The 57247-nt window shown below is 39.3% G+C and carries 58 protein-coding genes (2 of these 58 only partly in view); 28 read left to right on the top strand and 30 right to left on the bottom strand.

Going from position 1 to position 57247, the window contains the following annotated elements; translation table 11 throughout:
- The 3 genes in view from LEP1GSC195_RS01100 to LEP1GSC195_RS01090 are tightly spaced (at most 25 nt apart) and all read right to left on the bottom strand, a layout consistent with a single transcriptional unit that may run on beyond the window.
- Positions 1-741: the start of a lipid A deacylase LpxR family protein gene (locus tag LEP1GSC195_RS01100; RefSeq protein WP_040506160.1), read on the bottom strand. 798 nt of this gene lie to the left of the window's left edge; 741 of the gene's 1539 nt are visible here — the first part of the coding sequence; it begins with the start codon at positions 739-741; its stop codon lies beyond the left edge, outside the window.
- Positions 734-2839 carry a 7TM diverse intracellular signaling domain-containing protein gene (locus LEP1GSC195_RS01095; protein WP_015679697.1) on the bottom strand — a complete coding sequence of 702 codons (2106 nt, stop codon included), beginning with the start codon at positions 2837-2839 and terminating at the stop codon, positions 734-736. The genes LEP1GSC195_RS01100 and LEP1GSC195_RS01095 overlap by 8 nt, the downstream gene beginning before the upstream one ends.
- A gap of 25 nt (positions 2840-2864) precedes the next feature.
- Positions 2865-3188 carry a DUF3817 domain-containing protein gene (locus LEP1GSC195_RS01090; protein WP_015679623.1) on the bottom strand — a complete coding sequence of 108 codons (324 nt, stop codon included), beginning with the start codon at positions 3186-3188 and terminating at the stop codon, positions 2865-2867.
- Between the two features lie 230 nt (positions 3189-3418).
- Between LEP1GSC195_RS01090 and LEP1GSC195_RS01085 the strand changes: the two genes are divergently transcribed.
- The 6 genes from LEP1GSC195_RS01085 to LEP1GSC195_RS01060 all read left to right on the top strand — a co-directional run bounded on the left by LEP1GSC195_RS01085 (position 3419) and on the right by LEP1GSC195_RS01060 (position 12935).
- On the top strand, positions 3419-5431 hold the full coding sequence (locus LEP1GSC195_RS01085; RefSeq protein WP_015679677.1) for a neutral/alkaline non-lysosomal ceramidase N-terminal domain-containing protein: 2013 nt from the start codon (positions 3419-3421) through the stop codon (positions 5429-5431).
- Between the two features lie 217 nt (positions 5432-5648).
- Positions 5649-6452, top strand: coding sequence for an SDR family NAD(P)-dependent oxidoreductase (locus LEP1GSC195_RS01080; RefSeq protein WP_040506187.1), 804 nt, complete (start codon positions 5649-5651; stop codon positions 6450-6452).
- 13 nt (positions 6453-6465) lie between these two features.
- Positions 6466-6885, top strand: coding sequence for a hypothetical protein (locus tag LEP1GSC195_RS01075; RefSeq protein WP_015679678.1), 420 nt, complete (start codon positions 6466-6468; stop codon positions 6883-6885).
- A 104-nt stretch (positions 6886-6989) separates the two neighbouring features.
- The gene (locus LEP1GSC195_RS01070) at positions 6990-10109 is read left to right on the top strand and encodes an HAD-IC family P-type ATPase (RefSeq protein WP_015679557.1); all 3120 of its coding nucleotides are present in this window, start codon (positions 6990-6992) and stop codon (positions 10107-10109) included.
- Positions 10110-10252: 143 nt separating this feature from the next.
- Positions 10253-11497, top strand: a complete 1245-nt coding sequence (locus LEP1GSC195_RS01065) for a hybrid sensor histidine kinase/response regulator (RefSeq protein ID WP_015679531.1) — start codon at positions 10253-10255, stop codon at positions 11495-11497.
- Between the two features lie 4 nt (positions 11498-11501).
- Positions 11502-12935 carry a PAS domain-containing sensor histidine kinase gene (locus LEP1GSC195_RS01060; RefSeq protein ID WP_015679629.1) on the top strand — a complete coding sequence of 478 codons (1434 nt, stop codon included), beginning with the start codon at positions 11502-11504 and terminating at the stop codon, positions 12933-12935.
- A gap of 6 nt (positions 12936-12941) precedes the next feature.
- Here LEP1GSC195_RS01060 and LEP1GSC195_RS01055 read toward each other — a convergent pair whose 3' ends face one another.
- The 4 genes from LEP1GSC195_RS01055 to LEP1GSC195_RS01040 all read right to left on the bottom strand — a co-directional run bounded on the left by LEP1GSC195_RS01055 (position 12942) and on the right by LEP1GSC195_RS01040 (position 17010).
- The gene (locus tag LEP1GSC195_RS01055; protein WP_015679651.1) at positions 12942-14051 is read right to left on the bottom strand and encodes a hypothetical protein; all 1110 of its coding nucleotides are present in this window, start codon (positions 14049-14051) and stop codon (positions 12942-12944) included.
- A gap of 82 nt (positions 14052-14133) precedes the next feature.
- Positions 14134-14418: an STAS domain-containing protein gene (locus LEP1GSC195_RS01050; RefSeq protein ID WP_015679703.1), complete on the bottom strand. Its 285-nt coding sequence runs from the start codon at positions 14416-14418 to the stop codon at positions 14134-14136.
- Between the two features lie 194 nt (positions 14419-14612).
- Positions 14613-15533, bottom strand: a complete 921-nt coding sequence (locus LEP1GSC195_RS01045) for a hypothetical protein (protein ID WP_015679628.1) — start codon at positions 15531-15533, stop codon at positions 14613-14615.
- Positions 15534-15603: 70 nt separating this feature from the next.
- On the bottom strand, positions 15604-17010 hold the full coding sequence (locus LEP1GSC195_RS01040) for an LA_3751/LA_3752 family putative glycosyltransferase (protein ID WP_015679514.1): 1407 nt from the start codon (positions 17008-17010) through the stop codon (positions 15604-15606).
- A 47-nt stretch (positions 17011-17057) separates the two neighbouring features.
- Here LEP1GSC195_RS01040 and LEP1GSC195_RS01035 point away from each other — a divergent pair, with 47 nt between their 5' ends.
- Positions 17058-18161, top strand: a complete 1104-nt coding sequence (locus LEP1GSC195_RS01035; protein WP_040506159.1) for a lipase — start codon at positions 17058-17060, stop codon at positions 18159-18161.
- A 10-nt stretch (positions 18162-18171) separates the two neighbouring features.
- Here the strand turns inward: LEP1GSC195_RS01035 and cueR are convergent, their stop codons facing one another.
- On the bottom strand, positions 18172-18561 hold the full coding sequence (gene cueR, locus LEP1GSC195_RS01030) for a Cu(I)-responsive transcriptional regulator (RefSeq protein WP_015679583.1): 390 nt from the start codon (positions 18559-18561) through the stop codon (positions 18172-18174).
- Between the two features lie 110 nt (positions 18562-18671).
- Here cueR and LEP1GSC195_RS01025 point away from each other — a divergent pair, with 110 nt between their 5' ends.
- The 6 genes from LEP1GSC195_RS01025 to purT all read left to right on the top strand — a co-directional run bounded on the left by LEP1GSC195_RS01025 (position 18672) and on the right by purT (position 24098).
- A complete protein-coding gene (locus tag LEP1GSC195_RS01025; RefSeq protein ID WP_015679484.1) occupies positions 18672-19106 on the top strand; it encodes a hypothetical protein in 435 nt (144 codons plus the stop codon).
- Positions 19099-19302 (top strand): heavy-metal-associated domain-containing protein, encoded by a 204-nt coding sequence (locus LEP1GSC195_RS01020; protein WP_015679492.1) that lies wholly within the window; start codon positions 19099-19101, stop codon positions 19300-19302. Before LEP1GSC195_RS01025 ends, LEP1GSC195_RS01020 begins: the two co-directional genes overlap by 8 nt.
- Positions 19286-21490 (top strand): heavy metal translocating P-type ATPase, encoded by a 2205-nt coding sequence (locus LEP1GSC195_RS01015; protein ID WP_015679637.1) that lies wholly within the window; start codon positions 19286-19288, stop codon positions 21488-21490. The genes LEP1GSC195_RS01020 and LEP1GSC195_RS01015 overlap by 17 nt, the downstream gene beginning before the upstream one ends.
- 27 nt (positions 21491-21517) lie before the next feature.
- Complete coding sequence (locus tag LEP1GSC195_RS01010) at positions 21518-22381, top strand: helix-turn-helix domain-containing protein (protein WP_015679625.1); 864 nt, start codon at positions 21518-21520, stop codon at positions 22379-22381.
- The gene (locus LEP1GSC195_RS01005) at positions 22378-22848 is read left to right on the top strand and encodes an ankyrin repeat domain-containing protein (protein WP_015679560.1); all 471 of its coding nucleotides are present in this window, start codon (positions 22378-22380) and stop codon (positions 22846-22848) included. The genes LEP1GSC195_RS01010 and LEP1GSC195_RS01005 overlap by 4 nt, the downstream gene beginning before the upstream one ends.
- A 74-nt stretch (positions 22849-22922) precedes the next feature.
- Positions 22923-24098, top strand: coding sequence for a formate-dependent phosphoribosylglycinamide formyltransferase (gene purT, locus LEP1GSC195_RS01000; protein WP_015679676.1), 1176 nt, complete (start codon positions 22923-22925; stop codon positions 24096-24098).
- On the opposite strand, the gene LEP1GSC195_RS00995 is transcribed toward purT, so the two are convergent.
- On the bottom strand, positions 24095-24835 hold the full coding sequence (locus LEP1GSC195_RS00995; RefSeq protein WP_015679721.1) for an adhesin OmpL37 family surface protein: 741 nt from the start codon (positions 24833-24835) through the stop codon (positions 24095-24097). The genes purT and LEP1GSC195_RS00995 overlap by 4 nt on opposite strands.
- Before the next feature lie 190 nt (positions 24836-25025).
- Here LEP1GSC195_RS00995 and LEP1GSC195_RS00990 point away from each other — a divergent pair, with 190 nt between their 5' ends.
- The 3 genes from LEP1GSC195_RS00990 to LEP1GSC195_RS00980 are packed head-to-tail and all read left to right on the top strand — an operon-like array spanning position 25026 to position 28203.
- Positions 25026-26522, top strand: coding sequence for an ABC-F family ATP-binding cassette domain-containing protein (locus tag LEP1GSC195_RS00990; protein ID WP_015679672.1), 1497 nt, complete (start codon positions 25026-25028; stop codon positions 26520-26522).
- Positions 26519-27445, top strand: coding sequence for an ABC transporter ATP-binding protein (locus LEP1GSC195_RS00985; protein WP_015679590.1), 927 nt, complete (start codon positions 26519-26521; stop codon positions 27443-27445). Before LEP1GSC195_RS00990 ends, LEP1GSC195_RS00985 begins: the two co-directional genes overlap by 4 nt.
- Positions 27442-28203 (top strand): ABC transporter permease, encoded by a 762-nt coding sequence (locus LEP1GSC195_RS00980; protein ID WP_015679539.1) that lies wholly within the window; start codon positions 27442-27444, stop codon positions 28201-28203. The genes LEP1GSC195_RS00985 and LEP1GSC195_RS00980 overlap by 4 nt, the downstream gene beginning before the upstream one ends.
- Positions 28204-28227: 24 nt before the next feature.
- Here the strand turns inward: LEP1GSC195_RS00980 and LEP1GSC195_RS00975 are convergent, their stop codons facing one another.
- On the bottom strand, positions 28228-28617 hold the full coding sequence (locus LEP1GSC195_RS00975; protein ID WP_002978302.1) for an FKBP-type peptidyl-prolyl cis-trans isomerase: 390 nt from the start codon (positions 28615-28617) through the stop codon (positions 28228-28230).
- An 84-nt stretch (positions 28618-28701) separates the two neighbouring features.
- On the opposite strand from LEP1GSC195_RS00975, the gene LEP1GSC195_RS00970 reads away from it, so the two are divergent.
- Positions 28702-29016 carry a HepT-like ribonuclease domain-containing protein gene (locus LEP1GSC195_RS00970; RefSeq protein ID WP_015679549.1) on the top strand — a complete coding sequence of 105 codons (315 nt, stop codon included), beginning with the start codon at positions 28702-28704 and terminating at the stop codon, positions 29014-29016.
- Positions 29017-29019: 3 nt separating this feature from the next.
- On the opposite strand, the gene LEP1GSC195_RS00965 is transcribed toward LEP1GSC195_RS00970, so the two are convergent.
- Together LEP1GSC195_RS00965 and LEP1GSC195_RS00960 are read right to left on the bottom strand one after the other, a co-directional pair.
- Positions 29020-30153 (bottom strand): DUF1577 domain-containing protein, encoded by a 1134-nt coding sequence (locus LEP1GSC195_RS00965; RefSeq protein WP_015679738.1) that lies wholly within the window; start codon positions 30151-30153, stop codon positions 29020-29022.
- 100 nt (positions 30154-30253) lie between these two features.
- Entirely contained in the window at positions 30254-30814 is a 561-nt protein-coding gene (locus tag LEP1GSC195_RS00960) for a hypothetical protein (RefSeq protein WP_015679598.1), read from the bottom strand.
- A 194-nt stretch (positions 30815-31008) separates the two neighbouring features.
- Here LEP1GSC195_RS00960 and LEP1GSC195_RS00955 point away from each other — a divergent pair, with 194 nt between their 5' ends.
- Entirely contained in the window at positions 31009-31938 is a 930-nt protein-coding gene (locus LEP1GSC195_RS00955; RefSeq protein ID WP_040506186.1) for a patatin-like phospholipase family protein, read from the top strand.
- A 3-nt stretch (positions 31939-31941) separates the two neighbouring features.
- Here LEP1GSC195_RS00955 and LEP1GSC195_RS00950 read toward each other — a convergent pair whose 3' ends face one another.
- Together LEP1GSC195_RS00950 and LEP1GSC195_RS00945 are read right to left on the bottom strand one after the other, a co-directional pair.
- A complete protein-coding gene (locus LEP1GSC195_RS00950) occupies positions 31942-34221 on the bottom strand; it encodes a Kelch repeat-containing protein (protein ID WP_015679700.1) in 2280 nt (759 codons plus the stop codon).
- Positions 34222-34308: 87 nt separating this feature from the next.
- A complete protein-coding gene (locus LEP1GSC195_RS00945; protein ID WP_232227598.1) occupies positions 34309-36402 on the bottom strand; it encodes a hypothetical protein in 2094 nt (697 codons plus the stop codon).
- Between the two features lie 284 nt (positions 36403-36686).
- Here LEP1GSC195_RS00945 and LEP1GSC195_RS00940 point away from each other — a divergent pair, with 284 nt between their 5' ends.
- Positions 36687-37169 carry an OmpA family protein gene (locus LEP1GSC195_RS00940; RefSeq protein WP_040506158.1) on the top strand — a complete coding sequence of 161 codons (483 nt, stop codon included), beginning with the start codon at positions 36687-36689 and terminating at the stop codon, positions 37167-37169.
- A gap of 37 nt (positions 37170-37206) precedes the next feature.
- Positions 37207-37602, top strand: a complete 396-nt coding sequence (locus LEP1GSC195_RS00935) for an acyl-CoA thioesterase (protein ID WP_015679601.1) — start codon at positions 37207-37209, stop codon at positions 37600-37602.
- A gap of 1 nt (position 37603) precedes the next feature.
- Here the strand turns inward: LEP1GSC195_RS00935 and LEP1GSC195_RS00930 are convergent, their stop codons facing one another.
- Positions 37604-37990 (bottom strand): LIC_11502 family protein, encoded by a 387-nt coding sequence (locus LEP1GSC195_RS00930; RefSeq protein ID WP_015679534.1) that lies wholly within the window; start codon positions 37988-37990, stop codon positions 37604-37606.
- Here LEP1GSC195_RS00930 and queG point away from each other — a divergent pair.
- Positions 37989-38951 carry a tRNA epoxyqueuosine(34) reductase QueG gene (gene queG / locus LEP1GSC195_RS00925; protein WP_015679526.1) on the top strand — a complete coding sequence of 321 codons (963 nt, stop codon included), beginning with the start codon at positions 37989-37991 and terminating at the stop codon, positions 38949-38951. The genes LEP1GSC195_RS00930 and queG overlap by 2 nt on opposite strands.
- Positions 38952-39101: 150 nt before the next feature.
- Here the strand turns inward: queG and thiE are convergent, their stop codons facing one another.
- From thiE to LEP1GSC195_RS00880, 10 genes are all read right to left on the bottom strand, one after another.
- Positions 39102-39740: a thiamine phosphate synthase gene (thiE, locus tag LEP1GSC195_RS00920; protein ID WP_015679574.1), complete on the bottom strand. Its 639-nt coding sequence runs from the start codon at positions 39738-39740 to the stop codon at positions 39102-39104.
- On the bottom strand, positions 39730-40533 hold the full coding sequence (thiM, locus tag LEP1GSC195_RS00915; RefSeq protein WP_015679558.1) for a hydroxyethylthiazole kinase: 804 nt from the start codon (positions 40531-40533) through the stop codon (positions 39730-39732). Before thiM ends, thiE begins: the two co-directional genes overlap by 11 nt.
- Before the next feature lie 11 nt (positions 40534-40544).
- Positions 40545-40913, bottom strand: coding sequence for a response regulator (locus tag LEP1GSC195_RS00910; RefSeq protein WP_015679619.1), 369 nt, complete (start codon positions 40911-40913; stop codon positions 40545-40547).
- A gap of 6 nt (positions 40914-40919) precedes the next feature.
- A complete protein-coding gene (locus LEP1GSC195_RS20145) occupies positions 40920-41051 on the bottom strand; it encodes a hypothetical protein (RefSeq protein WP_015679745.1) in 132 nt (43 codons plus the stop codon).
- Between the two features lie 58 nt (positions 41052-41109).
- Positions 41110-41865, bottom strand: coding sequence for a type I methionyl aminopeptidase (gene map, locus LEP1GSC195_RS00905; RefSeq protein ID WP_015679567.1), 756 nt, complete (start codon positions 41863-41865; stop codon positions 41110-41112).
- 3 nt (positions 41866-41868) lie between these two features.
- Positions 41869-42072, bottom strand: coding sequence for a hypothetical protein (locus tag LEP1GSC195_RS00900; RefSeq protein WP_002978419.1), 204 nt, complete (start codon positions 42070-42072; stop codon positions 41869-41871).
- 13 nt (positions 42073-42085) lie between these two features.
- Positions 42086-45316, bottom strand: coding sequence for a SpiroCoCo family coiled-coil protein (locus LEP1GSC195_RS00895; RefSeq protein WP_015679617.1), 3231 nt, complete (start codon positions 45314-45316; stop codon positions 42086-42088).
- Between the two features lie 83 nt (positions 45317-45399).
- Positions 45400-46035, bottom strand: a complete 636-nt coding sequence (locus tag LEP1GSC195_RS00890) for a hypothetical protein (protein ID WP_015679544.1) — start codon at positions 46033-46035, stop codon at positions 45400-45402.
- Between the two features lie 31 nt (positions 46036-46066).
- Complete coding sequence (locus tag LEP1GSC195_RS00885; protein ID WP_015679510.1) at positions 46067-46714, bottom strand: hypothetical protein; 648 nt, start codon at positions 46712-46714, stop codon at positions 46067-46069.
- Positions 46714-47970, bottom strand: a complete 1257-nt coding sequence (locus LEP1GSC195_RS00880; protein ID WP_015679467.1) for a 1-acyl-sn-glycerol-3-phosphate acyltransferase — start codon at positions 47968-47970, stop codon at positions 46714-46716. The genes LEP1GSC195_RS00885 and LEP1GSC195_RS00880 overlap by 1 nt, the downstream gene beginning before the upstream one ends.
- Positions 47971-48017: 47 nt before the next feature.
- Here LEP1GSC195_RS00880 and lmtA point away from each other — a divergent pair, with 47 nt between their 5' ends.
- Positions 48018-48779 carry a lipid A Kdo2 1-phosphate O-methyltransferase gene (gene lmtA / locus LEP1GSC195_RS00875; protein ID WP_015679471.1) on the top strand — a complete coding sequence of 254 codons (762 nt, stop codon included), beginning with the start codon at positions 48018-48020 and terminating at the stop codon, positions 48777-48779.
- A gap of 6 nt (positions 48780-48785) precedes the next feature.
- Complete coding sequence (locus tag LEP1GSC195_RS00870; RefSeq protein WP_015679555.1) at positions 48786-49043, top strand: hypothetical protein; 258 nt, start codon at positions 48786-48788, stop codon at positions 49041-49043.
- 108 nt (positions 49044-49151) lie between these two features.
- Here the strand turns inward: LEP1GSC195_RS00870 and LEP1GSC195_RS00865 are convergent, their stop codons facing one another.
- Positions 49152-49733 carry a hypothetical protein gene (locus LEP1GSC195_RS00865; protein WP_015679627.1) on the bottom strand — a complete coding sequence of 194 codons (582 nt, stop codon included), beginning with the start codon at positions 49731-49733 and terminating at the stop codon, positions 49152-49154.
- A gap of 74 nt (positions 49734-49807) precedes the next feature.
- Here LEP1GSC195_RS00865 and LEP1GSC195_RS00860 point away from each other — a divergent pair, with 74 nt between their 5' ends.
- Complete coding sequence (locus LEP1GSC195_RS00860; RefSeq protein ID WP_015679694.1) at positions 49808-50722, top strand: TIGR01777 family oxidoreductase; 915 nt, start codon at positions 49808-49810, stop codon at positions 50720-50722.
- 63 nt (positions 50723-50785) lie between these two features.
- The gene (locus LEP1GSC195_RS00855; protein ID WP_004787200.1) at positions 50786-51190 is read left to right on the top strand and encodes a c-type cytochrome; all 405 of its coding nucleotides are present in this window, start codon (positions 50786-50788) and stop codon (positions 51188-51190) included.
- Here LEP1GSC195_RS00855 and LEP1GSC195_RS19785 read toward each other — a convergent pair.
- Entirely contained in the window at positions 51187-51414 is a 228-nt protein-coding gene (locus tag LEP1GSC195_RS19785; RefSeq protein WP_198012750.1) for a hypothetical protein, read from the bottom strand. The two genes, LEP1GSC195_RS00855 and LEP1GSC195_RS19785, sit on opposite strands and share 4 nt — an antisense overlap.
- Before the next feature lie 91 nt (positions 51415-51505).
- On the opposite strand from LEP1GSC195_RS19785, the gene LEP1GSC195_RS00845 reads away from it, so the two are divergent.
- The 3 genes from LEP1GSC195_RS00845 (at position 51506) to LEP1GSC195_RS00835 (ending at position 55294) form a co-directional block, all read left to right on the top strand.
- Positions 51506-51856 carry an STAS domain-containing protein gene (locus tag LEP1GSC195_RS00845; protein ID WP_039926089.1) on the top strand — a complete coding sequence of 117 codons (351 nt, stop codon included), beginning with the start codon at positions 51506-51508 and terminating at the stop codon, positions 51854-51856.
- A 56-nt stretch (positions 51857-51912) separates the two neighbouring features.
- Positions 51913-53193: a citrate/2-methylcitrate synthase gene (locus tag LEP1GSC195_RS00840; RefSeq protein ID WP_015679559.1), complete on the top strand. Its 1281-nt coding sequence runs from the start codon at positions 51913-51915 to the stop codon at positions 53191-53193.
- 73 nt (positions 53194-53266) lie between these two features.
- Complete coding sequence (locus LEP1GSC195_RS00835; RefSeq protein WP_051122329.1) at positions 53267-55294, top strand: SpoIIE family protein phosphatase; 2028 nt, start codon at positions 53267-53269, stop codon at positions 55292-55294.
- Between the two features lie 88 nt (positions 55295-55382).
- On the opposite strand, the gene LEP1GSC195_RS00830 is transcribed toward LEP1GSC195_RS00835, so the two are convergent.
- The 3 genes in view from LEP1GSC195_RS00830 to LEP1GSC195_RS00820 are tightly spaced (at most 44 nt apart) and all read right to left on the bottom strand, a layout consistent with a single transcriptional unit that may run on beyond the window.
- Positions 55383-56306 carry a TPM domain-containing protein gene (locus LEP1GSC195_RS00830; protein WP_015679689.1) on the bottom strand — a complete coding sequence of 308 codons (924 nt, stop codon included), beginning with the start codon at positions 56304-56306 and terminating at the stop codon, positions 55383-55385.
- Positions 56306-56971: a TPM domain-containing protein gene (locus tag LEP1GSC195_RS00825; RefSeq protein WP_051122335.1), complete on the bottom strand. Its 666-nt coding sequence runs from the start codon at positions 56969-56971 to the stop codon at positions 56306-56308. Before LEP1GSC195_RS00825 ends, LEP1GSC195_RS00830 begins: the two co-directional genes overlap by 1 nt.
- Positions 56972-57015: 44 nt before the next feature.
- A protein-coding gene (locus tag LEP1GSC195_RS00820) for a heme o synthase (RefSeq protein ID WP_015679490.1) crosses the window boundary here: on the bottom strand, positions 57016-57247 show its 3' portion. It continues 623 nt past the right edge of the window; the window shows 232 of its 855 coding nt (coding positions 624-855); its start codon lies beyond the right edge, outside the window; its stop codon occupies positions 57016-57018.

Genomic DNA, 57247 nt, shown 5'->3' with positions numbered 1-57247 from the left:
TGGAGTTTTATCGACATTCCCGAATCGCAAGATAAACCCAAAAGAGGCATCGGATTGAATATTTCCTAAATTTAAGTTATACTGAGTTCCAAAAAAACGATGATGAAACTTCCTAACATCTGTTCGTAGCGCTCCTGAGTAGGAATTGGGAATTTGTGTATCCCATCCTTGCGGAGTAGGTGAGCCGATCAAATTGTGAAAATTCATCTGTGCAGACTTGCCCCCAACAGATGGTCCTATCATCCCTAGTTCTAATTCTGTAGTGATGCTCGTGTCTTCTGTTGCTGTTGTTAGTGAATTACTAAAGTAGGCTCTACTTGAATAAGGTCGATCGCCATAGGAAACATCCGCCTTTGCTATGTTTGTTGGTGTATAAAACTCCTGTCCAAGTGCAAATCCTTGCAAATATTTTGTGGTTTGCGATGGAGTAATGAATAAATCATTCCAATACCCCAATACTTTTCGAGTAGGGTTTGACTCACCCACGCGCATATTAAATTCCAAACGGGATCCATTCGTATAATACATGTCTGAGAAACCTCCAAAGGCATCATTTTCCATTATCAATCGGATTTGGAATTGGTTAGATGGTTCTGGAATTTTCCTCTCTATTTCAGAGACGTTTGGTATCTTTATCGGATTTTGTTTTTTGATCAGCTTCTTCGGTTCTGCGTAGATACCTATGGTGACAACAACGCCAAAGATAAATAAGTAGTGAGGATTTTTTGTATACTTACTCATCTGGAAATTCTATTGGGAAAGCAGAGAGTTGAGTAGTTGCTGGAAATAATCTTTTTAAATAAAGTTGTGTTGCTTTATCTTCAGGAAATATTTGAGCAATTCTTTCGAATTTATCCTTTGCTTCATCAAAATTGTTAGAATGGTAAGCGGTTGTCGCTTCCTGATATAGTTCTTTGGTATTTAACTTTAATTCTAAGGATATTGGATCATCGCCGTTTAGAATTTCGTAAACTGATACGGGTTTCGTTTTTCCCTTTACGCGAACACGATCTAAAAAGCGATATTCTAAACTTTGAATGTGTTTATCATCAATGGCGCGAATAGCTGCTTCCGTAACTGCAATTTTTGCTCCATATATTTTGGTTAGGTTTTGAACGCGCGAGGCTAAATTTACAGTATCTGAAATCACAGTACCTTCCAACCTATCTTCAGCACCAATGGTTCCTAACATAAGAGATCCTGCATGGATTCCCACTCCGATTTGGATGGGAACATATCCTTGTTTGCTTCTGTGATAGTTGTATTCTTTTAAATACAACTGCATATCTACTCCGGCAAAAATTGCATCAGTAGTGTTCCTTTCAAACAAGGCCATAATTGCGTCACCAATGAACTTATCAATAAAGCCATTGTGTTTTTGGATGATGGGACTCATCCTTCCTAAATAGGAATTGATAAAGTTGAAGTTTTGTTCGGGACTCATCTGTTCGGAAAGAGTGGTGAAGGAGCGAATATCACTGAAAAGTACAGCCATGTACTTTTGTATTTGATCACCTAACTTGACATCGAGAATTGATTCCTTCCCTAAGTTTGCCAAAAAATCTTTGGGCACAAAACGAGCATAGGATTCGGTGAGAATTTTTTGCATCTCGATGGCTTTTAGTTGAGCCACTTCTTTCTCTTCCTTCATAATATTGATTCTGTCGGCAAGAGCAATCGAAAGTAAAATTACTTCAGAGGCTGATCCAATATAAAGTCCATATTCCGTTAAAAAGTTTGATGGAATTAAGTTCAAATACTTTAGCGCTACAACGATGGATACACCAATGAGAACATTGAAGGCGAGAAGGAAAAAACGTGCGGCACGATAACGGCGTAAAAAACTAATAATTGCTGCAATAAAAATGAGTATGGGAACTGGAAGTATTAATAACAGACCTAATTTTACCGTAATTTCTGGTGAAAGGAGAAATGTGAGTGGAATTTCAATTATGTGAAGCACAAAAAATATCCGAAGTGGTTGGTCTAACCACCTTGGAGTATTCACTTTTGTATTTAAAAAACGTCTTGTGAACAAAAGCAAAGAAGCGATGCAGAACCCACTGAAGATAACAAATCCATTCCTTTGAAATTCTGGTACATTGGGCCATAAATATTGAAAACCATGGCCAGTAAGTATCAATTGTAATCCTAAAAAACCTAGAATATAAGTTACATAATATAAATAACTAATATCTTTTACACTTAAAAAGATAAAAAAATTATATAAGATCATTACGATCATGACACCGTAATACAACCCTAAGCCATGTTGAATGTCAGCATAATATAGCGAAAAGGATTCTTCTGTCCAAACGGTTAAAGGTAAGGTAAGCCCACCGCTATTATAAAGTTTGATGTAGATTGTTTTTGCTGATTGTTTATCCAGAACTACAGAGAATACAAAATTTCTGTTTTTGATTTTTCTTTCAGAAAATGGAAACATCATCCCTTCTTTGTCGGTTAGATGAAATTTGCCGTTAGATTCGGAATAAACTTCGACTAAATCTATATTGCTATAATCAATCTCTAATAATCGTTTGGTGGGGAATGGACTTTTGTTTTCAAAGGGAATTTTGATCCAATAATGAAAATTTGTTTGACCGAAATTGGGAATGTCTTCGGTGGATGGAACAAATCTAAGATTGGTATTTTGTGTTTGAATATCATCAATCGTGATCGATTTTAATCTGTCCTCAAGGATCGATATTTCTTTGCCTATGGCCTTATGGTCTGTTATGTTACTCAGTTCAACAGACCATAAGGATCCAGAAAGTAGAAAACAATATAGGAATACTATCTTTAATGAATATTGGGTAGGAATACAATTGAGAATCAATGGGGATTCCTATATTGCTAATAAATTACGATTCTTTTGGTTTTTCGGAATCGGATTTTAAATACAGATATCGTTCCGCTATGAAAGTTCCAAAGGGAACGACTGAAGCAAGTGCCGCTAAAAAAGTTTTCTTTGCTTTCCATTCTAATTCTACTTTTACCTGAAACAATTCTACCAAATACAAAAGGAACAATAACCCATGGATGAGTCCAACGATCTTATTTGGCTCTGGATTTTTATACAGATATTTGAGTGGCATGGTCACAAAGAGGATTGTGAGAAAAGAGAGTCCTTCTAAAAAAGCTAAAATGCGAAATCGTCCTAATTTGGTTTGGAGTAAAGAAAACACGGTCACTTCCTTGTAGTTCAGTATTTTCCAATTTCTTGGGAATCTATGATTCGTCCTTACTTTCTTTAGTGGCATTGGATTCTTAAACAAACGGCTGCTATGCCAGTTTTTTGGGCAAAATTGCTGAAATTCTACCGAAAAGGGGGACTCTGTATGGAGGATGATTTTCAAAATTAGTCGACAATTGTTCGGGATTGACATTTGGGAGGAACCCATTTAGAATCTGAAGGATGAAGTTCCGAATTTTCCTAATTGTTCTTTTTTGTTTCTCTCTCCCCCTTCTATCGGAAGAGAGATCGGTCTATTCTGCCGCCATGGCGAAAAAAGACATCACAGGTCCGTCTGTGGGTGTTATGTTTTGGGGCTTTGCCAGAGAGGACCAAACGGGAGTGGGGATTCACACAAGGCAGTTCGCTAGATCTCTCGTCATCCGAGACCAAAGTTCCAAAAAACTTTTAGCTTATGTGACTGCTGAAGTTGGCGGTATTCCTTTTGAAATCCAAAGAGATGTTGTCAAAAGATTACAATCCGAATTGGATCCAGGATTTAACTATGGTAATGTTCTCATCAACGCATCACATACGCATAGTGGACCCGCAGGTCACTTTCATTACTCAGAAGTTTCCTTTTATTCAAAAGATTTTTATTCGGAATCTTATGCAGTTCTAAGAGATGGGATCTTTGAATCTATCAAAGAAGCCTATCTAAAGATGAAACCTGCTGAATTGACAGTAGGAAAAGCGATGGTGAGTGAAGCGGGTGTTAATCGAAGTCTTTCTGCTTACCTTGCTAATCCAGAATCAGAAAGAAAAACATATTCAGACAATATTGATCGCGAGATGTTACAACTTACAGTAGTTGTATCTGGAGTTCCTGTCGGTTTTGTCAATTGGTATGGGGTACATCCAACCAATATTACCTTTGATAATCGACTAATATCGTCGGACAACAAAGGAATCGCATCCTTACTTGCTGAATCAGAGGCCAAAAAACAAGGGTTAACCGATTTTGTTGCCATTTTTGCGCAAGCAAACGAAGGAGATGTATCACCCAATCTCAATTTGAACAATACAGGTCCAGGAAAGGATATTTACGATAGTAGTTTTATTATTGGAAAGAGACAATTTATAGCAAGCCAACAAATTCTGAAGTCGGAAGGAAAACGCCTGTCAGGTGGTATTTCTTTTACACAACGATTTATTGATATGAGTAAACATCCTGTGAGTAGTGAATTTTCAGGAACCGGAAAAACTGAAACCACATGCCCATCAGCTTATGGTTATTCGTTTGCTGCAGGTTCCACGGAAGAAGGTGGTGGTCACTGGTTATTCCACGAAGGGATGACCAGTAAAAATCGTAGGTTCTACATTGATTGGATTGCTAAGTTTATGTTACAATCTCCATCAGACGAACTCAGAGCATGTCAGAACCCTAAAGCAGTTTTGTTTCCAATGGGAGAAACTAAACCCATTCCTAGTCTACCACAAATTTTACCCTATGGACTGACACTCATCGGTGACCTTACTATTTTAGTTTTACCACATGAAGTTACAACAATGTCCAGTAGACGACTTAAAAAAGAAGTTCAGTCTGTATTAAAAGATAAAACTACTGAGATTGTTTTGTCAGGACTTACGAATGATTTTTCTGGATATATCACTACACCTGAGGAATACTCTACTCAGAATTATGAAGGTGGTCATACATTACACGGGCCTCAGAGTTTGAATGCTTTAAGACAAGAATTTCATAAAATGGCAGCAGAGTTAAAGGAAGGAAGGTCGGCAACTCCCCAAACAATTATGCCGTTGGATTTATCCGATCGTATTCATCCTTTGAAGATACCATCATCAGACGTTGTCTCAACTAAACCTCAATCGGTGATCCAACCAAGTTCCGAATCTTATCAAAGAGGTGAGGTCGTATCTTGCCGAGTGGCATCTGCAAATCCTAACGTGGGTTATCCGAAAGTGACTTCCTATTTATGGGTCGAAGGATTAGAGAAGTCCACTTGGAAACCCGTTCGTTCTGACGCCGATTTTGATACAAAATTTATCTATCAAAAACGTGGTCTTTGGGGTAGAACAGAAGAAAGTGTAGATCTAATTTGGGAAACTAGTTTCGATACAAAACCAGGTGAGTATCGTTTGGTCCATGAGGGAGTATATCTAAGTGCCGATGGAGTGAAATCTAATTACCGAATCGAGTGCCCAAGTTTCCGAATTACAGAAGGTGGAATATAAAATTATAAAATAAATAAGATCCACTTTCCCTATAAATGGATCTACTTCTTTCTTGCCGAGTCCATGGGACTATGTCCTTTGGGTTCGGTTTTTAGTTTGATCCTTCTTGCCACATTCTTATGATTGAAATCCCTTTTGCTTCGAAAAACAAGTTGTGGGAAATCCATACATGGTGGAAATCTTAGGAAAAGAGAACAAGGACACAAGAGGAAGCCAGATGAGTAAATTTTACCGAGACGAATGGGTTTGGATTACAGGAGCCTCCTCTGGAATTGGAAAAGAATTAGTAGCACAGGCATACAAACAGAAAGCAAAGGTATTACTTGCATCTCGAAAGATCAAAGATTTAGAAGCCATTGCTAAAGAACTTCATCTAGAGAAAGGACGTTTTGCTGTTGAAAAATTAGATTTGGAAGATTATAAATCTACAGCTGCTTTTGCAAAGCGTTGTATACAAAAGTATGGGATTCCCAAGGTAGTCATCCATAATGGTGGAATCAGCCAAAGATCCTTAACCAAAGAAACAAACTTAATCACATTAGAAAAGATAATGAATACTAATTTTTATGGTGCAGCCGAGATGACTCGAGCGATGATACCACAAATTTTAGGCAAAAAGGAAGTTCACTTTGCTGTAATTTCAAGCGTTGCTGGGAAAATTGGTAGCCCACTCCGATCTGCTTATTCAGCCTCCAAATTTGCGTTAGTCGGTTTTTTTCATTCCTTACGATCGGAAGAAGAAAAATCCGGTATTTTTGTGACCATGGTGTATCCAGGTTTTATCCAAACGAATATTTCTAAAAATGCATTAAGGGGAGACGGCTCTTCCACTGGCACTATGGATTCGGTAATTGCTGCTGGGTTACCGGTTCAGTTATGTGCACACCGAATTTTACATGCAGTCGCCAACAAACAACGCGAAGTTGTCATTGCAGGTATCAAAGAAAAATTCGGATTGGTTTTACAAATGGTTTATCCATCATTATTTTTCAAAATGATTCAAAAAGCAAAGGTAAGGTAGGAGGGAAGTTCAGTTGAAACAAATTTTTTATCTTATTGGAATGATTCTATTTCTATCCATGGGAGTATTTGCAGAAACTCCTGTTTTAGACTATAAAACGAAAACAAAAGCGAACGAGAAGGAACGTACTTATCTTTTAGATCTTCTGCGAGCAAACCTTGCGAACGAATTCAAACAAGAATTTATATTTGTTGTAGAACATTTTAAGGTTTCTGGTGACTACGCTTGGTTTCGGGGAACGGCCAAAAGAAAGGATGGGAAGGAAATTTCCTTATCTGAAGAAATTCCCTATGATTGTTGCCATCTGGAAGCTCTATTTAAAAAAACAAATGGAAAATGGCAAATTTCTGAATCAGGCGCTTTTAGTACGGATGTTTGGTGGGATGGTATCCAAGCCCGCTACCCAAAGGCATCCAAAGAAATTTTTCAGTAAATTTTGAATACTTATCCAATTGTTTAGAATGGTCTTTGTGAATATTTAAGAAAAGGTTTGTATATTTTGATAGAATCTGCATTTGGGGGTTGTTTGATTGGAGTATGCTTCTCGAATACCTAAATGTTAATTCGATCCATATTCTTCCCAATGCTAAAAGTTGGGAAGATGTAAGCCTTGAGTTATTGCGGAAAGTTGATGAGGACCCCATTAAGGACGATTTACAAAATCGGATGGAGTCTTTTCCGAACAGTTTGTTCGGAGATCTTGGCCCTCATATTTTAATTCCACATTTTCGCTCCATACATATCAAAACTCCCGAGGTTTTTTTGTTTTTGATTCCCAAAGGTATTCTTATGGGGGATCGCATCATTCATTTGGTCCTATTTCAAATGATCCCAGAAACTCAACCATCGCTACACTTACGTTTGTTACATGGTCTTTCTTCGCTTCTTCCGCAAATTTTTGATGAATTGTTGAAATGTGATACCGAATCAAAGGTTTTGTCTGTGGTGCAACGTGGCGAATCAGATATGAAGCCTAGTTACAAAAATTTAAACCAATCTCAGATTGCATTTGAATTACAAACAGATTTACAAAATGGCCTAAGTCAATCCGAGGCAAACATTCGCCTGAAAACATTTGGTAAGAATGCGATTGAAAATGAAAAGTCTACACCAATCATTTGGAAATTTTTAAAAAGTTTTTTTAGTTTATTCGCGATTCTGTTATGGGTAGCAACTGTTCTGTGTTTTGTGCCCGGTGTAGATATGCCCGAGTTGGGAATTGCCATTTTTATTGTAGTTGTCATCAATGGTATATTTTCTTTTTTTCAAGAATCTAAATCAGACCATGCAGTGGAGGCCTTACGTAAGTTACTCGCACAGGAATGTCCTGTCATTCGAGATGGTGTGACTACAACAGTTCCAGCGGATGATATTGTTCCCGGCGATTTGATTGTTCTTTCTGAAGGGGATATTGTACCTGCCGATTGTAGAATCATTGAATCGGAAGACGTTGAAGTTGATAATTCTTCCCTTACGGGTGAGTCCACATCTGCAAGGCGTTATAAATCAGATAGTGAAATTGTTTTAGAGGGAAAGTTTCTGTGGTTAGAAATGCCAAACATTCTTTTTGCTGGCAGTTCTTTAATCAAAGGAAAATCCAAAGCGATAGTTTTTGGTACAGGCCAGTCCACAGAGATAGGCCAAATCGCAGGGATTACATCAAAAATTAAACGGGAAGAGAGTCCGTTACAAAAACAATTAAAACAAACAGTTATCTCTATATCGTTATTTGCCTTTGTGATTGGAATTGTTTTTCTATTATTGGGATACATGGTTGCGGGCTTAAGTTTTGTCCAAGCCTTCATTTTCTTTATAGGGATTTTTGTAGCAAACGTTCCAGAAGGTTTATTACCAACTGTAACTCTTTCTTTGGCATTAGGTGTTTCGCGCATGGCAAAACGAAATGCGATCCTGAAAGATCTTTCTAGCGTAGAAACACTTGGCTGTACAACTGTTATATGTTCGGATAAAACAGGAACTTTGACGCAAAATCAAATGCGTGTGATTGAAGTGTATTTTAATTCCCGATCATTCACACCTCAAGAGTTAGAAACAAAAGAAGGTAACCAGATTTTCTTAAGTTGTGGTTATCATTGTAATAACGCTAGTTTGGATCCCAGTCCTTTGGGGGATCCGACCGAACTTGCGTTGCTGTATTTGTCACAAGATAGAATCAAAAATACAAATGGAAAACGAATTCATACAAATGCATTTGAATCAGTAAGAAAACGTATGAGTGTGGTAATTAAAGGAGAAAATTTTACCACTGCGTATGCAAAAGGTGGGCCTGTCGAAATTCTTTCCATTTGCACACATGTTTATGAGAATGGTTCCGTTGTTTTGTTAGATGAAACAAAACGATCGAATCTTAAAAAAGCTTCCGACCATTCCGCAAGCCAAGGTTATCGTGTTCTTTCTTTTGCTTATAAAGTAATAGAGGAAGAAAATCCATTGTCAAATTTGGAGTCTATCGAATCCAACATGGTTTATTTAGGTCATTGTTGTCTTGCCGATCCCATTCGTCCTAAAGTCCCTGATGCGATTTCTAAATGTCACACAGCGGGGATCAGAATTTTAATGATTACAGGTGATCATCCATTAACTGCTGAATCTGTCGGTAGGTCTATTGGAATAGGTGGAGAAACTCCAATTGTTATCACTGGTGTGGAATTGGATAAAATGAATGATACCTCTCTTAGGGAATGGATCCGAAAAGGGGAACCAATTTTTGCAAGAGTATCTCCTTCCCAAAAATTACGCATTGTTACCATGTTGCAAGGATTAGGTGAAATTGTGGCAGTTACCGGAGATGGGGTCAATGATGGTCCCGCACTCAAAAAAGCAGACATTGGAATTGCGATGGGGAAACGAGGGACGGAAGTTGCCAAAGAGGCAGCCAGAATGATCATTGTCGACGATGATTTCGCAACTATAGTGGATGCCATTGAGGAAGGGCGAGGTGTTTTTGATAATATTCGTAAATTTTCTGCGTACGTTTTGAACTCAAATCCACAAGAGCTCATTCCTTTTCTGCTTTGGGCATTGATACCCGGATTTCCTTTGCTTATGACTGTTATGGGTGTTCTTGCCGTTGACGTTGGAACAGATTTGATTCCAGCAATGGGTCTTGGTGCAGAACCACCGGAAAAAGGAATTATGTTTCGACCACCACGGAATCGAAATGAGAAGCTTATATCTATTAAATTTATTCTGAGATCTTATCTTGTAGAGGGAATGATTCTTTTTCTCTCTTGTTTGACTACGTATTTTTATTTTGTTTATACAGAATGTAATGGAGTGTTACCACTCTCTCCGAAAGGGTTGAATATGGCGGAAGCAAGTCCACAGTATCTCCAATCTCTGACTGCATTCTTTTTCCCAACGATAACAGTACAAATAGCAAACGTTCTTAGTAAACGTTCAAGAACTGAGTCCATTTTCCAAATGGATTTGTTTTCCAATCGAATCATCTGGGCAGGAATTGGTTTTTCCTTATTTCTTTGTGCAATTTTCTTTTATACTGACCTAAGTTCTGTTTATTATTTTGCGCCGATCCCAATACATGTATATTTATTTGCATTCCATGGAACACTTGTTATGGTTTCTTATGCGGAGATAATAAAATATTTTCGTAGGAAACGGCTAGCAAAAAATTAGAATCATTCTAGTTGTCTGCGCGTAGAAATTTATTGATTTTTTATTTCTCTTAGTTAGTCCGTTCAGTTCGTATCTGTTGACCATAGAATGATTTAAATAAACATGAATCGAAAGATGGTTTCAATAAAAGTTCGGGAGAATCGGTGAACGAAAAAAGAATTCTATTGGCTGAAGATGAATTAGTCTCAGCTACATATCTAAAGGATAGTTTGTCTGCGATAGGATATAAGGTGACTTTAGCAAGTGATGGGAAACAAGCTTTAGAATTTTATCTTGATAACCCCTTTCCTGTTGTAATCACCGATTATGAAATGCCTGGTTTGAATGGTGCAGAGTTAATCCAGGAATTAAAGTCAGAAGATAATGACCCAGTGATATTTATGTTAACTTCCCATATTAATCCTAAGTTGATTGTAAACGTTATGAAATTGGGTGTTTATGATTATCTTGTAAAACCTTTGGAAGAACAAGAAATATCATTAAAACTAAAACGTGCATTTGAATTTTATGAAATGAAACGGATCGAAACGATCACGAAAAGGGAACGCCAACTTCGATTGGAAGGCCACTTGGAATGGATCCAATGGAAAGAAAAGATGGCAGGTGTGGGTGAGTTCAATCGTTTAAATCAAAATCTATTTGAAAGTTTGAAAAATAGTTTTTGCCAAGGTGCTGGTTTTGGTGCCCTTGTTACTCTTTTGAAATTAGTTGCAGATACTACAGTAAAGGAAGGGAACCATTATAAAATTGAATCTGATTTAATGGAACTCATTCAAATCAATACGGGGATGGCTGAAAAGGCTCTAAAAATGTTTGCCGATATTGATTTGATGGTATCGAGCCAAATGCAGTTCGAGGAAATTTCCTGTGCAGAATTATACCAACAATTACAAATTTGGCTTCAAGATTTAAAACCGCTATTGGATTTAAAAAACCAACAGATTTTGGTTAGCGATTTAAAACCCAATCATTCCAAATACAAAGTTTCTTATAATGATTTTTCTCTACGGACATCGTTTAAGGAAATCATTACGAATGCATGTAAATTCTCGGAATCCAATTCCAATATAACAATCGTAACAAACGTTGAACATAATTGGTTTAAATGTATTGTTTATAATCAACCAACAGCAAATGCAGATAGAACTTATGGTATACCTTTACAATATGAAAATTTGGTTTTTGAACCATTCTATCGATTATCGAAGAATGTTTTTGATGAATACGGGACCTTGGATTTTGGATTAGGACTCAGTTATGTGGACTCTTGTTTTAAAAAACATGAAGGAAAATTGTCTGTTCATAATGTGGTTGATCATTCAGAATGGAGTGACAGTCCAGTTACTAAAGTGGCTTTTCAATTTTCGTTACCCGTAAAAAAAATCTGACACCATGTTCCAAACAAATTACATTGACTTACTTTCAAACGTTCCTGATTTAATTTGTGAGTTAGATGCTTTTGAAAGAATCCGTTATGCAAACTCATTTCACAAAGATAAATTAGGTTACGAAGCAGATGAAATTCTCGGTCGTTCGGTGGATGAATTCTTTCATCCAGACGATCGCAATGAATTACGTACGAAGATGTCTCTTTTGAAGACACCTGGATCTGAAACCAAAGGGATATGGCGGATTGCACATAGAGATGGACATTTTTTAACTTGCGAATGCCGTGGAAAACTTAAACACGATTCCAATGGTAACAAAAGGATCATTGTGATTGCAAGGGACATTACCGAAGACCTAGGAACCGAATTTAAAATACATACAAAACCTGGCCCCAAAGTTCAAACACCTTCAAAACTTCATTACCAAAGTTTCTTTGAATTGAAGATGTCTCAGTTTGAATTTTCTCAATTAAAATTTGCCTTTGATGAACATGCTGTCATAACAATCACCGATAGAAATGGAAACATTACTTATGCCAACGATCGGTTTTGCGAAATTTCAATGTACTCACGAGAGGAATTGATTGGCAATAACCACCGTTTGTTGAACTCAGGGTTCCATTCATCAGATTTTTTTGAACGAATGTACCACATGATTCAAAATGGCTATGTGTGGAAAGGGGAGATTCGGAATAGAACAAAAAGTGGGTCTATCTATTGGGTAAATGCAACCATTGTTCCCTTACGGTCGATTGATGGCAGTATCAATCGATTTGTTGCCCTACATACTTTAATCACTCGGACCATTGAATCGGAAGAAAGAGTAACGCAGTTATTGCAGGAGAAAGAACTACTTTTACAAGAAGTTCATCATCGAATTAAAAATAATCTATTTTCTGTTTTTAGTCTTTTGAAAATGCAGGCAAGTTTTTCTCAAGATCCGCACCTAAAGGAACAATTTGACGAAGCGGCAGGGCGTTTGCGGAGTATGATGGCTTTGTATGATAGGTTGTATCGATCCCAAAACTCTAATGAAATAGATCTAAAAGACTACATCCCTAACTTGGTGCGTCAAATTCTTTCCACTTATCCTAAAGATATCAGTTTTGATTTTTCTGCTGATACACCAATGATTGTGAAACCAGATATTGCTAACAATTTAGGAATTATTTTAAATGAATTAATTTGTAATTCTGTAAAACATTCCTTTCTAAAGAAAGATATTGGAAAAATTAAAATCCAAATCGGAAAAGATGATCATCAGATTCAATTTCTCTATAGTGATGACGGAGAGCCACTTCCAGACTCCTATTCTTTGGAGAATTTGGAGACTGGATTTGGAATTAAACTTATGAATTTACTGGTCCAACAATTAAAAGGAAAAGTAAAAGTAAGTCCAGGACAAAGTGTTCAGTTCGATTTGGTGTTTCCGTTTTGATAAGTTCTATTTTCGAATCCAATGTTTCCATTTTTTATGGCAAAAATAACAAATCATAACCAACGAAGGAATTAGAAACCAGAGAAGGAAAATACTATTTGCTGTTAGTATTGATATTTCTTCAAAAGTTACAATTTGTCGGAAACCTTCGATTGTCCATCGAACTGTATGTTTAAAATGTCCTTGGCCTTTCATTACAGATAGTGCAATTTCTGATTTGGCTGTGATAGTCTCACCGACGGGAATTGAAAATCGATTCACTGGAACATTGACAATAGCTAATCCCGTATTCGGATCTACTGAATTGCAATAGTTAGCTTCGCATTGGACACAATATCCACTTCTACCATTGGTTTCGGGATTTCCTGAAATGTAAGCATTACTTGTGAATCCTTGAATACTTTTATGTTCGTTTCCAATATAAACGCAGGTTGTATAAAGATTTTCTTCTGTTACATAACTTAGTTCCAATGTATGTGTTCCCGTATGTCCGTCTCCATCGGCGATTACAATTGGGAATTCTTTTGGCATTATAAATTCAGCACTTCCCAAAAGAGGAATAGAATCAGCACATCGAGTTTCAACCATTGTAGTATAACAAGTGTTTAATGATTTATCCTTTGATTGATTTTGGAAACTATACATTTCGATATGATTGGTATCGATGGGAATTGGTCTTGAAAAACAAAATAGATTGGATTTTTTGTCCTTGGGAAATAAACTCGAGTCCACCTCGAGATTCGTTGGAAGATCAATTCCTGTGTAAGATCTCGGATCTAAAAGGACTTGCGATCCATTTTCATCGGTTCTGATGTTGATACAACTTGGATTCCACTCCATGGGATTGCAGGTTCTCTCTTCATCTTGAGTGTATTGAATGAAAAGACCTCCATACAAAGGACAGAATGCTTCTATCGATTCTGGTGTGAGGATTGTCATTTGAATGAAAGTCGGGGAGAGAGTTTCTGCTGGATTTGTTGGTTCCTCTGGAATGGTTTGGGATGTACTACCATTTCCATTTCCCAGTAGAGGGAATAACCAAAGTAGAGAGTCCGGTTTTCGATGAGCGCAAGTGAACAAAAAGAGAAGAAGGAAAATGAGTCTGATTGGCTTCATCTAGAATGAGACGAAAAGCAAACGTTCGATTAGAACATGCTTTGACGAGATATCTACAAGCACTCGTACTCTTACGTAAGTATTAATCGATTAAGTGGAGAATTGTGTCGAGTTTGTTCAACCGAAAGACAGTACGAATGAGTTTGTTGACTCCTTGGATCTGCAATTGTAAATTTTGTGCTTCCATAGCCGAATGAAATTTCATCAATTCCCCAATTGTCGCACTATCCAAGGACATGGAAATATCCGTAAAATCTAAGACCACATTTTCTTTTGTATTGCTAATGGTGGACATAATTCTTTCCCGGAAGGCACTGAGTCCATCAAAGGAAAGATCGTTGTTCTTGATTTCGATTAGAATTGCCAAGGTTTAAAACTATTTTTATTTGATTGGATATTTTGAAAGGATTTTTCCAATTTAATTTCTCGTTTCTGAATTGTTTTTTAATTCTATTTGCGATCAGATCAAAATTGGTTCACTCTGTCAGGTATCGGTTTGGGGATTAAAGATAAGATCCAATCGGATGGTTTGTCTTTTTTATATTGAGCTTCATACATTAGTTAGTTCTTTGTATTCTCTTTTAAAATTGCATCTGTTTCGCAATAGAACGAGTTTGGAATTTGTTTGGCTCTGGGAAAAATAATTTCAAAGTTTTGTGATTCTTTTGGTAAAAAATCTTCCTTCTCTAAGCTAACAGTTGCGTAGTCGACCGTATTTTCTTGTTTGTCGATTAGAAGGCAAGTAATCCGTGTAAAGTTTGTTGTAGTATCACCTTTATTTTGTATTTTTCCAGTGATTACAACCTCTTTGTATTTGTTTTGTTTGAAATCAATTTGTTTCAATAACAGCTTAGGTTTATTGATGTCATTTTGAATTGTAGTGGCTGTTACATGGATTTCAAAATTAGCATAAATCGGAGCCTTTTCGACTAATACTTGAAAACTAACAGACTCTCCATCGGAGACTGTATTTTTTTCAGCGTACCCAACGTTAGTTACAATACTATGCCCTTCTTCGTTTAATAAATCAACGGTGAATTTTGGCATTAGCAATTGATGGCCGCTTTTATTGGTAAATTTTCCTACAATGTATACATTGCCGATTGTATCTGGTAAGGCCGTCGTGTATTGAAATTCTCCTTCGGGAGTGATTTCCTCTGATTCTAAATTGGGATCCAGTGGAATGGATATTGTTTCCTCTTCTTGAGTAAAACTTAAACCAGATTTTAGTTTTTGATAATAAGTAATGGCAGAAGAACCTAATACCAGCCATGCGACCATGATTCCGGTTATGAGATTTTTCCAATTTCCAAAAGTACCAGCCTGTGAGTTTTGTTTGGATGTTCCATAAACTTTGGTAGGAGGGGCGTCTACCATTCCCCCTGTAGGTAATTTATCAAAACAATCTCCACAACGATAGATAGTTGCCGATTCTTGGTATAAATTTGTGCTACCACAACTTGGACATTGTTTTGGGTTCATATTACGAATTCAAACAGAAGCTATTGAAAATCCAAGGAGAAAACAAATTGGTAAATATCTTTCTTCTTCCTTATTTTCTGAGGTATTGCGTTTGGGTGATGGGGAGTAGTGCATTGGGCAAGGGAAGGGTTTTTGTTTTTCTAAAACTACAATTGTGTGGACAATTAGAAAGTATGAGATTGTCAGGTAGTGAATAGGGAGAAGGAGGAAGTTCTAAAAATGTAAATGATTTTATATTCTCTTTTAGCAGTAACTCAGTCAGAAGTTGGGGATTGTAGTCTTTTCTTAAAAGTAGCAAATCTTTGTTTTCATGTAGTAATGGTAAGACAACGAAAGAAAAATCCGAATTATTGAATAATAGAACAGAATCACCTAACTTACGTATTTCGCTTAAGGTATTCGATTGAAATTTTGATATTTTTTTTAGTTCCTTGATCTGAGTGTTGAGATTCCAAACCGTATATAAAGAAACCAAGGTTATGAGAAAGATCCATTGATAAGAGACAAGGGTTTTTGGCTCTTCCCCCTTACTCAAAATCAATATGTAGAGTGGAACAAGTCCATATAAATAACGAGGTGTATTGTGACCACCCGTATTGGGAGCGAGTAAAATCATTATCATTGTTATTAGGAAAAGGAAAAGAAGAGAGATAGAAGTTTTTTTATTAAAAAAAGAACGTAATAAAAAGAAAATAGAAACTAAAAAAACGGGAACTTGTTCTGTCCAAATTTTTATGAGGTAATATGCGTTTTCTGGTCGAAATTGAAAATCAGAATTTTTTGCCATACGTAATGGAAGAAGAGAATCTGTAATAAAAAAATTTCCCAAACTTAAAAGAACCAAGCCGAAGAGGACAGAAATTTCGAAGCGGATCAATCGTAATGACATCGTAAAACAAAAGGGAATGAATACCATCGCCAAACCCATCTCTGGTCGAATCCAAATGATGACAGCGGAAATCAACCCAGCAATGGTCGGTCGTTCTTTATGAAACAAAAACAAAACTAATATTTCTAAGGAAAAAATCAAAACAGTTTCATGGATTAAGAAAACATAAATTGGTAGGGTTGATCCAAATAACAATAGTAATGTGGATTTGGCATCTTTTCTGATTTGATGAAATATGCAGATTGCACCGAAAAATAAAATTATTTGTGATATGACGACGCCAGACAATTCACCGACTCTGAAAATAGGTGAGATTAGAAGTGGGTAGAAGTTAGGGAATGTAGACTGTGCTGTACCATTTGTTAGTTGGAAAAAAAGATCAGGTAGCGGAAAAAAAGAAAAATCTGGATCTTGTGTTTGGTGGGTGTAGGGTAAATAAAAAATACCTTGCTCTACTAATTTCGTTTGCCATTCCAAAAGTGCAAAATCGGCAAACGGTAGGACTCCTTTGGCAGAAAAATAAAAATATCCAAATGCCAAAAATGCCAAACTACCGAAGAAACCAATTGCTTTTTTGGATTGTATCATATCGAATCAAAAACAGGTACAAGGTTTCGGAATTCCTACGTTCGGCAATGAAAAAAGTAAATGATTCTTCCCACTTTCTTTCTTCCAAATTGCGCTTTAGTTTCTTGGTTATTGGTTCTTTGCTCGGACTTTTGCTCTTTTTCCGCTTTGTTGATTTTTTAAGTTTGTGTTTTGATTCTAAATACGGGCACTACCATTTTCCAATAAATCAAGAAATTCCTTTTTTTCGTTCGGGGGAAAAGGAAATCGGAAGGATTGGAGAATTTGGTATCCGAATCGGAAGTTCGAAATCTAAGTCTAGTTGCAATTATCTGTTGTTAGGTGATTCGCAGACCTTCGGCTCCGGGATTTTTTGGAAGGACACTTTTTCCGAAGTTTTGAATCGAGAGACAGACTGCCATTGGACCAATGTTGGTATTCCTGGGTTTACATTGGAAAATGAATTTTCCTTATATGAGACAATAAAGTTTAAGACTGACTTTGATCGAGTTTATTTGTTTGTATATGGAAACGATATTTATGAAACAGGGGATACTCCTGACTTTTTACATTTTGCAAAAAAACAAACTTGGTACCTCCGGGTTTTGTCGTTTTTATTTCCTGAACAAACTCGCCTTTTTTTGAAAACAAGATATTTCCAAACTATTCAGAAACGTATGGAGCTGGAACTAGAAAGAATATCAAAATTAGGAATTCAAAAACCGCAAAGATCAAATCTAGAGAAGGAAGAGTTCGTTACTTTAAAAAGTTTATACACCTTAAGTCCCGACTATTTGCGCGGATCTTTGGATACCAAAACCTATGCTAAAACCAATTTTAATCGGTGGCTTAGGGTCTTACGACAGTTAAATGATAAGGTTTTGGCAGATAAAAAGGAATTGGTGATGGTTTATATTCCTTTGGAAGTGGAATATGATCCAATCAGATTTCAAATTTACAAAGAGATAGGTTTTGTTATGAATCCCAATTGGATTGATTCTGATTCTGATTTTATAACTGATTTAAAAGCAGTTTCTCGAGAGAAAGATATTCCCTTAATTGATTTGAGAGAATATATGCGATATAGATCTGATCTATTACAAAAAGAAGATATACACCTGAACGAAACGGCTACTCGTTTGATTGCTGATATTCTAAAAAAGAAACGCTAGTTTTTATCCCTTAGCTTTGTTCTAATCTTTTTAAAATTGGACAGTCGGGTCTATGGTCACCATGACAATGTTTGATGAGGTTTTTCAAAGTATCCGACATATCTTTGAGTTGTTTTAGTTTTAAATCCAACTCATTTAAATGTTTTTCTGCAAGTAATTTTACTTGTTTGCTACTTCTTGATTTGTTTTTCCAAAGCCCAAGTAAACTTTTTATATCTTCTAGTGGGAAACCAAGTTCTCTGGATCTTTTGATAAATCGCAAATAATGAATGTCATCGGAACTATAAGATCTGTATCCGTTCTCCGTTCTACCGGCTTCGGGAATCAAACCAATCCCTTCGTAATGGCGAATGAGTTTTGTGGTGACTCCTGATTCTTTAGAAAGTTCTCCAATATTCATTTGAATCCTCTGAAAAAAAAATTAAAAAAGAGATAAAAAAATCAAATCGGCTATTGACCTTCCAACGATTGGAAGGTTTAGACTGGATTTATGTTAACAAAGGAGTTATCATGAAACCAATCAAAAATTTACTAAAACTTGCAATTTTTGCAATGTTTTTGAGTTCGCAGCAGATGGCCGCCCACGGAGAACACAAACCAGGACCTCACGGTGGTGTGATCCGGATGCCTGGAGCTTTTCATACCGAGGTGCTTCCTTATCAAAACTTAGGATTTAAAGTGTATTTACTCGATATCCATTTTGAAAATCCTACTTCCAAAAATTCGAAGTTGCAGGGTAAGGTGGTATCTAATGGTAAGGAATTCCCTTTGAAATGTTCTTCTCATCCAGATCATTTTTATTGTGAAATTCCCAAGGGAAGTTCGGTGGATAATGGAGAACTTATCCTTTATCCAGAATGGAATTTCCAAAAAGGTGCGGATGCAAAATACAAACTTCCGCTAACAGAATCAAAAGAACAAAAGAAGGAGCATCATCATGGTTAATTACGAAGTAGAAGGAATGACTTGCGGGCATTGCAAAAAAACTGTAGAAAAGGTTTTTCTTGAAATCGGTAAAGAAGCAACTGCTAACATAGAAGAAAATATCGTAACTGTGAAAGAAACTCTAACGGACGCGGAGCTCAATAGTCTTCGGGTACGTTTGAGTGAGGATGGATATACCCTTGGAAACGTCAAATAATACCACCGAACGAACTTTAGACCTTTTTGGTATGACCTGTGCCAATTGTGCCCTTCGAATCGAGAAGGGCCTTTCTAAAATGGAGGGAGTTACGGATGTTCGAGTCAATTTTGCTCGTGAATCAGTTTTTTTGCGTAGTGTCGATTCTGTAACGGTAGCTTCCCTTTTAGAAAAGGTGGAGTCCCTTGGGTATTCAGCAATTGTCCATGATGCAAATAAACAATCGGAAACGGAAAAAAAACAGAAGGACCAAATTCGAAATTTAAAAGTCCGTTTCCTTCTCTCTGCATTTTTTTCCTTACCACTGTTTTACGCTATGGTCACTCATTTTAGTTTCCTTAGTTTTATGCCAATGCCACATTTTCTTATGGATCGGTTTGTGCAAATGGCCATTGCCTTTCCTGTCCAGTTTATCATTGGATTTCCCTTTTACCAATCTGCCTATCGTGCATTACGAAATGGATCTGCCAATATGGATGTTCTTGTTGTCATTGGAACAAGTGCGGCCTATGGGTACAGTGTGTTCGGAAAGGATCTTTATTTTGAAACCTCCGCTGTCCTTATCACCTTTATTCTTGGGGGTAAGTGGATCGAACATTATGCAAAAGGGAAAAGTAGCGATGGGATCAATGCTCTTCTTAAACTTCGTCCAGAAACTGCAACGGTTCAGTCCAATGGTGTTTGGACGGAAGTCCCTAATGAATATTTGAAACTTGGTGATTTGGTTTTGGTAAAGGCGGGAGAACGGTTTCCCATGGATGGAATTGTATCAGAAGGGGAAAGTTTTGCCGACGAATCCATGTTAACTGGTGAAAGTATGCCTGTGGAAAAGAAAGCTGGGGATCCGATCCTCGGAGGGACAGTGAACGGAAGTGGATCTTTGGTTGTAAAAGCAAACAAAGTAGGAAATGACACCACTCTTTCGCATATCATTCGTTCTGAGGAAGAATCTCTCGGTACCAAAGCTCCGATCCAAAGGATTGCCGACCAAATCTCTGCGTATTTTGTTCCCGTTGTCGTAGGGATCAGTATCATTGATTTTTTGGTTTGGTATTTCGTGATCACACCGGGTGTGGTTAGTTCTGCGATAGAAACAAGTATTGCCATTCTCGTGATTGCATGTCCTTGTGCCCTCGGTCTTGCCACACCTATCTCATTACTTGTAGGGACAGGGCGTGCGGCCAAAAGAGGTGTCCTCTTTCGCAGTGCCGAAGCATTGGAATCGGTTTCCAAAATCAATTGGATTGCTTTTGATAAAACGGGAACACTCACCGAAGGAAAACCAAAAGTAACTGAAATCACACATACTGGATTGGATTCTACAAATTTAGATATTGTTTTACGAGATATCGTGAGGATGGAAGAAACGTCCGACCACCCACTTGCCAAAGCCATTGTTGGTTATGGAAAAGAAAATAACCTCTATCAAATTAGCTCTGAAATGGTTTCGACAAAAACTTTTGCGGGTGGTGGAATCCAATCGGAACAAAATGGGTTATTTTTCATTGCCGGCAAACAGACATTTGTTGAGGAAAATGGATTTTTGATTTCTGAATCCATTAAAGAATCAATTAGGCCTTGGACAGAAGATGGATCGAGTTTGGTTTTTGTTGGAATTCGAGGAACAATTGATGGGCTAGTAGTTTTTCGCATTGAAGACGGGTTGCGTAAAGAAGCAAAAACAGCAATTTTAGAATTAAAATCGATCGGAGTAGAACCTGTCCTCTTAACAGGCGACAACCAAACTTCGGCTGAAAAAATTGCTCGGTTAGTTGGGATTTCTGCAGTGTATTCAGGACTTCTCCCTGACGACAAAGCCAAGATCATTGCCACTTTAAAAACGGACAAAGTGCACTCTGCTATGGTAGGAGATGGAATCAACGATGCCCCGGCTCTTGCATCAGCGGATGTGGGGATTGCCATGGGAACAGGTTCCGATGTTGCCATTAACACTGCTGATGTGGTCCTTGTGAATGGAGACATTCAAAGAATTGTGGATCTCATTCATATTGGTAAAGATACAGTCATCAATATCCGGCAGAACTTTGGTTGGGCTCTTGGATACAATTTACTCGGAATTCCGATTGCGGCATCAGGTTTACTTGCTCCTTGGGTGAGTGGAGCTGCTATGGCATTCAGTTCTCTCTCGGTTGTTTTTAATGCCCTTCGTATGAGTCGCTGGAAATAGAACGAAAGTATCAGAGATGGTAAATTTTTGGACATATCTTTTTTAAAACCACCTTCCTATTTAGAATCTTCTGTAAAAGAATTCTGGGTTTGGAAGGGAGTGAATGTTCGTGAACTTCCTTGGATTTTACCATCTTACGAGTGTGAGATGGTTTTTCATTTAGAAAATCCACCGCTTGTAGAAACAGAAGACAGACAATTGATTCGATTGCCCAAGTTTCATCTTGTGGGTCCCCAAACAAGAAGGTGGAGGATTTTATCGGAATCTGAAATTTCTTTATTTGCGATCCGGTTTTATGTAGGAGGGATGTATTCATTATTTTCCCAACGAGGGGATGAATTACAGAATCGATTTCCTGAAATAGACAATAAACATATATTAGACGAAATTTCTAAACTGAAAGAAAAATCTATGTTAACTGTAAATTCAAGTTCCAATCTTTTCTCTGAAGATGGGATTTCTGAATTTCTAACCAACTCTCTAAAACAATATCCAGGAAAACCTGGAGAGATTCCCGCCTACATTCGGTTTGCGCTTTTGGAGCTCACACGTCCTGCCACTTCCATCGAAAGTCTTTGTAAAAAATTAGGAATTTCTAGAAAACAATTGGATCGTAAATTCAAAGAGATCGTGGGAATGGCCCCTTCTGAATACAGAACAGTGCACAGGTTACTGGAAATGGTCCGAAATCCGGAACATTACCGAAAAAACAATCCAGACCTACGTTTTACTGATTTGGCCCAGGAATTCAATTATTCTGACCAGTCCCATTTCAATCACGATTTCAAACGAATTTCTGGAAGTATTCCCAATGAATGGTTCGCAGAATATGAAAAAATGTCCCATTTTTACAATCATGATTCGTCAGATATTGATAGGATAGGAACATGATACAAAACATAATTGATTTCGTTGGTAAAACAAAGTTCAATCTTAGATTACGCACATTGTGTTCTGCGATCACGAGAGAAGACAAAGAATCGTTTGATTTGTTATTATCCGATCCAGATCTAAAGGAAGTTTTGGTATCAGAATCTCCCTTACTCCTAGGCCTTGCTGTTACGGAAGTCTCCGATATTTATTATTTAAAAAAATTATTATCCCTTGGATTGGATCCTAACCAACCAGATAACATGGGTTTGTATCCCATACATAAAGCAACAGAGTCTGGGAATGGGGAAGCAGTCGAAGTATTACTTAACTCTGCAGCCGATCCCAATGTGGCCGACCCAAGTGGGGTCACTGCCTTGCATATTGCCAATAGTTTTGATGGCCTTGGCGAGATTTCTGATCTCCTCATTCGAATGGGAGCCAATATCTACCAAAGGGACAAACTGGGCAAACGTTACCTAATGTAATGCCAATATCTTATTTCTAAGGAGGGTGCCCAAATCTGTTTGTCTGATTGGACCTGTTCCCAATCTTTGTGATTATGATCGGAACAGCCTTTACCCCTACTGCTACAAAACTTTTACTCCTCGGATCAGGAGAACTTGGCAAAGAGGTTGCTATCGAAGCAAACCGTCTCGGGGTTCATGTCATAGCCGTAGACCGTTATCCGAATGCACCGGCTATGCTTGTGGCACAGGAATCTCGAGTAATCAATATGCTCGATCCAAAAGAATTGGAAGCCACCATACGAGAGTTAAAGCCAGATTTTGTTGTTCCAGAAATTGAAGCCATCCATACAGAAACTTTAGTTCGATTAGAAGCCGAAGGTTTTCGGATCATCCCTTCTGCCAAAGCAGTGAACTTAACCATGAACCGAGAGGGGATTCGAAACTTCGCTTCCAAAGACCTCGGTTTAAAAACTTCCAAATATATGTTTGCAGATACCGAAGAGGGTTTCCAAAAAGCAGTTCGAGAGATTGGATTTCCTTGTGTGGTCAAACCGATTATGAGTTCTTCTGGAAAAGGACAAAGTCTTGTACGAACCGAATCTGATATTTTGAAAGCTTGGGAGTATGGCCAAACCGGGGGAAGGACTGGCAAAGGAAAAATGATCATCGAAGAGTTTGTACCATTCGATTTTGAGATCACACTTCTCACCATACGCCACATAGGTGGGACGAGCTTTTTACCACCCATTGGGCATAGACAGGTGAACGGGGATTATGTGGAGTCTTGGATGCCCCAACCCATGACGGATAAGGCCCTTCTTGCTGCACAAAAGATTGCAGAAACCGTCACTACTGGCCTAGGAGGAATGGGAATTTTTGGAGTCGAACTCTTTGTCAAAGGAGACGAAGTATACTTTAGCGAAGTATCACCACGACCGCATGACACAGGTCTTGTGACTCTCATCTCTCAAAATATTTCTGAATTTTCCCTGCATGCCAGAGCTCTTCTTGGTCTACCCATCCCTGAACTGATTTTTAACACTCCCGCTGCCAGTTCCGCCATCCTTTTGGAAGGAAAAACCAAAGCACCAGTCTACACTGGTCTTGCAGACGCGTTAAAATTAAGAGGGGTGGACATCAGAATTTTTGGGAAACCAGAAATTGACGGAAAGCGCCGAATGGGCGTTAGTTTGGCTTTGGGAAAAACAATTGAAGAAGCCAAAGAAAAAGCTAATCGTGCAAGGGATTTTATCCAACTAAAGGGTTAGTCTTTTTTGATTTCCGGAGCTTTGTAATTTGTCATCATGGAATCGTAGATACTTTCTTCTCCAAAGGGAAGAAAGGAATTATCATAATGTAAAGCTAGTAGTTTGTTGTTCCCTTTTCCAAACCCACGGATGACTTCTGATTCAATGGAATCAAAATCAGAAAACTCAATGGAATCCATAAACTTACCATCGTGTAGTAGATTTAAAAAGATCACAAACTTTCCTGCATGTTTTAATATCTTTAAAGCAAATAACATCTCTCTAAGTTTTAGCAGATAAAGAAGAGGGCGAGTATTCCTTGCCATCACTAACTTCTGTTCGGCTTCACTGATATCTCGTAGCGCTAGACGTAAAAAAGCCCTTGTTTGAGTTTTTTCTTTGTCGCGCGACTTTCCCCCGAGTAGAATTAATTCGGATCGAACTAGATCCAAATTTTTAGTGAGAATTTTATCATAGAGTTGGATGAGTTTGAGTTGGGTGGAACGAACCGCTAAATAGGCGTCGCCATATTTGCCTTGGATGTGTAGGCTTTTGAAACGTAGATACTCATCGATGATTTCTTTGTATTCGTTTTTTTCTTCGGTACTTCCTAAGTGGATGACACTGGAATCCAGCGAACGCACTAGAAGGTAGTTCTCTTCCGCACCAAAGGCCACTTGTAAGTTGCCGTTGGCATAACTTCCACTGCCAAAACTAAGGCATAGGATACTAGTGAATCGAAAAAGAAAAGTTCGCACAGTACAGTTTCGGAATCTGGAGGTATGAAAAAGAGTCCATAATCTTACTTGTGGCAATCCTCGCCATTATGTCCGCCGGATCTTAATTTTCCTCGGGAAACTGGCCCCATTTCTTTCCGATTCTACTCGTCGTACGCGGTTCTTTTTCGATCCTGGTTTTATACAGAAAGGGAAAACCTTCGGAAATTATATGATCAAAGTATCTGGTTTAAACAAACAATTCAACGGCAATGTCTTATTTGATGACTTACAATTCAGCGTGAATCGCGGGGAACGCGTGGGCCTTGTCGGGCGTAATGGACATGGAAAATCCACTATGGTCCAAATCATTTTAGGAAAAACGGAACCTGACTCGGGAAACATCACCATCCCCAAGGGATACCGCATCGGACATTTGGAACAACATTTGGTTTTTACCAAACCTACGGTTTTGGAAGAATGCGCTCTTGGCCTCCCCGAAGGAGACGAATATGAAACTTGGAAAGTAGAGCGAATTTTGTTCGGACTTGGATTTTCAGAAAAAGACATGGAACGAAGCCCTGATGAATTTTCTGGCGGATACCAAATCCGAATGAACTTAGCCAAACTCCTTGTGTCGGCACCTGACATGCTCATTTTAGATGAACCAAACAACTATCTGGATATTGTCACCATACGTTGGTTAGAGGAATTTTTGCGTGAGTGGGAAGGGGAAATCATTCTTATCACTCACGATAGAAGTTTTATGGACAGTGTGGTAACTCATACAGTGGCGATCCACAGAACCAAAGCCATCAAGGTGCAAGGGGATACTGAAAAGTTATACACACAGATCAACCAAGCAGAAGAGATCTATGAAAAAACCAGACTGAACGAAGCCAAAAAACGTAAACAAGAAGAAATCTTTATCGCCAAGTTCAAAGCAAAAGCAAGTTTTGCAAGCCGCGCCCAATCTCGAGTCAAAAGATTAGAGAAACAAGGGGAAATGAAAGCTCTCGACAATATTGAAGATATGGAACTTTATTTTAACAGTGCTCCTTTCTCTGCAAGTCAGATGTTAAGTGTGGATGAAGTTTCTTTTTCTTATAATGGCAAAGCACCTTATCTATTTGAAAACTTTTCTATCAGTGTAGGGCCACAAGACCGAATTTGTATCATCGGAAAAAACGGAAAAGGTAAGTCCACATTACTCAAGTTAATTGCTGGTGAGCTAAGTCCTGTTACGGGAGAGGTCAAAAAACATCAGATTTTGAAAGAAGGATACTTTGGCCAAACCAACAAACTGAACATGAACGAAAGTAATACAGTCGTTCAGGAAATTATGAGTGCTGATCAAAACTGTTCGGAAGGGAAAGCTCGTAACATTGCAGGGGGACTCATGTTCTCTGAAGACCTTGCTCTAAAAAAGATTAAGGTTCTCTCTGGGGGAGAAAAGAGTCGGGTGCTCCTTGGAAAGATTTTGGTGGCCCCTTGCCACTTGTTGTATTTAGATGAGCCCACAAACCACTTGGACATGCAGTCCTGTGACTCACTCATTGAAGCCATCGATAACTTTGATGGATCTGTCATTATGGTCACACACAACGAAATGCACTTGCGCGCTGTAGCCACAAAACTGATAGTATTCGATGATGACCGAGTTTTTGTTTATGACGGGGGTTATGATGACTTCCTCACAGACATTGGCTGGAAGGACGAAACCGTTTGAAATCTATCCTCACTTTAAAACATGTTTCCAAGTCGTATGACAACGGATTCCAAGCATTAAAGGATGTAAATTGGGAAGTAAAAGAGGGTGAAATCCATGCCCTTCTTGGTCCCAATGGTGCAGGAAAAACTACCCTAATTAATTTGATCTGTGGGATCGTGTCACCAAGCGCTGGTGAGGTGAAAGTAAGTGGTTTTGATATCATTAAAGAATTCAAAAAAACCAGATCCTTCATTGGCCTTGTTCCGCAAGAACTCAGTGTCCATGCCTTTGAAACTGTTTGGGCCAGTGTATCATTTACGAGAGGGCTTTATGGAAAACCAGACAACCCAAAGTACATTGAAGAAGTTTTAAAATCACTTTCTCTTTGGGACAAAAAAGACCAAAGGATTATGACTTTGTCTGGGGGGATGAAGCGACGAGTTTTAATCGCCAAAGCATTGTCACACGAACCAAGTATATTATTTTTAGATGAACCAAGTGCTGGTGTGGACGTGGAATTACGAAAGGATATGTGGAAGATTGTAGAATCTCTTAGAAAAAATGGTGTTACCATTATTCTCACCACTCACTACATCGAAGAAGCGGAATCCATTGCCGATAGAATCTCTGTAATCAGAAAAGGTGAAATTTTCCTTACAGAAAACAAAGATAGGTTGATGAAACAACTCGGAACCAAACAACTCCGCATTGAACTAAAAAAACCACTAAAACTCATTCCTAAGTCACTCTCAAAATATGAATTGGAGCTTGTGGATCACAATTCCGCCCTTGTATTTGCTTATGACCGTTCGGATGACAGTAGTTTAATTACCAAACTTCTGGATGATTTGAAAAAACTCAAAATCCAATTCAGTGATTTGAGTACAAAACAAAGTTCTCTTGAAGAAATCTTTGTTCAGTTGTTACAGGAGGCTATATGAATTTTTATGCAATTAAGTCCATTTATAGGTTTGAAATGGCAAGAACCTTTCGAACACTTCTACAAAGTATTGCCTCACCTGTCCTTTCTACTTCTTTGTATTTTATTGTATTTGGATCTGCCATTGGTTCTCGGATTCAGGAAATTGATGGAATCCATTATGGAAGTTTTATTGTTCCCGGTCTTGTTATGTTGTCCCTACTAACGGAGAGTATTTCCAATGCTTCTTTTGGAATCTACTTTCCTAAGTTTAATGGAACCATTTACGAAATCCTTTCTGCCCCAGTAACAATGTGGGAAGTGGTGATTGGGTATGTAGGTGCTGCTGCCACCAAGTCCTTGTTATTGGGAATCCTGATGCTTATTACTGCATCCTTTTTTGTTCCGATTCGCATCGACCATCCGATCCTAATGGCTTTTTTCTTGGTTTTAACATGCATTAGTTTTAGTTTGTTTGGATTTATGATTGGAATTTGGGCGGATAGTTTTGAAAAACTACAAATGATTCCTATGCTTGTGATTACACCGCTGGTATTTTTGGGGGGAAGTTTTTATTCCATTCAAATGTTACCGCCCTTCTGGCAAAAATTGAGTATGTTTAACCCGGTATTGTATTTGGTCAGCGGGTTTCGTTATAGTTTTTTTGAAAGGGCCGATGTGGCATTATCAGTGAGTATCTCAATGATCCTTGTGTTTTTGACTTTTTGTTTGACGGTAACTTGGATTATCTTTCGTACAGGATATAAAATCAAAAACTAAGGATGTAACTTACTGACTTTGGTTTTAATATATTTTTAAAAGTTCGACTTCAAAGATAAGAGTGGAGTCGGCAGGAATGTTCCCCACTTTTTTGCTACCATATCCGAGTTCCGGTGGAATGATGAGTTTTCGTTTTCCACCCACTCGCATCCCTTTGATACCTTTGTCCCAGCCCTTCACCACTTCTCCCGCACCCAAGTTGAATTCAAAAGGACGGTTTCTGTCGCGCGAACTATCAAACTTGGTACCGTTGGGAAGTTTGCCTACATAGTGAACCGTTACATAAGAACCGGAAAAGGCTTCTTCCCCTTTTCCTACAACGAGATCTATAATTTGGAAGTCCTTTTCTGCTGATTGGATGGGGAATACCAAAACAAGAAGGAAAAATAAGACGGTTCGGATAATGATCTTCATACTTTAGTGAAAGGATTCGAGATTTGGATTTCTTTGCCAATGAAAAAAACTATTCCAAAGACTGTCCCATTTTAGAATAACCAAATGTTTCATGAGTTTATTTTCTATTGTCGGGAGCTTGAATCCTTCCTATTCAGAAACCAAATCCAAGAATTTAAAGAAGGCGATCACGATAGTTTTTTTGCCGAAGAAATGCTTCGTTATATCCAAGCCGAATCCTTAAAAATTCCAGATTCAGAAAAACAAAAATACCCAAACCTACCTTGGGATAAAATTGATAGCCTTTGGCAAAAGGATTTGGCTCGGGCTTATGACTACATCGACTTGAAGATGTTATACTACATTTGTGCTTACGAAATTCCCAAAATTACAAAAACAATCAAACTAGAAATTCGCTAACAATTAAGCGGCAGACTTTCCATTGTTTTTGATAATTTCGATATTTTCTTCGAATCGAACTTTTTCTGCGTAGGTTCGTTTTCCGGAAAACTCGACACCAACGAGTAAATCTCCAGATTCTTCTTTTTTTGCCCAAGCAATTTTCCCAAAAAAGCGGAAGGGAGTCTGAAGTTTAAAAACTAATTCAAGCAATATTCCTTTTTGTTTTGGTAACGTTTCCACCAAACTACTATTCCCAACTCTAAGTTTTAATCCCGTTGCTGAAAGATCCAATACTGGAAATTTTTCTACAGTTGTCATAAGGTTAGCATCTTTGATCCTTTCGATCATTTCTGCAATTTGTAGTTGGTAGAATGTTAAATCTTCTGAGGTAATAAAATTATCTTTAGTTTGTAACCAGTAGTATCCAATAGGAATGATTTCTTCTAATTCATTTTTATAGAGGATCGGAAGAATGAGTTCTGATTTTATTTTTTTGTCTCTTGCTGCCATAGCAAGTTTATCAACATGTTCTTCGATTTCTTCTTCGTAGTTGATAAACCCTTCTTCAATAGAACGATAACTATCTGCGCTGCTTGCATCCTTGATGAAGAGGATCCTTTGAGTGGATTTTACCACATCGAACTTTCGTTCCATACCGGATTTGAAAATATCCATGGTACCCGCTTCGCCGGACCTTGCCATCATTCGTTTGCGGTAGTCTTCAAAGTTGACTCGCACAAGGGTAGGAATGTTGAACATATTGGCTTCAATAATGGTTTTGGAACTTACTATGTTGGTCACGTTGACAAGCCCATCTTCTGAAATTGTAAACCGAGGGTTTAATCTTTCTTTTTTTGCGATGAGAACTTTATCCACATGGAGTTGGATTTTGTTAGGTGCAATTTGTTTTATAAAAGAACAATGTAGTTCTAAATAGCGAGCCAAAAGTTTAGAAAGAATGAAGGTGGAACCAGGTCCAATCGGCCAAACTTCGGACCAATCGACCACAATCTCTTCTCCACCAGGTAACTCCTGTGTTACGGTCATGGTTTGGATTTGTCCATTCCAATTGGCTTTCATTTCCTGATTCATTAAATAGTGTAATATCACATGGTGTTTCTGTTCTTTCCCTGTGATTTGATCCATTGGTCGCATAGCTAAATTCCGAGTTCTATTTTTGGATTACGGAAATAAATTTCCGGTCCTAATGGAAAGTAAAGATGATACTCGTCTCTTTGGCAAGAAAAAGGAAAAATTAAAGTAATAGTAAGTGTTTTTTTTCTGTTAATTCATAACAGAAGTGAATCCATGAAAAATGATTTTGTAGGTGTGAATACTCGGGAAGGTACTGATATAAAAACGATTCACATCGTTTCTCACGTTCAAGATATTTTTTTTCCATCACGATAGTTAGATCGTTTAAAGTTTTTTCGTATCTGTCTGAATCCATATAACCTTCTTGTAAGGCCTTTTTTAGAAACATTCGTTTTTCATTCCATTCTAATGGGGAAAGTACTGAGATTGCCTCTATCTCCAAACAAAACTCTTTCAACTCCCGTTCGAACTTGGGAACTTCCTTTCTAATATTTTCACATTTGTAGAAGAGAGTGCGTAGGTGGCTTATTGCATAATTATCAATTTCAGAAATATGTCCCTCCCAAAGTGCATGATAAATCTTAGGAAAGGAGAAGGTAAACATCGGACCTTTGTAGGGACAAAGTAGATCCAATTGGTAAGCACCTCTTGCATTCAATTGTAAGGAACCTTTGACAAGGATCCCATTCACATCTGTCTCCAATGTTTTGATACCGAGCATACTATTATTCAATTGCCTTTGTAGTGAAATTTATTGTATGATCGTGAAGTTTTTTCCAAAAATTAAAAATCTCGCAAGTAAAGTGAGATTTGTTTTGGTGATTCCCCTAAAGATAGAAATCCTAAGAATTCTACGAATTGTTTTTTGCAACTGAAACCGGACTGAAAGACTCTGACATTATTGTGCAGTCGCCTATTGTTAGTGAATCTCCGAACCAACCGAAACTCCCGAAAGCCAAAGGTACCAAAAGAGCCCTTCTTGTAGAAGGAGGGGGAATGAAAGGCGCATTTTCCGGTGGTGTTTTGTATGCTTGGAATCGTTTTTTAAGACCGAATTACTTTGATTTGGTGGTCGGTGTGTCTTCCGGTGCTTGTGCAGCTGCATATTATGTATCAATGCCTAAAGAAGAGCCAGTCAAAAGTGAAAAGGCACTTGCTGTTTGGTATAGGGATTTGTCGGGAAGAAAACTAATATCTTTTTTGCATCCATTCCAAGGCAAAACTCTTTTAAACCAAGAATACTTAGTCGATTTTATATTTCGAAAGAAAGTTCGACTGGAATCGGAAACTTTGGATCGGAAAAATGTCCCACATTTTGTCGTCGCAGTAAGTAATTTACATACCCATTCTATCGAGTATATTAAGGCCACTTCTTCTAATGTTTTTGATCTTTTGAAAGCTGCGACTTCGCTTCCTATTGCTACTCGCGGCAAACATTGGTTAAATGGAAAGTTGTATTCGGATGCTGCTATTTTAAATCCACTTCCTATTCAAGATATAATAGAAGCTGGTTATAAAGAAATAGTTGTGATTATGAATTCACCTATCAGGCATATTTCGGGTCCATTAACACGCCTTACAAGTCTTCTTGCTTTCCCAAAACATAGGACCATTCGTAAACTTATGCGAAAACTTCATCACTTCCACTTTAATGCTGGGAGAGAAATTGCAGTCAAACCACCAAGAGGAGTGAAGATCATCACCGTGGCTCCTGATGGACCACTCCCTGTCAAACTCACCACAACCATTCGCACAAAACTTTACAAAACAGTTCTTCTTGGCGCCAAAAAAGGGGAAGAAGCTATGCAGAAGATTTTGAAGCGAAAGATTAAAAAACAAAAATAATCATTATTTTTTTTCGTTTAGTTCGCTGATAAAGAATGCACCATAAGGTTTGTTGAATGCATTTATAAAATCACCGCCAATGTACCATTTTCCATTTTTATAATAGCTCACATTTCCTACATCACTTGGATTAGGAGACCAATCCATAACTGTATTGTTTTTTGTATCAAATGCACCCATATATTGACTTGCGGTGTTACCATTGAGGCTATTAAAGGAACCAGTAACTATCAGCTTAGCCTCGGGTGAGGCTGTAATTGAGGAAACCATTGCATCCGCATAAATACTGTTTGGTGTGATGTAAGTTTGTGTTTGGGTATCGAATGCTGCAATGTAGTTGAAGGTTCCTAAACTTCCAATCGAGGTAAATATTCCCCCCAAATAAATTTTACCATCTAGATAGGTCTGTGTATTGACTCCGTTACTTGGATAGTTTGTATTGGATGGAATGGAGCGCATAACACCTGACGTCGTGTCTACAGCACGGTAATTGAGTACGGTGCCATCACCATTAAGACTATTAAAAATTCCGCCAACAAAAATAAGATCATTAACAACAAGTAAAGTGCTAGCACTTCCACCTACACCTAAGTCCGGATTCCAGGCAGTGAGGCCAAAAGATTTAGAATCAATAGCAGCAAGAGCATTCCGAGATTGGCCTCCTACAGAAGTCATTCCAAAACCGCTAAAGAAAATTTGGTTTTCGTTACTTGTAATGGTTCTGATATCGGTCCCTGCTGGAGAAACACCAATGTTGGTAGGATTAAGATGGTAGGAAGGTAAATCTAAAATGGCAAATGAAACCCTAGGGATACCGTTGATATTCTCAAAGGAGCCTCCAACAAAAAGATGGTTATCTTTGATATGAAGAACTTTGATCGAATAATCGAAGTTTGGTGTGTTTTCCACAGGGTAACCTGTTTCTTCATCAAATACAGCAAAATTGTTCCTAGGTTTAATATTGACTGCGGTATGGTTACTTGCTATAAGAATTGTAGATCCTGATGCAACAATATCACCTGCAGGATGGTAAATAGATGAATTTAGGCTGGGGTCCCACTGATTTAAGTTTTGGCTTGGTAAGTCGAAACTAGCAGCATAGTTCCTTTTTTGCCCTTTTGTTTCTGTAAAATCTCCAAGGACATAAATTTTGTTTCCGATTACATTTAAGTTCCTAACAAAACTGTTGAGAGCAAAGGAATTTTCTTTGATGGCACCTAATTGATTGTCTACGCCAACAAGATAATTAGAAGGTGTGACTCCGATCGTAGTGAATTCACCTCCCAAGTACACTGTGTTTTCATATTGATTGACTTTGAACACTTCCAGGTTTGGGTTTGGGGCCCAGGAAGTTTGTGTTCCATTTAAATAGAAGGACATGGCTCTACCAGCAAAAGGTCCTACTATATAGAGGACTTGGGTTCCGGTATGATCGGTTCCTAGATGTAAATCATTTACTTGCCCACCGGCTGGTGCTTGTCCTGTGAAAGAAGAATCAATGGCACCTGTTGTTGGAGATAATTTAACAAGTCCATATCGTGGGTTTCCACCGATGTCTTGAAAATGTCCTCCAACGTATAATGTTGAGCCATCAGATACGATATCAAAGATAGAATTATCGTATGACGGACTGAGAAATCCAGGGTTGAGAAGGCCTGTAAATCGATTGATTGAAGCAATGTTAATTTGTGATCCAGATCCCCAGCCAGAGAACATACCTCCTACGTATAAATTATCACCTAATAAAGATAAGGCTGCAATGTTTCTTGTTGGATCTTCGACTGGTATGAAATTTGGGTCCAATTGGCATCCTGGTAAAATATGGGCTACCTGGCTTCGTTTGATTCCTTGGACATGTGTAAAATCGCCTCCGATATAAAGCCCACCTGATCCGTCTGAGATGGCAACGTTCGTAAGGCCTTTCACCTTTAAATGGGGACAAAAACGATTGGGTACAACGGCTCCAGAAATGGAATCCACAAAGGAAGCACTTCCCGTAGGGACACCTGTCATCGTAAATTCTCCTCCAATAATCATTTGTCCTTGGTGAGTTGTGATGGCATTGACCCTGGCAACAGGACCATACACTCCCCATTGGTCAAAGAAGGAAAAGGAGGGAAGGCAGGAAGGAGAGTGATCTCCTGTTACATACCGAATGATGGTTCCTAAAAGAAAAGATTTAGACTTAACATCACATGCGTTGTCTAGGTTTGTCGGTTTGCAAAAAGAAGTGGAAAGAGTGAGAAAAATAATCATCCCAAAAAAAGAATACAATCGAGCCATAGAAACAAAGTCTGATTCTTAGAATTTGTGTCTAGCTTTTGAAATGGAAATTTTTAGGTCATTCTACTAAGAAATTTATTTCTGCAATCATTCGTTTAAACTTGATCGAACGAGTCCACCATTACTTCTTCTCAGTGCGTTCGAGAATGCCCCTCCCAAATAGTATTTTCCATTTTTATACATGGAAGTATAAACAACATCATTGAACCCACTATTCCATGGTGATACAGTATTGGTGTTACTATTGAAGACTCCAAATGAATAGTTTTCAATGGCTCCATTCAGTCCAGTGAAGGATCCTCCAATAAGGACATTTCCATCTGGGTAAGCTGCGATGTGGTTTACAATACCGTCACCATATACTGGGTTAGGTTGTTCATAAGATTGGTTCGTTAGGTTATAAATTGCAATATTGTTAAAAGTTCCGATGCTGCCAATGGTTGTAAATTGTCCACCGAGAAAGATTCTTGAGCCTGCAACCGCTTGCGCATAGACACCGCTACTTGGAAAATTAGTTGTGGAAGGAATATTTCGTTTGGTTCCTGTGAGTTTGTCCACAGCTTGGTAATTTGTAGTTACAACATCCCCGTTAATTCCGGAATACAAACCGCCGAGAAACACCAAATCATTGACAACGAGAAAACTCTCCCCGCTGCCGGTGAGATTGGGATTCCATCCACTAACAGAAAGGTCGTTTAAACTTAAAGCAAAAGCACCATTTCTTGTATTTCCATTTACGTTCGTTACACTATCGCCACCAACATAAAGCTGTGATTCATCACTGGTGATGGTTCGAATGTCTGGAGTACCTGATAAGATGGTATTCATCGGACTCACTTGATAGGATGGCAAATCCAAAATGGCAAACCTATTTCTTGACACACCTGCCACGTTTGTAAACGACCCACCTACAAACAATCGATTCCCCACACGGTGCAGGGCTTTGATCGCAAAATCAAAGTAAGGTGTTCCTTCGATTGGTGCCCCTGTCACTTCATCCAATACTGCAAAATTACTTCTCGGGAGAACATTCACCGTAGAACGCATGGAAGTGACAAGGACCACTCCATTTCCAGCGGGGACAAAGTCAGAGCCTGGATTAGAGATGGAGCCATCATAATTGGGATTAAAAGCATTTACTGACTCACTGGGTAAGCTGAGTGCAGCCATATAATTTCTACCAACGGATTTGACCGAAGTAAAACTTCCACTTAAGTATAGAGTATCCCCGAATACTGCGAGGGAAGCAACATTGCCATTCAAATTATAATTTGCAGTAATAATACCACCTGTGCCATTGTTAACCGAAGCTAAACCAGTCGCGACACTAGCTCCAACTAAACTAAACTGGCCCCCTAAATAAATTGTATTATTATACTGTTGGATCGAATTGACTTGAGCATTTGGACCTGGATTCCATGTTGTCAACGTTCCATTGGGAAAAATGGAAAACGCAAAGTTGTAAGTCGCAGAAAAATCCCCACCTACAAAGAAGTTCGGACTTCCATTGGCATCCGTTCCATAATACAAATCAAGACAAGTACCTGAAGAAATAATTGGACTGAAAGAGGAAAACAGGGAACCTGAGTGGAAAGATAACTTGGCGATACCTTGCTGTGAACCTCCACCGATACTCGTAAAGTCACCACAGACAAAGAGTGCTTGGCCATCCGTTTCTAAATCAAATACACCCGAAGCAGTTGGGTCTACGTTTGCATTGAAAGAGTTATCAATGGCACCAGTATAACGATTGAGTCGAACTAAGAATTTTTGGTTTGAATCACTCCAGGTTGGAAACAATCCTCCCACATAGAGGAAGTCACCCATAAGTAATAAGGCTCTAACTTCTCTGCTTGTATCTTTTGGAACATTAAAGTTGCGATCCAATTGGCAACCGGGTAGGATATGGGCAAGGCCGTATCTTTCTTCCCCTTGGACCCAAAAAAAAGAACCGCCAATATAGAACCCACCACTCCCATCGGAAATGGCGGTCTGTGTACCTCCCACAACTTTCAAATAAGGACAATAACGATTGGGTAGTACCTTCCCCGTGGCTGTTTCTAAATGAACGACATTCCCAGTGGAAGGGCCTACGAATTGGAAATTACCACCAATGATGATTTGGTCGTTATAACTAGTCATCGCGTTGACACTCGTAATGATTGACGGTGGTGTTGGCATAAACACTCCCCAAAGATTTTGAAAGTCGAAGGATGGATAACAAGAAGGCGACCGATCTTCTGTGACAAAACGGATTAGAGTTCCGTAAAAAAAATCTTTTGATTTTATATCACATGGGTTCGAAAGTTTCGCGGGTTTACACCCGAACACCAAGCCCATAAACATTGAGTAGACGATGATGATTTTTCGCATACTGACCATAATGCGATATTCTAATAAGAATTTTAGAATTTGTCTACTCGTTTGAAATAAATTTCTCTAAACTTGGGTCTGTCTAATGAGAAATGTTTTGGATTTCCCTAATGTTAGTCGGAACTGGAGTTCTTTTGCTTTGGTTTTGGAGAAAAAGTATAAAAACTAAAAGCACTGTACCTCTTGTACGCGAAGAAAAGGCCCTTGCCGCTGAAAAAAATACAACTGTTATAGAATCTCCAGTAAAGGAATTTTCGATACTCTTTGGGCCGGGTTCCTCTCTGTTGGAATCCCAATCGATGATTCGCATACGCGAGTGTTTGAGCCCTTTCATTCTATCCCAAATAGGATACATAACTTTAATTGGTTCCGCAGATGCCTCGGGAAATTTGGCTACCAATCGACGATTGGTAAAAGAAAGGATTCAAGCTGTGGAAAGCTATTTGATTTCTTTAGGAATTCCCAAAGGTAAAATAGAAAAAGTTTTGTTGAACCCTAGTTTTGGTCGAAGTTTCGAACAACGAAGATTGTTACGCTCTGTGCAAATTCAGTATAAATTAGAAACATTGAAGTGACGGTAAAAATTCGATTCATTCTGATGTATAAAGTAGTATGATTCGAACCGAGATCCAAATTCGATTTAATGACATGGACCCCATGCGAAGAGTCAATAACGCTAGTTATTCGTCCTATTTAGAATTAGCAAGATTAGATTTTTGCAATCGTTATCTATCAGTTACCGAACTTGAATACATTCCTTTTGTCCTTGCACGTGTGGAAATGGATTTAAAAGCATCAGTTCTTCCTGGTGCTTCTATCTTTGTAGATACATGGGTTTCGTCCATTGGCACTACCTCTTGGGAATTTTCGTATGAGATTCGCGATAAAAAAACAAATACTCTTTATGTGTTGGCAAAAACTGTGCAAGTTTACTTTGATTACCGAGCCAAATCCAAAAAACCCATCCCACCAGATTTTTTAAAATCTTTAGAACAAGAACGTTTGTAGTTTAGAACAATTCTCTCGAATCAAAATGTTTCCACTCCCAATGGTAGGCAGATTTGTCTCCGTATTGGATGCATTCCTCGAGCCAATTAGACTCGGCTTCCGGATGTAAAAAAGAATAGGTTTCCGATACCGAACGAATGAGCTCACTATATTCTGGAAGGATTTCGGGTAGAAGGGGGTCGGTATTTCTCTCGAGAAGTCTGACTACCGATTGGAGTAGTGCAAAGTAAATTCCCTTTCGCAGTAAATCCGGAATGCCTTGAGGTAGGGTGACTAGTGCTTCTATTTGTGGGAAGACGGAAACCAGTTTTGGGATGTGGACATACAAATGGCTTGGCAACTTAGATTGGATTTCAGTAAGATATAGTTCGTTCTTATTTTCACCCATGACAAATCCAATCTATCAAATTCGTTCTCAGATTAAAACCATTTGCGAGGCCGAAGGTTTTTCTTTTGTGGGATTTGCCGAGGCAAAGATCCCCGATTCGGATCTAAAACATTTGGACCAGTGGATTCGAGAAAACCGGTTTGGGAATATGACTTGGTTTGCGAAGGATCATGCTGTGGGAATTCGGAATCGTTTCGAAAATTTGGGCCTCGCTCCAAAATCTGTGGTTTGTCTTGGATTTGTGTATCGTTCCACTCAGGCTGATGAAGTGGTTTCCAGAATGGAATCAAAAGTTTCCCGTTATGCGTTAGGCTCTGATTATCATATTGTTTTAAAAGATAAAGGCAATCGAATTTTAAAAACTCTTCGCACTGAGTTTCCAGGTAATAAATTCCGTCAATCTATCGATAGTTTGCCCGTCGCAGAAAAAATTTTGACAAGGGAGTCTGGAATCGTTTGGCAAGGAAAAAATACCAATCTCATCCATCCGACTCTGGGGTCTTATTTTTTTCTTTCTACTATTCTCACTGATTTAGAGTTAGGTGGTCCAGTTCCCGAGGAAATTGTTACAGACCATTGTGGTAGTTGCCGTAAATGTTTGGACGTTTGTCCTACCGGCGCACTCGAAGAGTATAAAATGGATGCAAGAAAATGTATCTCTTACTTAACCATTGAAGATCGGGAAGAAACAGAAGCGACAGATTCTTTTTTGCAATGGGATCGTCAGGGTTGGGTGTACGGATGTGATCTTTGCCAAGAAGTTTGTCCATGGAATGCCAATGTCGCCAAACGAAACGGGGTAGAAACCAAAGAACCTGAATTTTTGCCCAGGACCTTTTGGACAGATCCGCAATTTACAGAAAAGGAATTTCTCACCAAAGAAGAGTTTGATTCTTATTTCAAAGATTCACCAATCGAGAGGGTTGGATTTGAAATTTGGAACCGAAACTTAAAACAATAGGGAAATCAGAATTTTAATGTTTTGAAGGAAATTCTGAGATGAAATTAATGGCACTCTGCAGTTTGCGTGAATGTTTAATATGAAACAGAGATTCACAACATTGTTAGGTGTAGTTTGTGCTTTTAAACGCAAATATAACAGTAAGAATCGCTAATGAAACTTTTCCGATAAAATTTCTGTTGCCAGTTTCGGATCCTTAGCAGAACAAATCGCACTTACAACCGCAAGGGAATCGGCGCCTGCGTCCAGCACATCTTTGGCATTGGATTCTTTAATCCCGCCAATCGCAACAATGGGAAGTTTTGTTTGGGTACGTAGCCATTTTAGGCCTTCTAGTCCCCAAGCAGGTTTAGTATTGGTTTTCGTATTGGTTTCAAATATAGGGGATACAGCAAGATAATCTAAGCCGGGATGGCTATCTGTTTTGATCAGAGAATGATAGTCTTCTTTTGTTTCTAAAGAGAGACCGATGATGGCATCTTTTCCCAAAATCCGGCGTGCGTCTTGCCAAGGGAGGTCTGATTGCCCCAGGTGGACACCGTTCGCTCCGGCCGCCAAACAAATATCTAGGCGGTCATTGATAAGAAGAGGAATGGAAAAGGGTCTTAGGATTTCTTTTAAATGTTTTGCAAGTTCTAAAAATTCTCGACTATCGGTTTCTTTTTCTCGAAGTTGGACAAGGTTTACTCCCCCAAGTGCTGCCAGCCGCACTACCTCTGCCAAACTATGCATTCGGCAAAGGGGTCTATCTGTTACCAAATAAACCCCACGAATTTTTTTATTCGCCATTTAACCTTTGTTTAATGGTATCTGCATTGATTTCATAAAGAGCATCTATAAATGCTACTTGGAAACTGCCAGGAGAGGATGTTTTGATTTTTGCCATTTCACCGGCAATTCCCATCACAGCCATCGCTGATGTTGCTGCACGAAATTGGTTTGCTTGTACAGCAGCAAAGGCACCACAAATGGCAGAAGCAGTGCAACCAAGTCCGGTGACCTTTGTCATAAGTGCATCCCCATTTCTCACTTGGGCTTTGTCTGTTCCACTTAAGATATAGTCTGTGGCACCAGAGATTACAACCACACCTCCGGTAACTTTGGAAAGAGACTTTCCTGAATCCACTGCGGAATCAGAAGAATCTGTTGCATCGACACCTTTGGTTTTTCCAGAAGAGTTGAGTGTAGAAAGAATTTCTGAGGCATTGCCTCGAATGATACTGGGACTACCGGCACCTAAGATACGACGGATCGCCATATTACGCAAGTTACTCGCTCCCGCACCTACGGGATCTAGTATCAAAGGTTTCCCAATAGAGACTGCTTTTGTTGCCGCTTTTTCCATACTTTGGATCCAAGGTTCGGAAAGAGTTCCGATGTTTATAACAGTTGCCGAACAGATAGTAACCATCTCTTCGACTTCATCGATGGCATGAGCCATAATGGGTGAGGCACCAATGGCGAGGAGCGCATTGGCGGTGTTATTCATGACTACATAGTTTGTGATATTGTGAACGAGAGGGGACTTAGAACGCAAAGCGTCCAAGTCGTCGATAGTGTTTTGAATGATTGATTGAGACATGCGGAGGTTTCCTATTTTTTGATTAAATCCGATTCAGACCAAGGTTTGTTTAAAAAACTATGCAGGTCCACTTCTCCTCTCAATTGATTGAGAGAGAGTTCATCGATATGACCAGAAATAATTATTTTCTTTATCCCTGGATAGGTTTTGTGGACATCCCTAAGAAACTCATCCCCCCTTTGGTTTGGCATAAGCCAATCGGAAATGATGATTAGGATGTCGATTCCTTCTACTGACAATTCTTCGATGATAGACCACGCTTCTTCCGTATTTTGGGCGGTCTCATAACGATACTCGTTCCCAAAATGTTTTTTGAGCTGAGACTTCAGACTCATCAGAATGATTTGTTCGTCATCAACGAAGAGGATGGCTTTATTCATTACGAATTACTTTCCGTCGTTCGGGCACTCGACAAGTTTGTCATGTCCAGGGCAGGAACGTTTTTCTTTGCCGGGGCAAATCGCAAACGACGCAGACGTGATGACAAAAAGACTAAATAGAGTGATGGCTAGTTTCATAAAAAATCCTCTCTTGGAATTAGACGACAGAACGAATGCGAAAGCAAGAACTTTTTGTTCAAACTTTTGTTAGAATTTCATACCCTTTGTCTGTGACAAGTATGGTATGTTCAAATTGGGCAGATAGTTTTCCATCTTTGGTACGGACGGTCCATTTGTCGGATCTATCAAAATTCACTTCCCAAGTTCCCAAGTTGACCATGGGTTCGACTGTAAAAATCATTCCGGCTTCGATTTTTGCCAATTTGCGGGGAGAGCGAAAGTGAGGTACTTGTGGTTCTTCGTGGAAATTTCGCCCCACGCCGTGGCCCATGAGATCTCGCACAATTCCATAACCCATTGGAGTTAGGAAATCATCGATGGCGTTTCCGATATCATCGATACGGTTTCCTGGTTTTACCTGTTCGATTCCGATCCACATGGCTTTTTCCGTATCGGCGACCAATTTTTCGGCTTCCGGGCTGGATTTTCCCCCGACGATAAAAGTTCTGGAGGTGTCTCCAATGTATCCATCCACAATGGGGGATACGTCCAAATTCACAATGTCTCCATCGGCCAGGACATCTTCTTTCTTCGGAATTCCATGGCAAACCACATGGTTGATGGAAGAACAGATGGATTTAGGAAATCCCTTGTATCCCAGAGGAGCCGACCTATGGCCGTTCTTTTTGGTATGGGCTTCTGCTAAATCGTTGAGTTCTAGGGTGGTAATCCCCGCTTTTACGAAGGGTTCTAAGTAAACGAGGAGTTCGGCGGCAAATTTTCCCGCCTTTCTCATCTTTTCAATTTCTGATTTGTTTTTAATGTAAATCACGGATTAGAAATCTGTGGACCGAACCGTTGTTCTTTTGTTGGCAGAGGTTCTTTCCAAAGCTTTGTCGATGAGTCGGTAGATTTCTTCGTTGATTCCATCAATCGCATCGCCGGAAGTCATAAATCCCTTACTTTTGATATATGCTTTCACTTTAGAAGTGACAATTAGGGATTCCTTCGACGTTGTTTCTGTTTGTTCTTCGGACATGGATACCTCGGTTTTATTTCTTTCTAACTCCGAGGATGCTATCTACGAGGGATTTTTCAATATTTAATTTTTCACTGATTGCCTCAGAAGACCACTGGTAGTTGTCGTGGAGGTTCTGGATGGTAGCTCTTTTTCTCTCGACAAGGGGATTTCCCGAAACTTTCCGGTCTGATTTTCCTGCCGGAGTGGGGTTTTGCATTGCCCCTTGGACAATGTCCAAGAATTCAGAGAGTTTTTCGAAAGTTTCGTCTGCCTCACCTAAGAGTGATTCTAAATCGTCCTTGGTTTCGCGTGAGGATTCTTTTAGATCTTCCAATCGTTTCTGGAGGGTGAGGATTTGGCGGTGGCGGTCAGAAAGATCACCTAGCAGCTCTTCGATTTTGTCAAATTTACGTTCCACCGAATCAATCTGTGCTTCCCGTTCCACAAGGAAGGAAGTGCGGTTTTCCGCTAGGCGGATGGTTTCCGTGAGTTCTTTTTCCCGAGCTTCCACCACTTCGATTTCGCGGTCGAGGATGTCTAGGCGGGATTGCAGTTCCCGTGCATTGTGTTTCTGAGTTTCCAAGTTTTCGACCAAATGGAAAACCGAGTCTTGTGATTCTTGTAAAGAAGAAAGAAAGGATTCGATTTTCGATTGTTCGGTAGTGAGTTTTGTCACACGAGTTTCTATGGAGCTAATCTCCGTTAGGCTCTGCTCGAAACCTTCCATAGTTTCTGAAACATGGACTAAGTTGGATGCAAGAATTTGCACTTGTTTGTCGATGTCTTCCGTTTGGAACTGTGCTTCTTTTAAGGTTTCTAGTTCACTTGCAATTTCTTTTCTAAGTTCTGAAAATTCTGAAATGGCAGATTGGTATAGGTCAAGGTCGGGTCGACTTTTTTCGAGGGCACCAAGGGCCTCGGAGATTTCTTCCACAGCCCGATTGGATTCGTCTGCAATCTGTTTGGCGGAAGCAAATAAGTCAGAATGTTCTTTTACTGTTTCTAGCTCACTGGAAAGTGTGACGATCTCATCTTTGAGTGTTTCCATTTCCGATTGGAAACTAGAGAGAGTTTCTTCTTTGGTATCGTTAAGGTCTTGTAAACCGTTCTTTATTTCGTGTTTTAAATCTTGGAAACGATCTAAACTTTCTTTTAAAAAGTCTTGGCTTTCTTTTGCTATTTCTTTGAAAGATTTTTCGTAATCTCTTTGGTAAGTTTCAATTTGCTTTTTGGATTCGTCTTTGGAACGTTTGATACTTTCTTCTAAGTTGCGGCGAACAGTACTTAGATGGTTTGTGATTTTTTCTTCGAGTTGACCAAGTTGGATATTTCCTTTATCCAAAAGTTTTGTCAATTGGTGAGAGATTTTGGTATCAATGGTTTCATTGAGTCTGTCCATCTTCTCTTCTTGTAAATTAAAGAAAGACTCTCCGGATTCCTCTAAGTGTTTGAGGATTCGATCCACTTCGCTGCGCGCGAGTTTCGCTTCTTCTTCCAAACGAGAAATACTTTCTTTAGTTTTGGATTCAGCAACCATTTCCAAATTGGATTTTGCTTTTTGAAATTGGTTTTGGAATTCCCCAAGCAGATCCGCACCTTCCACATGGATTTCTTTTAAGCGGTCTTGGAGTCTTTCAATACTATAATTTTGATCACCCCGCATTTTTGCGAGTTCGTCTTCCCATTTGCTGACAAAGTCTTCCAGATGACTGCTAGCGATACGAATCTTTTCTGTTACAATTTCTTCCGATTCTTTGGCCTTTTCTTCGGCTGTTTCCAAGATTTCATGCGCCGATTCACGGAGGGCTGATTTCAACTCCTCCACATATTCATCTACATCTTTCGTTTGTGCAGTAATGGATTCGCTTAAGTTTTTGACTTGCGATTGTACGGTTTCTAAATCGGATTCCATCTCCGTTTTTTGGAGTTGGAAATCAGAGTTCATTCTTTCTTCGAGTTCTTTTCTTAGTTCAAAAAGGGATGTTTTAATGACTGTTTCTTGATTGGAGCGAACAGAATCCAACTCGCGATCGAAGTCTTTTAATTCTTGGAGTGCACTTTTTTTCAGGGAACTTGCTTCTTCTTTTAGATCTTCCGAGATGCGGTGGAATTCTTCAGAGAAGGCTTCAATTTCGCGAATGAGTTCTTGTTTGCGGATGTCCGCTTGGCGAAGGAGTTTGTTTTCCGCTTCCAAATATTTTTCTTGGAATTGAATGATGGTTTGGTTGATTCCATCCGCCTGCCTTCTTGTTTCATTGATGATGTCGTCTCGTTTGGAAAGTGTTTCCAAAGACAAATCTTCAATTTCTCGTTTTATGGCATCTGTTTCCTGACTGAGACCTTTCATAAAAGAATCTTTGGTATGAGTGACTTGGTCAAAGATGGAATCAAAACGTTCTTGGATTTTTTTATCCAGAAGATTTACTTTCTCTTCTAGTTTCCCAGAAGCACGTTGGTATTTTTCTTCTAACCTTTCGTCAAACTTATCTACTTTGTCAGAAAGAAGGGAGGATGTGTCTTCGAATTTTGTTAGGCGAACATCCAAATCGCCTTGTGCATATTTCATGGATTCGAGTAGTAGATCCATTTCTTTACGAGCGTGGTCTAGGCGACCAGCTGTCTCGCCTACCATCACATCGGCATGCGATAAAAGTTTTTCTCGGGCGGTCTCTGCAATTTTGGATAAAGAATTATCAAGAAAGTCCGATTTGGTTTCGAGTAGGCTTTCGAGTTCAACCATCTTATGAGCAACAGATTGTAAAATTTCATCACTTCGGAGATTCAGTTTGTTTTGAAACGTATCCAACATAGATATGGATTCGTTATGGAGGGATTCCATGTCTTCAGAAACTTCGCGTAACTCTCGTTTGTGGGTATTGATCTGGGAGAGTCCTTCTTCCATGTATTGTTTTTCCCGGCGGACTTGGTTACTCAAATCTTGGATTTGTTCCATCTCACCCGATAAAGAAGAGAGATAGTCTTTACTCGCACGGATTTTTTCGAATAGGTCACGGGACTCAGAACTCAAATGTTGGATGTCTTCGGCAACTTTACGGGATTGTTTGACGGTGATGTCTAGGTCAATGCCGGCATCTTTCACCAATTGGATCTTTTGGAGAGCAACACCTTGGATTTCGTCCGTCAGTTTAGACGCATAACGTTTGAGTTGGGACAGTTTGGTGTTGGACTTGTCCAAACGACGTAGCCCAATCGTCACGGCAACACTGGCCAAAAAAGGTAATAAAAAGACTTCTAATCCCATTTTCTCAAAGATCCAATAATAGTATTATGTCGCATGAAGATGGTTGAAGAAAACCAGGCTTGGATTTTTTCCGCAAGCCTTTTTTAATTCAGTGAGAATTCACGGATTTGGAGCCAAAAACGGGCGAAAATCTTAGCTTCTTCGGCCTCTAAATTCGCCAACCTTTCCTTTGCCCCTGGGTCAAGGCGGAACATTTCGGAACTCATATCCGAAAGGTGGCCTTCCTCTTCTAAAATCAGATTGGTTAGGCGGATAGGAGAACCGGTTTTGTCCAAAATGTCGTCGTACGCTGCATAGACGACCATGGCCCGTTTTTCAATCACCGTAGTGGTGTACAAATAAGCAAGGTAGGTAAACTGTTTTGGGTCAGGGAAAATTTTGCGTAAACTGCGACGGACAAGGGTATCTAGTTTTGCGAAATAAATTCTTGCCGCAGTTCCTCGAACGAGTGCGGAGTTTTGGTATCCCAAATGGAAGCTGGGTTTGATAGTGCGAGCTGCTTTTTTAAAGAAGAGGGCATGCCTTGCTTCCTCTGTGGCATGTTTTAAAATCATCTCCGATGTTTCTTCGCTGGATTGAGTGAGAAGGATTTTTCTCGAACCCAAATGTTCTAAAAGGGAAAGTGTATTCAACCAAAGGGCATGGTTTGTTTCATTGGCAACAATATCGGAGAGAACTTTAGGAATGGAATCATTCGAAAGGACGGTAGCAGAACCCATAAATCCAAAATCTGAGATGCGTTTCTTTGGGCTAGTCTTTCTTCAGTGGAATGGTGAGTTGGGCAATGGTCTCTCCATCCTCATGGTAGATGCGAAATTGGTCTGTAGGAAGGCCTTCTCCTTTCAGTAAGATCACACAAAGGGCAATTCCAATTCCTTCTCCTTCGGAATTGTCTCCTCTTTCGATATAGTATTCCATGATGTCATTATAGTTTTGTGCATGAAGGAGAGAGTTTCTGATTTTTTGCATCTCCCCTCGCACGAGGGTAGTGTTGTTTCTTACATCAAACTTGATTTGGTCTTTGTTGTGTTCGATTTTGATATGAACATAGAGATTTCTTTCTTTTGCCAAGGGTTCAAATGTATTTCCTCGACCGGAAAGGATGAGGCTTTTATACATTCTGACACCTAACTCATAGTCGGCGGGAGAGTGGATGTCTAATTGATTTTCCTGAAAGAATAATCTTTTGAAGTTGGCTTTAAAGCCGTTGAGGATTAGGTCTTTAACGATAGTGAAAAGGATTGCGGATAAGTCTGAGATCCCATATTTTTCTGTAAGTGCATCCAGTATGATTACCAAGTTCTCATCCAATGTTTTGGAAGCACCATAGGTTGTCATTTCTATGGGACTAGACTGATTGACCCAGTCCTTTACTTGTTCTGGACTAAATGCTTCCATTAAAAAATATATTGGCTCGGAAACAAGGGATTGGATTTGGATTTTTCTTCCACAAGCATTGTTTGTAACTCTTTTCTTAGACGTTCTGTAATGGAATCTAGCGTTTTCTTTTTGTCTTCTTTATAAGAACTTAGATACTCATTGATCGTGAATGGTGTTCCGAATCTAACGATTGCTTTGTGGGGTCGTGGGCGAAATTCTCCAAAAAGTTCATTTTCGTAGCGGTATAAAAACTCATACAATCGTTCCGCACTCGGTAGTTCTTTGATATAAGCAGTTTGGATGGTAATAAAGTCATAAGCTTTGGTCGCGGCCTTTCTTGCCCAAGTTGCCATCTCTAGACTTGGGAGTTCACCGTTCGGATCGGGCATTCCCACAGACACCATTTCAAGAACACTTAAGATCCTTCTGAGTTTTTCTATGGCGTTGGCATCTGCATCCCATTTGGGGATATTGGCTTTTCTTGCTATGTTGTCGAGCATGGCATGGCGCATTCTACCCAATCGGTAGTCAAAGTCATCGGCTCTCCCTTCTTCTACAGGAACTCCATATTCTTTTTCTTCCCTTTCAATCATTCGTTTCCCCACAGATAAAAATCTATGGACGATATCTTTGCCAGTTTTTTCTATCCCTAACTTCTGTTCCATTCTGGTTATGGTTTGGTCGATGTCTTTTTGCATGGAATCAATGGAACCGTTCATTCTGTACTTAACGAAGGTAGGTAAAATCCAAATTTTTGCTTCTGCATCTTTTTTTAGTGCATCATCCAACCCCCAAAAACCCAATTGGGCCACTCCTGGTTGGAAGGGAAGGAGGGTATCGTTCATTCCACTTGTGGGTTCTCCTTCTGGAAAAAGAGCAAGTTTTCCCCCTTTGGAGGCAAGAATATCCCTTGAGGCTTTGAGCGACTCGCGGTCTGGCGCTCCAGCTAACACGGAATAGGCCCCAATGGATTGAATGAAGTCACCGACAAATCCATAAGCCCATTCAAACACCTCTCTTGCGGCCATATAGTGAAACCGAGAACCCATAAGATTGGCCGCATGGTAAGCAATTCCAGGTTCTTTGGTGGTAGGGTGGTTAGAGATATAAAGTAGTCTTTCTTTTTGAAAGGATTTTAATGTCTTTTGGTCCGTTTCTGAAATTTCGATGGATTCGAGGTTGTGGAGCATTTTATTGAGAACGGGTAAAGTCAGATCCGTAAACCATAAAGCCGGGAGATTGAACTTTGCAGGGATAAAGGATTTGATTGACATAGGACGAATGCTAACAACTTAATCAAAGGAAGCAAGTACGAATTCACATGGCACTTATAGAAGAACTCAACCAACAAGGCAATTTTCTCTTCCGATGGCGCTCCTACATTCCAGGAGTCATTTTGTTCCTTTCCTTACTGTATCTACCGTATGTCCCTTATTTCCAAGGTAACTATAACACCAATTTATATTGGCTTTGTGGTGCATTTCTTGTAAGTTTTGCGGGACTTTTTGTTAGATGTTTTACGATTGGATACACTCCCAAAAACACTTCGGGTAGAAACACAAAACAACAAGTTGCTGATGTGGTAAACCAATCAGGAATTTATTCGTTAGTAAGGCACCCTCTTTATGTAGGGAATTTTCTGATGTATCTTGGCCCAGTGTTTATTCTCCGGGATTTTGCTTTTGCACTCGTTTACATCATGTTCTTTTATCTATATTACGAAAGAATTATATTCGCTGAAGAATACTTCCTCCGTGGAAAATTTGCAAAAGGATATTTGGAATGGGCAGACAAAACTCCAGCTTTCATTCCTAGACTTTCCGGTTATGTAAAACCCAAATTAGGTTTTTCTTTTCGCAATATTTGGAAACGAGAATACCCAAGTTTATTTGGAATCATCGTTGTGTTTACAGTTTTCGATTTGATTCAAGTTTACTACCAGGAACCAGCACTCCGTTCCGCGGACATCACTGGAATTTGGAAACCTTTCCATACTTGGTTTTTTGGATTTGGTTTGGTGTTTTATGTTGTCACTCGTTTGATTGTAAAGACCACCAAACTTCTAGAAGTCGAAGGTAGATAAACCTTTATGAGTCGGTTGTCTAATGGTTGGAAGGTTCCAGAGTCTCTCGTTGATAAAAGGGAACTGATGGAATCTTACCAAAAAACGGTAGAGAGTATGGAGGCGGAAAACCCGCTTACCATCTTTCGAGAACATTTAGACAACGGACTTTTGTTTAAGGCAGGATTGCAAGATGCCATGAACCAACTCACAACATTTGCTAATTTGTATATGAGTATCATCGAACTAAAAGCAGAAATCGAGAAACAAACCAAGGGCACTTGATTTAGATTCCTTGTTTGTCAAAGAAATATTCTCTAGTAGACCTTCACAGAAACCCGCACTTTTTTAAAACATCTCAATCATTCGAAACAAAATACTGCTTAAAACATGTCACGGTATTTCCTTAAGTTCCACTTCTGAAAGACATCCTTCTGCGGAAAGGATTTTGAATTCTGGTGTTAGGATGTGAATGTTTTTTGGATAGTTGGTTTCTTTTTGAAATTTGGGAAGTTTAGAGAGAGGAATCGAAACTTCGGATTTATTTTTTTCTTCAAACCGGTAAACGAACGTTAGTTCATCTTTGGGCATTCTTAGCTCTTTGTCTACGTTGATACTTTCCCTTAATAAAAATCGCATTTGGAATGCAGGTAGTTTTTCACCAGGACAAGCAGAAACAATCAGATTTTGAAACTGGCGTGGTAAAAATTGAGTTCCATCCCAAAAATGTGATAGTTTCATTTCTAAGAAAAAATCAAATTCTTCTTTAGCGTTTTGTTTCTTTCTCCAAACCGTATTTTTATCTTTGTCTAATAGCAAATGAAGGCCACCAGATCCTGTACTATCTTCGATACGGAACGGTGGATTTTCATTATATTGGTTTATACTTTTTTTTGTTCCGGAAAATAAATAGTAGTTCCCGAAGAGAACAAGAGAAATGGCGAAGAGAATGGGAAGGACAATTACGGATCTCATATGAAAGAAAAAATTACGTTTACTAACAAAATGGGCTACTTCTTTTTTTATGATTCGATCCGAAAGGAGATCAGATGAAAATTGGGATCCTAGGTGGTACCGGCCTTATTGGTACAACACTCATTGAAACTGCAGTCCGTAAAGGACATCGTTTCCGAGTGTTTTCAAGAAAAACTTCCTTACCACCTGAACTTTCCTCCTACCCTGAATTGGAATTCGTTTCTTGCATTCTCCCACAAACAGCAGACTTAGAAGGTTTGGATGCAATCGTTAATTTAGTTGGTGAGCCAATAGCGGGCGTTCGGTGGACAGAAGAACGAAAAAGACTCATTCGTATTTCTCGCGTTGATTTTACGCGAGGACTTGTCGCACGTGTTTTGGATTTAAAATCGCCACCAATGGTTTTTGTGAACTCAAGTGCCGTTGGTTATTATGGAATGACGGAAGGAATTCACGAGCCATTTACTGAAAATTCCCCGCCTGGGGACGATTTCCTTGCCAAACTTTGTGTGGATTGGGAAAACCAAACTCTTCTTTTGAAATCGGCAGGCATTCGCTCTTTGGTATTGCGAACAGGGATTGTTTTGTCTCCTAAAGGGGGAGCTTTGGAAAAAATGATTCCTCCTTTTTTGATGGGGGTAGGTGGTGCCATTGCCACTGGAAAACAAGGAATGAGTTGGGTCCATATATTGGATTTCATCTCTGCCATGTTACACTTAATGCAGTTAGAATCAGCCTCAGGTGCTTATAATTTGGTATCACCCTTTCCGGTCAGTAATGAAGAATTTTCTAGTGTTTTGGCAAAAACACTGCACCGTCCCAACCTTTTCAAAGTCCCTTCCTTCGCCATACAAGCGCTTTATGGAGAAGGATCCGTTGTGGTAACGAAAGGACAGTATGTGCTTCCCGAACGACTTCTTTCTACCGGTTATGAGTTTCAGTTTCAAAATTTAGAAAAGGCTCTCTCAAATCTTTTAGAAAAACAGTGATTTCTTCTTTTCAAAAGACAAGAAGGATGAGAGACTGGAGCCATCCTTATCTCGGAGTAAGAAATGAACTCAAAAAAAGTCTTAGTCTCTTTATTCGCACTCTCCTTCGCATTCGTGATGGTAGCCTGTGGCGATTCCAAACCAAAAGAAGAAACACCAGCTGCTGTTGAATCTAGTGCTAGTGCGGATCCTGATCTTGCAAAAGGGGAAGAACTCTACCTACAAAACTGCTCTTCTTGCCATGGTGAGAAAGGTGCTGGTGACGGTGCTGCTGCTGCTGCTCTCAACCCAAAACCAAGAAACTACAAATCTCCTGCTTCTGAATGGAAAAATGGAAACACTGCTGCGGGCGTGACTAAAACTTTAAAAGAAGGAATCAAAGGATCTCCTATGGTTGCTTACGGACATTTGGGTGATGATAACATTCGCATCCTTGCTAAATACGTAGAACACCTTTCTAAAAATTAATCATTGTCTTTTTCGGTTCCGCCTACGGGTCGGAACCGAACACTTGTCTTTATGAACCAAATCATTAAAAAAGCTGATCGACCCACTTGTGATTGTGGGACCACACGTGACGATGAAAGTGCACGCAAAGTTGTAAAGTATTCCGCTTGGGGAATGATCGCCATGGGTCTTGTCGGGATATCAGCTACACCAACAGATGTATACTTTGTCTGTCGAAAATGCAAACAACCCTTCGGTCGAATGACGAAAGAAGAAAGAAAATCGAAATCCTAATTTTAGTTGACCCGCGTTCTCGGTGGATTTCCCTGGAAGCTAATGATGGAAGAGTTTAAGATTCGATTGGGATTTGAGAACGGGGGAAATCTCCCTGTGATCCATATTTCTGGCGAAATCACATCCGAAGCCGAAGAAGAGATTGTTGAATCTTACGAATCCATCCCGGCAGACAAACGCCTTCGTGTCATTTTGAACTTTTCTGAAACTTCTTATATCAATTCTGCTGGAATTGCCACCCTGATCAGCCTGATCACAAAATCATCTGAGAACCAGGGAAAAATCGAGTTTGCCGGACTCAATACCCACTTCCGTAAGGTGATGGATATTGTTGGTTTGACTGACTTTGTCCTCATTCACGATTCTCTTAATTCTGCACTCACCCAAGTCTAAATTATTCTAGATTCCAAACTTCCCTTCCGTAAGATAGGAGGGAGAGAGGTCTTTTCATGAGTGAAGTGGAATTCCACGTCAAGGGCAAAACATACAAATTACCGGTCATCGTTGGTACCGATGGAAAAGAAGGAATCGACCTAACCGATTTTTATAGAAAAACCGGCCTAGTCACAGTGGATCCCGGTTTGTTTAACACAGCCCTCGGTTTGTCGAAAGTATCTAGACGTGATCCAGAAAAAGGTGAATTGACTTATCGTGGTTATGACCTGAAAGAACTTGCTTACCATTCCACATTTGTGGAAACTTCGTTTTTATTAATTTATGGAAATCTTCCCACCAAGCAAGAGTTAAACGATTTTTCAAGTCGCCTCTCTAAACACTCAATGATCCACGAAGATATGTTGAATCTCTTTGATGGTTTTCCTGGTGTTGCCAACCCACTCGCTGTTTTATCGGTGATGGTAACTTCTCTTTCTAGTTATTATCTTCAAGAATATGAAGAGAAGCTGGATATGGGTGTGGATCTAATCGCAAGATTACTCGCAAAAATTCGTACCATTGCTGCGTTCACATACAAACATGCCGTAGGACACCCGTTTGTTTATCCATTGGATAAAAATCCATATTGCACCAACTTCCTTTACATGATGCATAAAATGCCTGCGGACAATTATGCGGTTCCCGAAGAGTTTGATCGTATATTAAACCAAATGTGGATTCTACATGCGGACCACGAACAAAATGTATCCAACACGGCCGTACAAGTGGTTGGATCCACACAAGCCAATTTATTTGCATCAATTTCAGCTGGGATCATGGCGCAATGGGGAGCTCGTGAAGGTGGACGACCCACCGCAGCGATTGGTCTTATTGAAGACATCATCAAAACAAAAACACCCGTTAAAGATTATTTCGAAAGGTTCAAACGTGGTGGCCTAAACATTCAAACTAACGGGTTTGGACAAAAGGCCTATGATGTGGTAAGCCCTCGTGCCCAAGTGGCTCGCGAGATCATACGCGAATTTTATAAAGGTAGAAAGTTGAGTGCCGTGGAAGATGTGGCTCTCCAAATTGACGAAATAGTTTGGAACGACTCCTATTTTATGGAAAATCTCCTCTATCCTAACTTAGAATATTACTCAGGGTTAGTATTTCACACATTGGGAATCCCTAAGAATATGTTCTCTGTAATGCAAGTGATTGGTAGACTTCCTGGATGGCTTGCTCATTGGAGAGAACAAAGGATGAAGGGAGACTTCTCAAAAGTTCGTCCAAAACAAATATATGTGGGTGAAAACCAAAGAAAGTACATCCCCGTTCAGAATCGCCTATAGGTCAGTTAAACTAGCATTCTCAATGAATTTCCGATGGTTCGGAATGGTTTGGTGTTTGGCACTGATTTCCTGTATGCCGAAAGAAGTGCCTCCCAAGGTGGAAAGAGGGGTTCTATCTGCCGAGTCGTATCTAAAAGACCAAACAAAAACAATAGAACTTGCAGGAGACTGGGAATACTATCCTGGTCTTTTGATTTCTCCCATAGAGTTAGAAACTTTGGACTCAACACGAGAACCTCACTTCTTTGAAGTTCCCGGAATTTGGTCAGAGTCTTTTTTTAAAAGGGGATTCCTTGCTGGTGATGGTTATGCTACCTTTAGCCTTAAAATAAATCATGGACATAAAGGAATTCCCCTTTCTTTAAAGGTCCCTGAGATGGAGACCGCCTACAACCTGTTTATTGATGGGGTGAAAGTGACATCGAACGGTGTGGTAGCCACCTCCTACCAAACTGGAAAACCCGAATACCGTCCTCGCATTGTCGATTTTTTTCCAAAAGAAAACCAAACTTCTATACTATTACAAATTTCCAATTACCACCATAGAAAGGGGGGACCTGCCCAAGTGATCATACTTGGAAGAACCTCCGATATCCATAACAAATATGAATTCGCTATTTTACGAGATATGTTGCTCGTTGGAAGCATTTTGTTTATGGGTATTTATCATTTGTTTTTATTTTGGAACAGAAAAAAAGATCCGTTTACTTATTGGTTTGCGCTCACTTGTATTCTTGTCGCCTTACGGGTGTTTGTTACAGGGAATAAATACATTATTCAATTGTATCCTGACCTTCCATGGGAAATCCATTTAAAATTAAGTTACTTAAGTTTCTTTCTAATCACACCTATTTTTGCCAGGTACGTTTATTTACTCTTTAAACCTTATTTTTCAAGACGAGTTTATGAATTCTTAAAATACCTAGGTTTTGCTTTTTGTTTTATTGTTTTGGTGACTAGATCATCGTTTTACACGTATTTAATGGTTCCGTTTCAGATTTTTACTTTGGCGGGAGCATTCTATGCATTTTTTGTTTTGGCCAGAGCCATTCGTGATTCGTTACCAGGTTCCATTATCTTTTTGGTTAGTTTTGCAATCTTTATTGCCAGTTTTATCAATGATATTTTGGTAAATAACCTAATCATTCATGGCCCCCTTACCATACATTTTGGAATATTTACTATGTTTTTTGTACAGTCCATTTACATAGCTAGAAACTTTTCTAAAGGATTTGTTGAGGCAGAAGATTTGGCAATTGAACTTTCAGATAAAAACCAAACTTTACAAGGTGTACAAAACCAACTAAAAGAATTAAATGAACGACTGGAAACTCGAGTCAAAGACAAAACAGAGGAACTGCAAGGAAAACTGGATCAAATTGGAAAGGATATGAGACTTGCGAAGTCCATCATCCAAAGTGTCACTAAACTCCCCGATATAGATTCTTATTTGAAAGTAGATATTTTATACAAACCAATTGCTGAAGTTGGTGGTGACATATATTTCGTAAAACGAATTCAGGATTTTTATTATCGATTCTTCTTGGGTGATGCGACAGGTCACGGTTTACAAGCGGCGCTCTATTCCATGATGATCCAATCGGAATTTGAGCGTGTATCTGCTGTTGCCATGCGACCGAATGATTTGTTGTTTTACATGAACCAACATTTTTATGATAAAAATGCAGACCTTCAAATTTATTTCCCAGCACTCGTAATGGATTTTGATTTTCATCAAAAAATCCTTCGTTACGCGGGAGGCGGTGTCCAAAACCAAATCCACATGAAAAAAAATGGAGCCTTCGCTAAGTTAGAAAACACAGGTCCCATCATTGGAATTTTGGAACACTACCGGTATGGAATATTAGAATCAAAGGTGGAATCGGGGGACCGAATCTTTTTGTATACCGACGGTTTGTTTGAAGAGTTAAACGAATCAGATGGAACCCAGGCTTGGACCGATTTGTTAGAGGTAATTCAAAGTACCGTATCTTTACCATTTGCGGAAGTTGTTCCCTCTATCCAAACCATGTTATTTCAGAGGATGAACAAATCACAGTGGAAGGATGATTCCACTCTTATTTTTATAGAAATCACCTAACAAAAAGTTATGTTAGGTGGTCTCTGTAAATCAATTTGGCTTCCCATTTAAAGAAATTAGTTTGTCCAATAGTAATCAAAATTCTGATCTACCAATCGCCGGAAGACCCACCCCCCGCAGAATCTCCACCACCACCTGACCAACTATCAGAACCACCGGAGGACCAGGAATCTCCCCCGCTAGACCAACCTCCACCACTGAAAAAACCATCTCCAGACCCGCCACCACCTTGGCCAAGGCCAAAGATTCTTTTTAAAATCATTACCAAAACAAATAGGGCAATAGCAACAAAAAGTGCAACGGTTCCACCAAAGATTTCAACTAACAAAGGATAAGTGATTAAAATGCCTATGATACTGAAAACAATTCCGCCAACGGCTGGTATAAAAAGAGAAAAAAATGTAAATATGGCACCAACCACTCCTGATGTGACCTCTGCAGAAGCATCACTCCCAGTTGTGTCCACATCATCTTCTGAAGGTGCGTATTCCCCACGAATGGCAGCCATTATGGCATTGACTCCTGCAGTAACTCCACCGTCCATATCACCCGATTTAAAACTGGGCCTAAGTTCATTGCGGATAATTTGTTTAGCTTGTATGTCGGTGAGGGCCCCTTCAAGACCTCGGCCCACAGCGATTCTCATCTTTCTTTCGTTAGGTGCAATGAGAAGGAGGACACCATTGTTTTTGTTTTTTTGTCCCAGTTTCCATTCATCAAAGATCTGGATCGAGACATCTTCTATGGTTTCATCGTGTAGGCTAGGGGTCGTATATACGGCAATTTGATTAGATGTATCCACTTCAAATTGTTTTAGATTGGATTCCAATTGGGTTATGGTAGCTTCTGATAAAATTCCTGCATGGTCCATCACTCGTCTTTCGAGTTTAGGAACTGGGAAAGGAGAGAGCTCTGTAAAGGTCTGCAAAAGAACCAAAACAAATAACCATACTTTCGGTTGTTTAATAATAGAATGTAATTTTGTATTTATAGACTTAGGGTTGATATTCATTACATCAATTTCCCACCGTCACGGATTTCGTTGGAGATTTCGTTTTTGTCGTCCTTCTCAATTTGGATATTGTATTTTTTAAGGAGGTCTCCACAAAAGAGAATACTCGAAACAATCCCATCTTTTTTCTTATTCGACTTCATCCCATCCACAATCAAACGAACAGCTTCATTCCATTCAGATTTAGGAACTACTTTCGCAATTTCTTTATCAGGTAATACTCGCACGAAGTGTTCAAATAAAGAAATGTAGATTAAAATTCCTGTTCTATTTTTGGTTCTAAAAACTTCTTCATCTAAAAAGGCTTCTTTGGCTCTTAGGTCGACAAAGTATTGTTTTGCGCCCCTAGATACTAAGTTGATTCTGACTTTTGGGAATACTGCTGTGATGGCTAACCCCAAAAGTGCCCCAACCCAAACAGAAAGAACAGCAAAGAAGGACTCGCCACCCCAAACAAGACTATAAAGATTTTGGGCTGTATAAAAGGTAACACCGCTGAGCCCACCCATAAGAAAGGCTCCAAACCAGGCCCATTCCTTGTAATGGTGAGAAGATTCGGCAAAAAAGGGAACGATTTCTGCGGAGGTTTTGGACTCTGCCTCTCCGACCGCTGACTTAATTTCATCCAAATCGGATTTAGAGAAATAACGTGCAAGTATGCTCATGGGCTGAAGAAAACCAGGAATCCCACCCAAATCAATCAAAAAACCTAGATTTTAGAATCGATGACTATGGCTAAACTTACCAAAAATAAGTGGAGGATGCTAAAGAAGAAAAACCTTTTTGCGAGTAATTTATCTTGGGAAAGTTTCAATCGATAGGCAAATACCAAAATCAAAATCGTTAGGAGGATTGCAGAAATAAGGAAGAGTACGCCCATCCGAGGATCCGCAAAGTAAAACCCAATGACGGAAGCAGAATAAGCAATAGCATATAAAAAA

The organism is Leptospira wolbachii serovar Codice str. CDC, from assembly GCF_000332515.2.
Classification (GTDB): Bacteria; Spirochaetota; Leptospiria; order Leptospirales; family Leptospiraceae; genus Leptospira_A; species Leptospira_A wolbachii.
This window is presented reverse-complemented; position numbering and strand designations above follow the sequence as displayed.

Bases quoted from the DNA above. Each gene is read 5' to 3' on its own strand.
- LEP1GSC195_RS01045 (WP_015679628.1), bottom strand. From the start codon at position 15,533: ATGAACCCAAAACAATGTCCAAGTTGTGGTAGCACAAATTTATACCAA.
- queG (WP_015679526.1), top strand. From the start codon at position 37,989: ATGACAAATCCAATCTATCAAATTCGTTCTCAGATTAAAACCATTTGC.
- LEP1GSC195_RS00865 (WP_015679627.1), bottom strand. From the start codon at position 49,733: ATGAGATCCGTAATTGTCCTTCCCATTCTCTTCGCCATTTCTCTTGTT.
- LEP1GSC195_RS01040 (WP_015679514.1), bottom strand. From the start codon at position 17,010: ATGATACAATCCAAAAAAGCAATTGGTTTCTTCGGTAGTTTGGCATTT.
- LEP1GSC195_RS00950 (WP_015679700.1), bottom strand. From the start codon at position 34,221: ATGGCTCGATTGTATTCTTTTTTTGGGATGATTATTTTTCTCACTCTT.
- lmtA (WP_015679471.1), top strand. From the start codon at position 48,018: ATGGCACTTATAGAAGAACTCAACCAACAAGGCAATTTTCTCTTCCGA.
- LEP1GSC195_RS00975 (WP_002978302.1), bottom strand. From the start codon at position 28,617: ATGAAGATCATTATCCGAACCGTCTTATTTTTCCTTCTTGTTTTGGTA.
- LEP1GSC195_RS00855 (WP_004787200.1), top strand. From the start codon at position 50,786: ATGAACTCAAAAAAAGTCTTAGTCTCTTTATTCGCACTCTCCTTCGCA.
- LEP1GSC195_RS00910 (WP_015679619.1), bottom strand. From the start codon at position 40,913: ATGAATAAAGCCATCCTCTTCGTTGATGACGAACAAATCATTCTGATG.
- cueR (WP_015679583.1), bottom strand. From the start codon at position 18,561: ATGAATATTGGAGAACTTTCTAAAGAATCAGGAGTCACCACAAAACTC.
- LEP1GSC195_RS01035 (WP_040506159.1), top strand. From the start codon at position 17,058: ATGAAAAAAGTAAATGATTCTTCCCACTTTCTTTCTTCCAAATTGCGC.
- LEP1GSC195_RS00860 (WP_015679694.1), top strand. From the start codon at position 49,808: ATGAAAATTGGGATCCTAGGTGGTACCGGCCTTATTGGTACAACACTC.
- LEP1GSC195_RS00845 (WP_039926089.1), top strand. From the start codon at position 51,506: ATGATGGAAGAGTTTAAGATTCGATTGGGATTTGAGAACGGGGGAAAT.
- LEP1GSC195_RS00885 (WP_015679510.1), bottom strand. From the start codon at position 46,714: ATGGAAGCATTTAGTCCAGAACAAGTAAAGGACTGGGTCAATCAGTCT.
- LEP1GSC195_RS00840 (WP_015679559.1), top strand. From the start codon at position 51,913: ATGAGTGAAGTGGAATTCCACGTCAAGGGCAAAACATACAAATTACCG.
- LEP1GSC195_RS00830 (WP_015679689.1), bottom strand. From the start codon at position 56,306: ATGAATATCAACCCTAAGTCTATAAATACAAAATTACATTCTATTATT.
- LEP1GSC195_RS00825 (WP_051122335.1), bottom strand. From the start codon at position 56,971: ATGAGCATACTTGCACGTTATTTCTCTAAATCCGATTTGGATGAAATT.
- LEP1GSC195_RS00890 (WP_015679544.1), bottom strand. From the start codon at position 46,035: ATGGGTTCTGCTACCGTCCTTTCGAATGATTCCATTCCTAAAGTTCTC.
- LEP1GSC195_RS20145 (WP_015679745.1), bottom strand. From the start codon at position 41,051: ATGAAACTAGCCATCACTCTATTTAGTCTTTTTGTCATCACGTCTGCG.
- LEP1GSC195_RS01060 (WP_015679629.1), top strand. From the start codon at position 11,502: ATGTTCCAAACAAATTACATTGACTTACTTTCAAACGTTCCTGATTTA.
- LEP1GSC195_RS00935 (WP_015679601.1), top strand. From the start codon at position 37,207: ATGATTCGAACCGAGATCCAAATTCGATTTAATGACATGGACCCCATG.
- thiE (WP_015679574.1), bottom strand. From the start codon at position 39,740: ATGGCGAATAAAAAAATTCGTGGGGTTTATTTGGTAACAGATAGACCC.
- LEP1GSC195_RS01070 (WP_015679557.1), top strand. From the start codon at position 6,990: ATGCTTCTCGAATACCTAAATGTTAATTCGATCCATATTCTTCCCAAT.
- LEP1GSC195_RS01085 (WP_015679677.1), top strand. From the start codon at position 3,419: ATGAAGTTCCGAATTTTCCTAATTGTTCTTTTTTGTTTCTCTCTCCCC.
- LEP1GSC195_RS01055 (WP_015679651.1), bottom strand. From the start codon at position 14,051: ATGAAGCCAATCAGACTCATTTTCCTTCTTCTCTTTTTGTTCACTTGC.
- LEP1GSC195_RS01005 (WP_015679560.1), top strand. From the start codon at position 22,378: ATGATACAAAACATAATTGATTTCGTTGGTAAAACAAAGTTCAATCTT.
- LEP1GSC195_RS01025 (WP_015679484.1), top strand. From the start codon at position 18,672: ATGAAACCAATCAAAAATTTACTAAAACTTGCAATTTTTGCAATGTTT.
- thiM (WP_015679558.1), bottom strand. From the start codon at position 40,533: ATGTCTCAATCAATCATTCAAAACACTATCGACGACTTGGACGCTTTG.
- LEP1GSC195_RS01020 (WP_015679492.1), top strand. From the start codon at position 19,099: ATGGTTAATTACGAAGTAGAAGGAATGACTTGCGGGCATTGCAAAAAA.
- purT (WP_015679676.1), top strand. From the start codon at position 22,923: ATGATCGGAACAGCCTTTACCCCTACTGCTACAAAACTTTTACTCCTC.
- LEP1GSC195_RS00980 (WP_015679539.1), top strand. From the start codon at position 27,442: ATGAATTTTTATGCAATTAAGTCCATTTATAGGTTTGAAATGGCAAGA.
- LEP1GSC195_RS00900 (WP_002978419.1), bottom strand. From the start codon at position 42,072: ATGTCCGAAGAACAAACAGAAACAACGTCGAAGGAATCCCTAATTGTC.
- LEP1GSC195_RS00930 (WP_015679534.1), bottom strand. From the start codon at position 37,990: ATGGGTGAAAATAAGAACGAACTATATCTTACTGAAATCCAATCTAAG.
- LEP1GSC195_RS00940 (WP_040506158.1), top strand. From the start codon at position 36,687: ATGTTTTGGATTTCCCTAATGTTAGTCGGAACTGGAGTTCTTTTGCTT.
- LEP1GSC195_RS00990 (WP_015679672.1), top strand. From the start codon at position 25,026: ATGATCAAAGTATCTGGTTTAAACAAACAATTCAACGGCAATGTCTTA.
- LEP1GSC195_RS00970 (WP_015679549.1), top strand. From the start codon at position 28,702: ATGTTTCATGAGTTTATTTTCTATTGTCGGGAGCTTGAATCCTTCCTA.
- LEP1GSC195_RS01080 (WP_040506187.1), top strand. From the start codon at position 5,649: ATGAGTAAATTTTACCGAGACGAATGGGTTTGGATTACAGGAGCCTCC.
- LEP1GSC195_RS00835 (WP_051122329.1), top strand. From the start codon at position 53,267: ATGCCGAAAGAAGTGCCTCCCAAGGTGGAAAGAGGGGTTCTATCTGCC.
- LEP1GSC195_RS00960 (WP_015679598.1), bottom strand. From the start codon at position 30,814: ATGCTCGGTATCAAAACATTGGAGACAGATGTGAATGGGATCCTTGTC.
- LEP1GSC195_RS00870 (WP_015679555.1), top strand. From the start codon at position 48,786: ATGAGTCGGTTGTCTAATGGTTGGAAGGTTCCAGAGTCTCTCGTTGAT.
- LEP1GSC195_RS00965 (WP_015679738.1), bottom strand. From the start codon at position 30,153: ATGCGACCAATGGATCAAATCACAGGGAAAGAACAGAAACACCATGTG.
- LEP1GSC195_RS00880 (WP_015679467.1), bottom strand. From the start codon at position 47,970: ATGTCAATCAAATCCTTTATCCCTGCAAAGTTCAATCTCCCGGCTTTA.
- LEP1GSC195_RS00945 (WP_232227598.1), bottom strand. From the start codon at position 36,402: ATGCCAACACCACCGTCAATCATTACGAGTGTCAACGCGATGACTAGT.
- LEP1GSC195_RS00895 (WP_015679617.1), bottom strand. From the start codon at position 45,316: ATGGGATTAGAAGTCTTTTTATTACCTTTTTTGGCCAGTGTTGCCGTG.